Here is a 57,671-nt window from a genome sequence, read left to right on the forward strand (position 1 = left end):
AAATATTGCTGGTCAATTGTCGTGGTAACCTGGCTTAGAAAATCCTGGGTAGAGGATTTGATGTCTTTCTGCCATACTACTTCCTGGGCAGATAGGCCCCAGACTGCACATAAAATATATGCACTGAGATAGAGTTTTTTCATCCTGTGTTGTTTTGAGTTTACAATGATTTTTTAATCCCGCGAATTTAACTTTTATTAACATATGAGGAAATACGTTCATTTCATTTAACATAAATCCTACTATTAATAATGAAATATTATTGATGATATATTAAATCCGTTTTGTTATAATGCAAAAATATCTATGCACTACGACAGAACATGTCGTATTAAAAATAAAAAGCAAAAAAGTAAAATCAGAATGTTCATCCTCAATTAAGAAATTACATCACACAAAAGAGAATTTTAACATTAACTTTTAAACAATGAATAACAATTTGACCATCATCTTTAACCATTTCATCATCAGCTGTTGCTATGTATTTCTATTAATTAATATGTTTACCGGATGATGAGAAAAAACTATTACAGAAAGCTTGCTTTTATGGTCACTGTACTGACTATTTTATTTGCCTATCAGAAGTATACCAGCCGGGACAAAGAACCTTTTCCCGAAGTCACATTCATTACCAGTAAGACTTTGTCTGAAAATTTATCAGATTTTGATCCCAATATCCTGAACAGAGAGCAATGGCAGAAACTGGGGTTTTCTGAGAAGCAAACCGCCACCATTCTTAAGTATAAAGAAATATTAGGTGGGAAATTTACATCAAAAGAGCAGTTGAAAAAATGTTATGCTATTTCCGAACAGAAATTTGATGAATTAGCCTCTTTTATAATGCTTCCTGAAATGACCGAAAGAGGAAAATTTAGTGAATTTAATAAGACTAATAAAAAAGAACTGACCATCAAAGGAAAATTCAATCCCGATCAGTACACTGTCCAAGATTGGCTTACAATGGGATTCAGTGAGCGACAGGCGGAAGCTATTATCAAGTATAGAAATTATCTTGGGGGAAGTTTTGTGAGCAAGGAAAAATTCAGAGCATGCTTCATTATTTCACCTGAAAATTACAGCAAGCTTGCTTCCTATCTGCTGTTACCCGAAAAAACTCCTGAAAATTTCAAAAATTTCTCGAAAAACAATGCTGTTGCGACCAAAATCAGATATCATGCTTTTGATCCCAATCAACTAGACTTAGAAGGCTGGAAAACTCTTGGCTTTTCGGAAAAGCAAAGTATCACCATTATCCGTTATCGGGATAAAAACTTAAGGGGAAGCTTTAAAAGTCTGGAAGATCTGCAGAAATGTTTTGTGATTTCCCCTGAAAAATTTCAGGAAATGAAACCTTACATTAAGCTTCAGGAAAAACAGCAGGAAAAGACAGATTTTTCAAAAACAGATCTCAATGCCATAACTTTCAGACAGCTTACCGAATTTGGCCTGGATGAAAGAAGTGCCGGATCTATAATTGGCTTTAGAAAGAAGCTGGGAGGTTTTATGAATAAACAGCAGATTCTAACGACTTACAATATTGATAAGGATCTTGTTCAAAAACTCATTTCGATAGCTCCGCTTAATAATTCAGATGTTCCTAAATATTCTTTGACAGATGCACCTGAAGAATGGCTTAAAAATCATCCCTATTTTAAATATTCTGCAGACAAAATTATTTTCTACAGAATCAGTAATCCGGATGATAAAAAAATATGGAAACTCTTAAAACTGAAACCTGAGTATGAAGAAAGGATGCGGCTTTATATTAAATAACTGATGACCGAAAGTTGAAGATTGATTTTAAATCCTCAACTTTCAGCTGTTATTTTTAATAAAATTAATTAGTCGAATGTTTTGCTTGAATCCGTAAGCAAAGTGTTCAGCATCTTCATTTCGTCATCGGTCAGGTCTCTCCATTTGCCGATAGGGAGATCAAGCTTGATATTCATGATACGGATTCTCTTCAGTTTTTTAACCTCATATCCAAGGTATTCGCACATTCTTCGGATCTGTCTGTTAAGCCCCTGGGTAAGAATAATTCTGAAATTCATTTCATCAATTTTCTCCACTTCACATTTTTTGGTTACAGTATCCAAAATAGGAACACCATTTCTCATTTTTTCAAGAAATCTGGGCGTAATAGGTTTATCTACACGAACCAGGTACTCCTTTTCGTGATTATTGCGGGCTCTCAAAATTTTATTAACGATATCACCATCACTGGTAAGTAGAATGAGCCCCTCACTTGGTTTATCCAGCCTGCCGATAGGGAAAATTCTTTTCGGATGATTGATATAGTCTACAATATTATTTTTTTCGCGCTTTGTATCTGTGGTACAAACAATTCCTACCGGTTTATTAAAGGCAATATACACAGGCTTCTCCTGAGGTTCTCTTATTGGTTTTCCATCTACTTCTACCACATCTTCATCAGAAACTTTAGTTCCCAGCTCAGGAATTTTTCCGTTTATTTTGATTCTTCCTTCTTCCAAAAGCTTATCTGCTGCTCTTCTCGAGCAGTATCCAACCTCTGATAAATATTTATTGATACGCGTTTTTTCCATTAGTCTTTTCCGTAACCGGTATAATTTTTATTGCTGAAAATTGTAACTCCATAGCTTACTCCTATGAAAAAGCCATCGGTTCCTTCTTTCAGTTGATGTGATTCAAATACAATTCCTCCTTCCTGGCTCAGTCTTTTTGAATAAGAAACCTGCATCCCCAGTCTTGCACCCCAGAACGCTGTATTTGAAATAGCAGAATGGTTCAGCTGCTTTCCGTAATTAATATCTATGTAAAAGGGTCTTTCGCCAGGAGAAAAAATAACCTTCGGCTGAATCACCCAATAAACAAGATGGTAATTATCCTGTATAAAGCTGTATTTGATTCCGGTTCCGAGTGCAAAGTTAGGAAGAAAATTGTATCCGCCAATTGCAGTAATACCATAAGTCAGATTTCCAAGTGAAGATCTGTTCTCAATATACTGCGAGTTATTAGTCTGATTTTTCTTATTGATATTAAATCCTACATTGAGAGAAGGATTAAAATAAAAATCCATTTTTGATTTTCCGGTTTCCGAATCCTGAGAAAAGCCTTTAAAAAAAGAAAGTGTCAATAAGAAAAGGAATAATTTTATTCTCATAGGCTTTCAAATCTGTACTCATTATTCAAGAATTGGTCTGTCGCATTTTCAATAGCATAATCTCCGATTTTTGTACGTCTTAACTGCGTCAGGTAAGCTCCTACTCCTAATTCCTGCCCGATATCGTGAGCCAGGCTTCTGATGTAGGTTCCTTTTGAACAGCCTACCGTGAAGCTCACGAGAGGAAAATCAATTTTAATATCTTTAATATAATGAATTGTTGTTTTTCTGGCCTTCATTTCTACTTCTTCACCCGCCCTGGCAAGGTTGTAAGCTCTTTCTCCATCAATTTTAATAGCTGAGTAAACGGGTGGTTTCTGCTCAATTTCCCCCACAAATTTTTCAAGAGCCTCTTTTACGTTCTCCTCTGTAATATGTGAGATATCCTGTTGAAGAATTTCAGGTTTTTCAGTATCATAAGATTCTGTCTGCACACCGATTTTAATCTCTGTCCAATATTCTTTAGGAGCGTCCTGAATCTCAGGAATTTTCTTTGTAAATTTCCCGCAGCAGACGATAAGCAGTCCTGTAGCCCTGGGATCTAAGGTTCCGGCGTGTCCAATTTTAAATTTTTTAGGAAGATCGAACTCCCTCTTAAGTTTGTATTTCATTTTATTGACAGCCTGAAAGGAAGTCCAGTCCAAAGGTTTGTCTAATAAAAAAATGTATCCTGATTTCAGTTCTTCAGCAGTCATGAATGCGTATAAATGAATAATTTCTTATTGAAAGAAATAAAAATAGATCAAAAGAGCAATTCCAACAAAAATACGGTACCAGCCCCAAGGTTTGAATCCATATTTATTAAGCACTCCAATGAATGCTTTGATAGCAATAAGCGCCACAATAAATGCCACAATATTTCCAACCACAAAGATCATAATGTGATCCTGCGAAGCCATGATCATTTCATAACCTTTCTGTGGATTGGGCGTTTCTTTTCCCCATGTTTTTACAAAAACCGAATATACTGTTACGGCCAGCATGGTAGGTACAGCAAGGAAGAAAGAAAATTCTGCAGCCGCTTTTCTGGTAAGGCCCTGTGCCATCCCCCCTATAATAGAAGCTGCACTACGGCTTGTCCCCGGCATCATTGCAAGACATTGCCAGAAACCGATGGTAACTGCATTTCTTATTGTAATTCCTTTTTCATCATCAATTTTTGGGTTTTTAAACCATTTGTCAGCAAAAAGTAAAACAACACCTCCTAAAACCAATACGGAGGAAATCGCAATCTGGTTTCCAAGCACGGCTTCAATTTTATCGTCAAACAAATAGCCTAAAACCAATGCCGGAACTACAGCAAAAGCAAGTTTAAAATAAAACTGAATATTATTGAAGTCAAAAAACTTTTTCCAGTACGCTACAACAACGGATAAGATAGCTCCAAACTGAATAGATACCTGAAACATTTTTAAAAACTCTGTTTCTTCCAATCCCATAAGACTGGCGGTGAATCCCATGTGTGCGGTAGAAGAAATCGGGAGATACTCTGTCAACCCCTCTACAATGGCAATAATAATTGCTTTGATTAAATCCATATTCTTTTAAAATTAAAAAGATTAAAAAATTTAAGAATTAAAAAGACAGGCCCACGGCTCAAATCTTTCAGTTCTTAAATTTTTTAATCCTTAAATAAAATTATTTTATTATTTTCTTTTTAAGATAGCGTACACTTCTATTGCAAATCCTATGACAACAAACAGCGGCGCAATTCTGATTCTTCTGATAGAAAAGATACCGTCATTCCATGAGGCCGGATCAAATTTACCATCTACCGTATTGGCATCCGGTCCCATCATCAGGAGAAACCCAACTACAATGAACGCTAATCCTATCAGCATCCATTTGAAATTCTGCTGTCCGAAATAGAAAGCGTTTTCCTGCGGTACTTCAGCTTCATGTCCAAAGTCTGAAGCAGAAATTTTATTTGTTTTTTTGCTCATTGTTAAGAGTAATATAAATCGTCAACGTTTGATTTTAAGAATCTCCATGTAGCGAAAATGGTACTTAAAACAGAAATAAAGATTCCCACGCCCAATACTAAGATAATCAGCCAGAAATACTGATTATTATCCTGTACGAAAGCAGAACCAATCTGGCTTGTGAAGTAATACCAGACTCCTCCTAATGCAAGAAGCCCAATTACGGAACCAATAGCTCCTAAAATCACAGCTTCTACAATGAAAGGTTTAAGGATGAATCTTCTTTTCGCCCCTACAAGCTGCATTGTTTTGATAATAAATCTTTTTGAGAATATTTTCAGACGGATCGAGTTGTTGATCAATACAACCGCCAATACAAGAAACAGAATAGAAAATCCTAAAATCCATTTTAAAATTCTGCTCAGGTTATTGTACACATCTACCATTAAAGTACTGTCATTTTTTACATCAATGATGCCTGGAACAGATTTAATTTCTTTGATGGCCAGATCAATTTTTGCGGGATCCACAAATTCCGGTTTTAAAGCAACTTCAATGGAAGAAGGAAAGATATTTTCTTCAAACAGGGCATCACTGTCTATTCCCATCGTTTTCTTGGCTTCTTTAGCAGCCATGTCTCTTGAAATATAGGTTGCTTTCTTTACCGGAGCTAATGTCTGTACTTTTTTAAAAGTTTCTTCCTCCAGTTTTGCAATTTTTACAGAATCTTTAGCGTCATAGTTTTCATCAAAGTAGGCATTCACTACCAATTGTTCCTTGATATAGTCAGAATACTTCTGGGCATTAATCAGAATAAGCCCCATTAATCCTAACAAAAATAACACTAAGGCAATACTTATCACTACTGTAATATTGCTGGACCGAAGCCTTTTCTTATTAAATTCATCTACAGATTTAGCCATTAATATTAAAATTTTTGGCTAAAATAGAAAAAATCTTCCGAAATTTGGGACGAAAAAAAGAAAATCACTGTTAATAAAATCATAAAAAACTTTGAGTGTAAAAGCAAAAAAACATCTCGGACAGCACTTCCTGACGGATGAAAATATCGCAAGAAAAATCGTAGAAGGTCTTAGTTTTGAGAACTATAACAACATCATGGAAGTTGGTCCCGGAATGGGAGTTCTTACCAAATACCTTCTTGAAAAAGATCAGAACATCTATCTTGCAGAAATAGACACCGAGTCTATTGAATACCTGAAAAACAATTATACGAAAGTAACTGAGGATACTTTTGTAGGCGACTTCCTGAAACAGGATTTCAGTTTTTTAAAAGATGAACAGATTGCCATTATTGGTAATTTCCCGTATAATATCTCATCACAAATCTTATTCAAAATTGTAGATCACTATGAACTGATCCCGGAAATGGTTGGGATGTTTCAGAAAGAAGTCGCTGAAAGAACGGCTGCAATTCCTAGAACTAAAGATTACGGTATTCTTTCTGTACTGATACAGGCTTATTATGATGTATCTTATATGTTTACGGTTCATGAAAATGTTTTCAACCCGCCTCCGAAGGTAAAATCCGGAGTGATCAGGCTGACAAGAAATCCGAAAGAGGGTCTGGCAGGAAATGAAATACTATTTAAGCAGATTGTAAAAACAGGATTCAACCAAAGAAGAAAAAAACTTTCTAATGCGTTGAAATCTTTAAATATCCCTGAAGCTTTGAAAGATCATGAATTTCTAGATAAGAGAGCGGAAGAGCTCAGTGTAACAGATTTTATACATTTTGCTCATCTCTGGAAAGAAAATCAATAAAAAAAGCTCCTGTAAAGGAATTCTTTTATTGGGCTAAATCATCCGTTACAAGCAGAAGGCCTTTCAAAATATTTTTGAAAGGCCTTCTTTTTATATTACATTATCAATTCTAATTTCTGTTTTTCAGCATAATCCATCCTGACCAGTTCATCTGAGCTTTTGATTTCGGATACTCAAACTGGAACTTATACCAGTATGTTGCTGTAGGAAGTCTCTTACCCCCTACTGTTCCGTCCCAGACTGGATTTTCTTTTGAGAATCTGAACATCTCTACTCCATATCTGTCATATACAGAACCTGTAAAGTTTTTAAAATCTCCCAGAGCTTTAAGATCCAGAACATCGTTAATTCCGTCTTCGTTCGGAGTAATAATATTATTGATCTGCAATGTAAAGAATTCTAGAGATCCCACGCAATGTGTCCCTACTCTTCTTACTAAAACAGTATAATTTGTATTATCCAGAAGATTGCTGAATACGTTTGAAGCCTGCCATGTAATTCCGTTGTCAATAGAATACTCCAGTGTACTTGGTGTATTATTCATTGGCGGGTTCTCCGCAGTAATGGTCACTGTTTTCTTGATACTTTCGTAATTGATAGCCGTAACGAACGGTGTAGCGGCACCCAGTACTTTAGCTTCGAAAACTTTTTTACAAATACCATTATCAATTTCTACGGAATAGATTCCCCACTGGTCTACCACAATTTTCTGAGTGGTAGCTCCTGTACTCCAAAGATATTTGTAACCTTGTCCTGCCCCTGCATCAAGCGTTACCTTATCACCAACACACATTTCGACATCCTGTAATGGCGAAGTGATCTCTGGGGTTACCTCAATTCTTATGGTTGCCGGGTTAAGAGATTTACATCCTTTTGCCCCGATTGCATATACTGTAAATGTTGTAGTCTGGTATAAAGTAACCGTCTGAGTGTTACCTGTTCCCATAAAGTTGCTCCATTGGTAAGTTGCTCCTCCGTCAGCGGTAAGGGTTACCGATTCTCCCGGACATATTTTTATTCTGGAAGATTTCACTGTTGCCGTTGGGGTTACCTCTTTGAGTAATTTCAGTTCTACTATCTTACTGCAAAATGCTCCATTGGAAACAAGAACATACAGGATTTGTCCGTCGTTACCATTATAGTTTAACGGAGTCTGAATATAGTTGTTATTTTGAGCCACTGCATCCGCCTGATTCTCATAAAACTTGAAAATAGCTCCAGGTGTTGGGCTGATGGTAGATGTAATGGTGCTTAAATCAAATGTGGTAATATCCGGTGTTGTACAAAGTAACAGTGTTGCATCCTGAGCCTGAGGGGTTGTTCCTCCGTGGATCTGGATGGTGGCTTTACCCGGACATGGATTACCCGGAACACTTACTTCGATGGTATAGGTACCAGGCTGCACAGCTGTAATGGTATTAGTAGTTGCATTAGGGATTGCAGTACCGTTAAAATACCACTGATATACAAGGTTAGGATCATTTACAGAAGCAGTAATTACCTGAGGTACATTATCACACACATTGATATCTGAAGGTAGTTTTGTACCTGCAGGGTCCAAAAGATCTACACCAATGTTGAAAGATCCGCCTTCCAGAAATACTGCAGAGTCATAACTGTGGTCACTGTAATCAGCAATTACCATTTTAAAGTGATATTGCTGTCCTGCTACTACCGTTGCTGTGGCTGTCAACGGAATTGTTCTTCCGTTAAAGTTGGTTTCAACGTTACCTGTATTGTAACCGGCAAAATATTGTTCGTTTACGGCACCACAACTTCCTGGTACTGCTGGGTGAATATTGGTGATACTTACCGGTCCTGCTCCTCCCGGAAGTACGGCCATATTTACATAAGGTCCACCTGAAGTAGGTCTGAGCAAGATGGCAAATGCATCTGCAAAGGTACATGGGAAAGATCCTGTGTACTCCTCGGATGCAATCAGATAATTAAATTTAATTTGGCTGGTGGTAGGAACGAAGTCGAATTCCAGTAGAACGGCATCATTAAGTCTGCTTTCTACGACCCCGATTACCTGTGCAAGGTCAGCATCTGATCCTCCGCCGTTAACGTCGTTGAGACCTCCTTCGAAGGTATTACCAGCTCTTCTCGCAAATCCGGTAGAAAGGACAAGCCCATCTTTAAAAGGAAAATTGGTGGTAGCTTTATGAAAATATCCCCAGGCTCTGTCTGCATTGCTTGCAGCATGATTAGGCGTAATCTTCACATTGGTCACATTGGGAGTAAGACAGGTATTGGTTCCGGATGAAATCAGTACATCTTTTACCATTTTCTCAATAGTATAACTTGACTCAGGGTATGACGGCGCATTCACGTCAATAAAAACACCCGCTCTTCTGGAAGCCGCTGTAGGAGTTTCCTTTACGGGTTTCCTCGGTGGCAGGTCTTGTGAAAACAGAGAAGTCGAGATGACTAAAAAAAATAAACAAAGCGGTAGATATCTTCTCATAATATTTTTGTTTCAACAAATTTAATTTTTTTTTAAATATATCATACACATATTTATATTTTTTACAACAAAAAAACAAAAGAAGAACCTTATCTGATCAATTTTCATTAATCAATCCCTATCCGTTCAAGCTATACCTAATGTGGTAGCACAGTATTATTAATTATTTTAACATATTTCCCGTCGATTTTTGATAATTCCCAGAACACCATAACGTATATTCTTAAAAACAACAAAATCTTTCGTTGCTGAAAGATTTTGTTATTTATTCTTGATTTCAATAAGTTTTAATTTCTATTTTTTAGAAGGATCCAGCCTGAACGCTGCTCCAGTTTTTTGCTGGCAGGGTTTTCCCATTGTACCCTGTACCAATAAGTAGCGGTAGGAAGATTAATTCCCTTTAAGGATCCGGTCCAGATGACATTCCCTTTACTTGCTTTGAAAACTTCCGCCCCGTATCTGTCGAAGATGGAAGCTGCAAAATCTTTATACCCGCTGATTCCAGAGAAATCTATAGTATCATTTACACCATCCATATTAGGAGTGATAGCATTACTGATAATAAAGGTAAAATAATCCAGCGAAGTTCCACACTTAGCGCCTTTCACTCTTACCATCAGTGTATACATCGTATTATTTAAAACGCCTGTAAATACATTGGACGCCTGCCAGGTTAATCCACCGTCTATTGAATATTCAAGAACACCTCCTGTAGGATTGCTTGCTGTAAGGGTAAGAATATGATTATCGTAAACAACATTGGTAAACTGTGGCAGATCAGGATTAATCAGCTGAGCTGAGAACGTTTTGGAACAAACTCCATTACTGATTGTTACAGAATAAGTACCGGGAATATTGGTTGTAATCGTTTGAGTCGTTGCTCCTGTGCTCCATAAATAGGTATAATTTAGTCCTGAGCCGGCGTCAAGGGTTCCCTTATCTCCTGCACAGACAAATACATCTTTTAAAGTAGAAACAATTGCGGGCACTACTTCAATAGTTACTTTCGCAGGGTTTACGGAACTGCATCCGTTTCCTCCCAATGCATAGACTGAATATTCTGTTGTTGTGGTAGGGGTAACCACCTGTGTATTACCATTGCCGGTAAGACCTATCCAGTTATAGGTAATTCCTCCCGAAGCCGTTAATGTTACAGATTCTCCTTCACATATTTTAAATTTTGATGCCGTAAGCCCTGCGATAGGCGGACCTACCTGAACGGTTACACTTGCTGCAGTTGCAGAAATACAACCATTAGCTCCAACAGCAAATACTGTATAAGTGGTCGTTGCTGTAGGCGAAACAACCTGAGTGTTTCCATTTCCGGTAAGACCGTTACCCCAGTTATACGTTACCCCTCCGGAAGCTGTTAAGGTTACAGATTCTCCTATACAGATTCGGGGTTGAGATGAAACCACAGCAGCTACCGGCTGTACTTTATCTTCCTGTACAGTTACCGTTGAAGTAAAGGTACAGCTCAGATTTCCCGGTTGCGAAACATTGGTGACAGTTAAAGTATAAGTACCTCCGGCGCTTACAACAGGCGTAAGTGTATTACCACCTGATACAATAGTGCCTCCTGTTGTTGACCATGCAATAGTAGATCCTGCAGGTACAACAGATGCTGAAGCATTAATTGTAACTTGCGGTGTTGTACAGGTAATTGTTTGTGGTGCGGCAATTGTAAGAGTGGTTTCAGCTGTTTTCAGTAATTGAAGAGATACTACATAGCTGCAGCCTCCATTGCTTACCAATACATAAATGGTCTGGTTGGCAGGTGGTGTATATGCCGTAAAATTCGTGATAAAGTTTCCGTTAGCAGCATTGGCATCTGCCTGATTGACATAATAGGTAAATGTAACTCCTGCTGCAGTCGTAATCTGAGGTTGTGCTTCGGTAAGATTAAAAGCTAATCCCGGCTGATAACACTTATGCAGGATCGCATTTTGTGCTGTAAATGGCTCTGATACTTCAATTGTTATGGTAGCTGGATTCTGAGATGCACAGCCATTTGCTCCTACTGCTGTTACTGTATAAGTAGTGGTAACAGTAGGTGAAACAACCTGTGTATTTCCGTTTCCGGTAAGACCATTTCCCCAATTGTAGGTAGCGCCTCCTGAAGCGGTAAGGGTTGTCGAATCTCCTTTACAGATTTTTATTTTACTCGCTGTAAGTCCGGTCACTGGCGGTGCGCTGTTTCCTGTTACAGTTACAGTAGCTACTGCCGTACAGCTAAGATTTCCGGGCTGGTAAACTTTTGTTATCGTTAATGTATATGTTCCCGCTGCATTGATTACAGGATTTAAGGTAGTCCCTCCTGACACAATATTTCCTCCTGTTGTAGTCCAGTTAAATGTAGCACCTGCGGGATAAACAGACGCTGATGCATCCAGTGTAGTCTGAGAATTTGCACAGGTTAAGACGGCTGGAGGAGCAATAGTAGGTATCATCTGCGGTGCTTTCACCAGCTGTAATTCTGCAACTTTTGCACAGAATCCGTTTGCGACTCTTACATAAACGGTTCCTCCGGCACTCTGATAAGCTGTCGGGTTTGGAATTGTATTGGTATTTCCTGCGTTAGCATCTGCCAATGTGGTATAGTATGAAAAAGCGGCGCCCGGAGTTGTGCTTATTGAAGCCTGTGCTGATGTTAAATTAAAAGTGGCATTTCCAGCAGCATAACAAGCCGTGAGGGTTGCATTCTGTACCGTGGGAGATGTACCTCCTACCACTGTAATGGTAGCTTCTCCCGGACATGAATTTCCCTGAATAAAAACTTTAACGGTATATACACCCGGCTGCGTAGCGGTGTAACTTGCGTTGGTGGCTCCTGCTATCGGATTGGCTCCCAGAAACCACTGATAGGTTATATTTGGCCCCTGAACTGAAGCGGTAAAAGTCTGTGGTGCATTATCACACATATTCACAGAGGAAGGAAGCTGTACTCCTGCCGGATCAAGAATTTTCACTCCAATATCGAATGATCCTGCCTCCAGAAACACTGCTGAATCAAAGTTGGGATCCTGATAATCTGCCAGAACAATTTTAAAATGATATGTTTCACCCGGAATTACAGTTGCTTTCGCAGTAAGCGGAATCGTACGTCCATTAAAATTAGTTTCGATCTGAGCAGTGTTGGTACCGCCGTAATAGGCTTCATTTTTTGGTCCGCAGTTTTGGTATTGCGGATGAATATTGGTGACACTTACAGGTCCTGCCCCGCCGGGAAGTACGGCAAGGTTGGTATAGGTAGGATCAGTTGATTTTTTCAGCAGCAATGCAAAACCATCGGTAATGGTACACGGAAAGTTTTGCTGATATTCTTTTGATGCAAATAAATATCTGAAGGTAATTTCTGTAGAAGCCGCCACAAAGTCAAACTCTATAGAAGTAGCGTTTGTAAGATTATTATTACCGATTCCCAAAGCATTGGCAAGATCTACATCTCCTCCGGTTCCCAGGTCATCACTTAAAGTACCCTGAAAAGTATTTCCTGCTTTGGAAGCATATCCTGTAGAAAGTATAATTCCTTTGCTGAATGGGAAATTGGTGTTGGATTTATTAAAATATCCCCAGCTTCTGTTCTGATTAGTAGCCGGTAAATTGGGAGACACCGTTACGTTGCTTACACTGGAATTGGTACAGGTACCTCCGGATATAAGGACATCTTTTATTAATTGCGTGATAGGATAGCCGGATTCCGGGTAACTTGGTGCGTTCACATCAATAAAGACGCCAGCCTTTAACGAAGCTGCTTTAGGTTTTGCGGCAATTTCTACCCTTCCTTTATTCTGAGCCAAAATAAAGTTACCGACGAAAGCTAAAAATATCGCTAAAAATAAATTTCCTCTCCTCCTATTTAACATTTTATATTATTTTAAACAAAAATACTATTTTTTTTGATTGAAATTTAAGTTAACATAATTTACATTATTACTAACGCAAATTTATTTATGTTAGAATATCAACTTTGTTTATTTAAAATCATAAAAAAAGACTGACTAAAATAGCCAGTCTTTCTAATATTATTTAATATGCTTTAAATTATTCTATATTTTTAAGCAATATCCATCCGGTTTTCACCGTGATTTCTTTACTGGCAGGATCTTCGAAAGTTACCTGATACCAGTAGGTAGAAGTAGGAAGTTTTTTACCCTGGAAATATCCATCCCAATACGGTCTTATCTTCTCTGCTTTGAACACTTCTCTTCCGTAACGGTCAAAAACCTGTCCGCTGAAGTCTTTATAATTAACCACTCCACTGAAATCTATAATATCATTAACGTTGTCTCCATTTGGCGTAATGACATTTTTCATTACGAATGTGAAAAATTCAAGGAAGCCCACACAGCTAGTGTATTTAACTCTTACTCTGATCGCAATTACTTTATTTTTAGGAACATTGTTAAATATATTGGAAGACTGCCATGTAACTCCGTTGTCTACTGAATATTCAAGGATACCGTTACTTGGATTACTTGCAGTAAGGATCATTGTTCCGTTTTCGCTGTAATCTACTTTGATTACTTCCGGAATTACCGCTTTGATCACCTGTGTTTTGAACTCTTTAGAACACACCCCATTGCTAATCGTTACTGAATATTCTCCCGGAGTTCCCACCGTAATGCTCTGACTTGTTTCTCCCGAGCTCCACTGGTAAGTATAATTAGGCCCTGAACCTGCATCTAAAATAATTTTATCCCCCTGACAGATATGCCCCCCTTTTAAGTTGGAAACAATAGCTGGCACTACTTCAATGGTAATACGGGCCGGCTGTAAAGATTTACATCCCTGTGCCCCGATAGCATATACTGTATAGGTAGTGGTCTGAGTAGGACTTACCGTTCTTATTCCTCCTGTAGCAGCAGTGGAATCATTCCATTGATAGGTTACTCCGCCTGTAGCGGTAAGCAATACAGATTCTCCGGCACAGATTTTTAATCTTGGTGCTGTAACCAGAGCTGTTGGCGTTTCTTCTTTTCTTAATGTTAAGGTTGCTATTTTGCTGCAAAAAGCTCCGTTAGAAACCAGTACGTATAATATTTGTCCATCGGTTCCTGTATAATTGGTCAGATTGGTGATATAGCTGTTATTCTGAGCCTGCGCATCAGCCTGATTGGCATAGAAACGGAATACCGCTCCCTGCGTTGTGCTGATTAGAGGTTTTGCTGTTTCTAAATTGAAAGTGGTGATTGTAGGTGTTGTACAAAGCTTAAGCTCTGCATTTTGTAATGTAGGACTTGTTCCTCCGATAATGGTAATGGTTGCTTCACCAGGGCACTGATTTCCGGGAACCATGACTTTCACAGTGTATACTCCCGGCTGGTTAGCAGTATAAACAGCACTGGTTGCTCCCGGAATGGCAACTCCATCTTTATACCATTGATAAGTCATTCCCGGAATAGCTGCTACCTGTGCTTTCAACTGTTTTGGTGTATTGTCGCACATATTGATGCTGCCTGGCAAAACAACTCCTGCTTCATCTACAATTTTAATTCCCACGTCAAAAGAGCCGCCTTCCAGGAATACTGCAGAATCATGGGAAGGATCTTTTGCATCTGCCAGTACCATTTTAAAATGATACGTCTGCCCTGGAATTACGTCTGCAACGGCAGTTAACGGTGTTGTTCTTCCGAAATAATTGATAACAAGATGCGGATTGGCCAAAGCTCCGAAATAACCTGCGTTGATAGGTCCACAGCTGAATCCATTTCCTGCCGGAACAATATTGGTAGCACTTACAGGTCCTGCCCCTCCCGGTAATATGGCAAGATTAGTATAGGTAGGATCCCCCACTTTCTTCAGCAAAAGTGCAAACGCATCGGAATATCCGGTACAAGGATAATTGGAGGTATATTCATCCGAAACGAATATATAATTAAATTTTACCTGATTGGAATTCGGGACGAAGTCAAACTCAAGTGCTACAGCATCTGTTAAACTTACCGTTGCTCCTGTAGCGGCTACAAGATCTGCGTCACTTCCTGTGCCTACAGACTGACCGACAGCGGCTACATAGCTGTTACCCGCTTCCGAGGCATATCCTGTAGTAAGAACAATACCATCAGTAAAAGGAAAGTTTGTGGTCCCTTTATGGAAATATCCCCAGAATCTGTTGCTGTTCGTCACATCATGATTAGGAGATACGGTAACATTGGTTACATTGGCTGTTGTACAATTGGTACCGCCGTTGATCAAAATATTCTTCACCAATTGCTCGGGAGTATAGTTTGATGGGGTATAAGGAGGTACATTTACGTCTATAAATGCTCCGGCTCTAAGAGCAGCAGCAGAAGGCTTTATCTTCTCTGATTTTCTGACTGGTCTCGTTTGAGAAAATGCAGAAACAGAAATCAATAAAAAAGAAAAAAGGAAAAAATAGTTTTTTAGTCTATAAATTAACATTTTGTTTTCATTTGTTCAAATGTAGCAAAAATAATTGTACTAATATATTCCGGCTTGCCACTATTTTCTCATTCGTCTTCTACATTCACAATGAATTTTTCTTATTATTACATTTTCCATAATTATCTAATCAGACATTTATCTTAAAAGAAAGCCAGATCAACATGTTGATCTGGCTTTCTTTTCATTACCGTTATTCCGGTTATTTATCTTCTTTTTTCAATTGCTCAATCTCACCCTGCAATTGGGAAATAATATCTTTCAGGGCTTTTATTTCGTTTTTGTTGGAGCTTACATTGCTTTTCAGCATTACATTTTTAGCTCTTTCATTGTGATCTTCTTCATCTTCATCCTCATTAATTTCTTCAATATCTTCACTGATCTCTTCAATGTCTTCCTGGATGTCTTCTATATCTTCATTAATCTCCTCTATATCTTCACTGATCTCTTCAATATCCTCACTGATTTCCTCGATATCTTCCTGAATATCTTCAATATCTTCCTGGATATCTTCAATTTTCTCATGGCTTTTGTTAACAGACATCTGAATAAAAATTGCCAGGTAGATAGCTTCCAGAGAAAGTACTGTTGTAAGAATAAGAAGCATTTTATCAAAATCAACAACATTCAGCATCGGAAGCAAAAATGAAGTGAGAAAAAGCAGGGTATGCACAATCAGTGACTGAATAGAGCCTATCCATGATGTAATGCTGTCTGCTATTTTTTCAAGAACTTCTGTTTTTTCGTTATATTTTTTCATCCTTTATTTTTTTTAAAACAGCTCTTTTGTAACGCCTAATCCAAACAATGCAAAATCATATTTTGCGGGGTCTTTTTCATCAAATTTCCTGATGGCAATATCCAGTTCTTCCACTGTTTTCCAGTCGTTCTGCGTTCTGGAAATCAGCCCCAGCTTTCTGGAGATATTTCCGGTATGCACATCCAAAGGAATAGAGAGATTTTTCTGATCTATATTTTCCCAGATTCCAAAGTCTACTCCCCTTTTATCTTTACGCACCATCCACCTCAAAAACATAATAATCCTTTTGGCAGAAGAATTTTTATAAGGTGAGCTAATATGCTTATGACTTCTGTGTTTTTCTGTTTCCAGAAACCCGATTCTGAATCTTTCTATAGCGTGAAGAAAGCTATTTTCTTCTTCTTTTACTTTAAATAAGCTTTCCAGGCTGTCATTTTCTTTATAAATTCTGTGGAACTGTCTGATGAAATAGGAAAAATCCTGCCCATTAAACGTTCTGTGAATGCTTTTATCCTGAATATTTTTAAGATCGTTCTCCGAATAGTTCATCACAAAGTCATAAGGAGAATTTCCCATAATGTCCAGCATTTTATCTGCGGAATTAATAATAGACTTTCTGTTTCCCCAGGAAATGGTAGCTGCAAGAAATCCTGCTATTTCGATATCCTGTTTTAAAGAAAAACGGTGAGGAATCTGTATCGGGTCATTTTCAATAAAATCGGGTGCATTGTACTGATCTGCTTTTTCATTAAGAAAATCTTTCAGTTCGTCAAATTTCAGCATATTTATTTTAAATCTTTACACTTTCCAGCGCTTTCGGTAAAAACGTGTTAGGGAAAATATTTCTGGCTTCATCGGTAAATACGGTCAGGTCTCCATATCTGTTGGAAAAATGTCCTAAAATAAGCTTTCCCACCTGGGCTTTCTGAGCGATCGTAGCTGCTTCCAGTGCGGTAGTGTGGCCTGTATAATCAGCCATTTCCTTCAGATCATGTAAAAATGTTGCTTCATGATAAAGAACGGTTACATTTTTAATAATCGGGATTACACTTTCAAGGTAGCGGGTATCACTGCAAAATGCATAAGATACGGACGGAGCAGGCTCCAGTGTCAGAACTTCATTTTTAAGAACATATCCATCACTCAGCACAAAATCCTTCCCTGCTTTAATATTGTGATAATCGCAGGTTTCAATCTCGCTGTATTTGGCAATCTCTTTCATATTAAGGTGCCTGTCTTTTGGTTTTTCCTTAAAAAGATAGCCGTTACAGTAAATCCTGTGATCCAAAGGAATAGTATAAACCTCTATTCTGTTGTCTTCATATATTTTTTCCGAATAATCTTTATCCAGCTCGTGATATATTACTTCAAAACCGCGGTGGGTTTCCGTAATCTGAAAAATGGTTTCGAGCATCTTTTTAATTCCCTTCGGACCATACACATGCAAAGGAGTTTCTCTTCCTAAAAGACGGAAAGAAGCAATAAGCCCCGGCAGCCCGAAGCAGTGATCCCCATGAAGATGGGAAATAAAAATATGATTGATTTTTGAAAATCTTGCTTTTGCTTTCCTAAGCTGCACCTGTGTACCTTCTCCACAATCAATCAGGAAGAGTCTTTCTTCCATTTCCAGCAGCTGGGCTGTAGGTGATGTGTTAATCGTTGGAATAGCAGAGTTAAAGCCTAATATTGTTAAATAAGTACTCAAATCAATAATTTATGATAACAAATGTACGACAGAAAATCTAAATGGATGTTTTAGCTTTAATATTTAAATCTAATCAGTTACTTTTAAAAAATCCATGAATAAATCTAAGGCCTGTTTACGGTGGCTGATTTTGTTTTTGTCTGCAGGTTCCATTTCAGCGAAGGTTCTGTCATATCCTTCAGGAACAAAAATAGGATCATACCCGAATCCTTTGAAGCCTTTATTTTCCGTCAGTAAATTTCCGTGTACTCTGCCTTCAAAATATTGGGCTCCGTTTTCGTCATAATAGCACAGAACCGTTATAAAATATGCTTTTCTGTTTTCAATTCCCTGCATTTCTTCCAAAACCTTCTCAATATTTTTTGCAAAATCATGGTCTCCGGCGTAACGGGCAGAAAAAATTCCCGGTCTCCCATCTAAAGATTCTACTACCAGACCACTGTCATCTCCCAGGCTTGGAATTCCTGTTTTCTCAAAACAATATTTTGCTTTAATAAGAGCATTGGCATGAAAAGAATCTCCATCTTCCACAATTTCTTCGTGAATGTTATAATCGGTAAGACTTTTCACCACACAATCACTTCCCAGGATCTGTTGGATTTCTTCTTTTTTATGTTCGTTGTGTGTAGCGACTAATAATTCCATTTCTATATTCTTTTTCAATTTTACTTTTTTTGTCCAGACTGATTACATTTCAGCATAATGTACTTTATACTTTTTCATAAACAGATAGTAGAATAACGAGAAAAGCACAATTCCTGATGCCAGAACCAGCCATTCTGAAATATGCAGAACTTTTGCAAAACTTTCATCTTTACCATACAGTACTAACAGCGAGAGGGTTAAATTATTAAACGCATGCAGCAATATCGGCATCAGTAAAGATTTTGTTTTATAATATACAAGTCCCAGCACACCTCCCAGCATCACTGCACTGATGAACTGCCATGGATTGCCGTGAACCACTCCAAAAATAATGGAGGCGTACAAAATAGCTTTCCAGGGTTTTACTCCTTTATTCATTAATCCTTTCTGGATAATTCCTCTGAATACAATTTCCTCAAAAACAGGAGCCATAATCACGGTCATCATGATCATTACCACAGGATTATCGGTCAGCTGGCTCATCAGTTTGGTGAAATACTCATAAAATTCACCAAAAAAAGGTCCCGTAGTAGGAATCTGAGCGGCAACAAATTCAGAAATAAACATCATCCCTGCCATCATCGGAAATATAAGAAGATAGGTGGAAAAGTTGACTGAGGACACATTGAAGTTAAGCTTCTTTTGGGTAGTGCGTCTTACAATAAAAAAATCAAAAAAGGCAATAGCAGTAAGAAATCCTGCAGAATTTGCCAGCATAATAAACCAGTCTTTAAGCTCAAGATTTTCTTTGAAAACAACTTTCCAAAAAGTATTGAATAAAGAAACAGCCATTGTTCCCACGAATAATCCAACCACCAAAGTAACACCGCCCAACCATGTGAAAGTAAACTTAGGATATTTGCTATTTTCCATCCTTTATCTGTAAAAAATTTATCAGAAACAAAGATAATTTTTTTGACTGCTACGGGCAACTAAAAAAGGAATTTCTTATTTTAGTCCCTTTATCCATGAAACTTCACAAAATGAATACTGAATCTCCGTTCCAAAGAGTTGAGTCTGCAACCCATTTGTCTGCAACCCTTATTCTGAATGCTCTTTTGTTTGCACTCTTTATTCTTTTTAGTTTACTTTTCATTTTGGGACCTGTTTACGGAATTTATAAAAGAGGATTTGAAGCCATGCTTTATCCAGCCCTGCTTTCCTGGGGAATTTCATTGCTAATTTTAATTCCTGCCCTCTGCTATATCATCAGGAGAAAAAAGACAGCATATAAAATTGTAGTTGATGAAACCGGACTTTTATTTTATGATTCGAAAAACGAGATAACAGATCAGATACTGTATTCAGAACTTCGGTCTTCACGACGGGATTTTGATATTTACACCGTAAATCCTGCGGGGTCGGGAATTGTACCGATGGTGGAAGTGACTTTACAAAAAGATAAAAAGAAGGAAACCACTCAACGTATTGACATGAATCTTCCTCGTAAGATCATAAAAAATAAATTTACGCTGTATGCACAGTTTTTCCGTGGAATTACTATTTTCCGTCCGGATTTAAAAATAGATCCGATGGTTTTCCGGGGGTATTCAATTGATACAGAAACCTGGAAAGTCAGCAGAAAAGGTATTTCACCAGGAGGCTGGCTGCTTATTCTGGCAGCATTGCTGATGACAGCAGCTATTATCGGAATTGTTTTTCTCATTAGCTAAACCATGAATTAATATGACCGAAAAATTCCAGAGTATAGAATCTAAAATCAATAAGCCTGTCACATGGCTTTTAACAGGCCTCATGTGGATCGTGGCTGTCCTGATTATGGTGATCATTGCGGTAGTTTTTGAAAACATCTATCATAGCTTCGGAAGGTATCTAAAAAATGATATTACGATTATAGGTATTCTCATTTTTGCCCAGAGTATTCTCATACTATGCTGTCTGGCATTGATAAAAGGTTTGATGTACAAAAGAAAAGAGAAAGTAAGAAAAGTTATTATTAATGAAAACGGAGCTATTTTTTACAATTACCGCAATGAGGTTACCGGAACGGTATTGTATGATGATCTCCGTCCTGCTTTAAACACAACAGCAGACGTATACGTCTACAGTACGCAGACTTTAAAATACAGCAAAACAACACTGCAGATCTATCTGAAAAATGAATCAGGCAAAACGATACCCGCTGCTGTAGATTTTAATTTTGAATTAATGATCCTTAGCAACCAATATGAGCTGTACCGTCATTTTTTAAAAGGTATCCAATACTTTCGTCCGGATCTGGAAATAGCTTCAAAGACAATAGATCAGTATTATCTTACCTCGGACAAGCCTCTCAGAAAAGGATTGGGAACATTTGAATATGTGATGATCTTTATTTTTCTGATGGCTGGTGCAGGATTACTTTACCTCTTTATCCTCTTGTTTAAAATAATCATTTGATTGACTTTAAATCCTGAACTCCTTTTCTTTAGATGGCTTACATAAAAAGCTCTTTAAACTGTTCGTTTGTTGTGGCAGGATTGTCAATAAAATATTGCAGCGAAGAGTGTATAAATTCCAGTTTTTCTATTTGTTTTTCAGGGGTGGAATTGTCCTGTGTTTTGTTCCATTCTGCCAAAAAACTGAGTTTATCGGAAAGAAATAATTGTGCTTCATCAGAAAATTCATGCTCCAAAAGATATTTTCTGGCCGTATAAAAAATAGTATTATAACTTCCCAATAAAGAATTCTTAGGGCCCAAAGATTTGAAGAAGTCAACTGTTTGTATGGTTAAGCTCATGTCATTCTGGCAAGCCATATCCCCTGTCGGACAAAGCTGATACAGCTGATCTACAGGTGATGTAATAAAATGATTATACGGTGAAGGCTGAACTGCTTCGTTTTTAGAATCTGAATATTCAACATCTTCATTATTGCATGAAAATATCAAAAGTATAGAGAAGAAAAGGCATATTTTTCCCCCTAGATGGTAGAAATCTCTTTTAATCATCATTTGAAATTTGTGTGTTTAACGATGCAATAATAAAGGAATTTTTAAGATCATCAAAGGCTGTTCATAAAATAATTCACTGCTGTAACGAAATATCATTTGTTTGATGAAAAAAAATCTATTTGTAAATGTTACAACCATAAATAGTAAAGATTAATCCTGCAATTTCTTGAATTTTCATTTACCCCATTTAACATATGATCTCTGCATGGGTCAAACATATCCTCCTGCAGACACTGAAGGCTATTGAGTATTGTTTTAATTTAAATTTGAAAACCTCGCAAAAAATCCCGATTTTTGCAACTTCAAAATACGATATGTCAGACTTAATCAAAGAAATACAAAAAAGAAAGACCTTCGGGATCATTTCCCACCCGGATGCCGGAAAAACAACTCTTACAGAAAAGTTACTTCTTTTCGGAGGGGCTATTCAGGAAGCGGGTGCGGTAAAATCCAACAAAATAAAAAAAGGAGCGACCTCCGACTTTATGGAAATCGAAAGACAGAGAGGGATCTCTGTAGCTACATCTGTATTGGCTTTTGAATATAGAGACCATAAAATCAACATTCTCGACACGCCAGGTCACAAGGACTTTGCTGAAGATACTTACAGAACATTAACTGCTGTAGATTCTGTAATTGTAGTTATTGACGTTGCAAAAGGGGTTGAGGAACAAACTGAAAAACTGGTTCAGGTTTGTAGAATGAGAAACATTCCGATGTTGGTATTCATCAATAAGCTGGACCGAGAGGGTAAAGATGCTTTTGATCTTTTGGACGAAGTAGAACAAAAACTGGGATTAACCGTTTGCCCTCTTTCTCTGCCAATTGGTATGGGAAGCGACTTCCAGGGAATTTATAACATCTGGGAAAACAATATCCAGTTGTTCCTGGAGGAGAAAAAGCAGAAAGTTGGAGATTCTATTAAGTTTGATGACATTAATGACACGTCTATTGATGAGGTTATTGGTGAAAAAGCAGCAAAAACGCTGAGAGAAGAACTTGATCTGATACAGTCTGTATATCCTGAATTTAACCGTGAAGACTATATGAAAGGAGATCTTCAGCCTGTGTTTTTCGGTTCTGCTTTAAATAACTTTGGAGTACGCGAACTATTGGATGCATTCATTGATATTGCTCCAATGCCGCAGCCTAAAGAAAGCGATACCCGCCTGGTAAAACCTGAAGAAAGCACTTTCACAGGATTCGTTTTCAAAATTCATGCGAATATGGATCCTAAACACAGAGACAGACTTGCCTTCGTAAAAATCGTCTCAGGAACCTTCAAAAGAAACGAAAATTATTTACTGGTAAGAGAAGGTAAGAAAATGAAATTCTCCTCTCCTAATGCATTCTTTGCGGATAAAAAAGAGGTGGTAGAAGAAAGCTTCCCTGGAGATATTGTAGGTTTACATGATACCGGAAGTTTCAGAATCGGAGATACGCTTACAGGTGGAGAAAAATTAAGCTTTAAAGGTATTCCAAGCTTCTCTCCTGAACATTTCCGTTATATTAACAATAATGATCCTTTAAAGGCTAAGCAATTGGCCAAAGGTATTGATCAGCTTATGGATGAGGGGGTTGCACAGCTATTCACGCTTGAGATGAACGGAAGAAAGATCATCGGAACTGTGGGAGCGCTTCAGTATGAAGTAATCCAGTACCGTCTTGAACATGAATATGGCGCAAAATGTACTTATGAACCGCTTTCCATGCATAAAGCCTGCTGGGTCGAAGCTGACGAAAAATCTGAAGAATTCAAGGAATTTGCCAGATTAAAACAGAGATTCCTGGCAAGAGACAAATACAATCAACTGGTATTCCTTGCAGATTCTTCTTTCACGATTCACATGACACAGGAAAAATTCCCGAACGTGAAATTACACTTCATCAGTGAATTCAGAGAAAATTAAGAAATAAAAGACAAAATCGCCAGAAAGCGAACTTGTTTTCAATATAAATCCGCAGAAATTTTCTGCGGATTTTTTGATGATACGCTGCCGGAAGCCGCCGCATCAAAAAATCTCCGAATTTACGACACACTCAAGAGGATGGAAACCTTTAGAATTTAGAAAAACACAGAGCTTTTACGCAGTTCCGATCCTTTAAAACGTAAAAACACTTTGTAAATTTTTTGTAAAACAAATACAAAACCCTGAAAATAGAAGAGTTAGCATTTTACCAGCACAATACATTTCATTTACAATCTTTACAAGAACTTCCCTTCTAATTTTACTTCATCAAAAAAATTAATGTTATGAAAAAGTTCATATTACTCGCTGCTGTATCCAGCACTTTCATTATGTGTAAAAAAGGAGAAACTTCACAGGATAAGCTTCAGGAAGCAGTTCAGACTGCTGACAGCGCTGCAGCGGTGGTTACGGAGACTATTGACAATGCAAGTACAACAGCAGGCCAGATGATGGATTCTGCCAGTATTAAAATAAAAGATTTTGAAGATACCGGCAACGATATTCATCAGAAAATAGAAAAAACTTCCAAAATGGTAGATTCTTTATCTGATAAAATCGCCAGCACAAAACTGGAGTCCAAAGTAGAGAAAAAGGATTCTGCAGAGAAAAAAGCTGAAAAAGTTATTGTAAAGACCTCTGCTCCAAAGGTGATCAAAGAAACCAGGATCATTTATAAAGATAAGCCTAAAAATGACAGCTATGAACTGAATATGCCCAAAGATAAAATGGTAAAATCAGGATACCTTTCCATAAAAGCCGAAAACGCAGAAACGGTGAAGGAAATCATCAGAGAGGAAGCTAACAGAAATAATGGCTACATCAAAAGTGAAAATCTGTCTTATGTGGAATCTGCCAGCCCACACAGAGAGGATCAGAAGGTATACAGCCTTGATATTAAGGTTCCCATCCAGCATTTTGATGATTTAATGAATGCAATAAATGATAATGTATCGGATATTGATACGAAGGATATCCAGGTTTCAGGAAGAAATTATGCAGATAACACGATCTGTACAATCAATGTCAATATCAGTGACCTGGCAAAAACAGAAGCAGAACCTACAACTTTCGGCGGAAAATCCCTGGCAGCTATTGAATCCGGCTGGGATGTAATTACCTCTGTTTTCCTGTTTATTCTACCGCTATGGCCTTTGTTCCTGATTGCCGGTATTGGGTATTATTTTTATAAAAAGAGAAAAACAGATATTTCTGACAGAGGATCTCATTAAATTTTTCAATTCGTCCCCAGGATAGATTTTTAATTTTTTTTTAATGAGGTTTAGCATTGAACTTCAATTCTAATTTTTAATTTTAGCAAATATTCAAAGAAACAGTTTGCTTATTAAAAAAATTCCTCTTAACTTTAAGTAGAAGCAAAATGTAAAGAATCTTAACCGTAAGACAAGATTCGCAATAAGTTTGGAAATTTTTATTTCATATATTAATATTTTGTGATTTGGTGTAAAATAAGGCCCTCAGATGAGAGCCTTATTTGTTTTATTTCATATTCACTACTTTATCTACGATAAATTTTGTATTTCCTCTCCATGGCAGAGCACCGTTGTACTCTTTGTAATGCAGGTCAAACGTTTTTCCGCTGTTTGTTTCCAGTTGTTTGAAAACTTCAGGGTCATCTACAGAAAACTCAAACTCGTAGCTTGTAATAGTTCCTGTTTTACCGCTTCCGAAACCTTCCTGAATCAGCTTACCTTCATAGGTTTTGAATACATATCCTTTTTTCATAGCATAATTCAGATATCCGGATTTTACGCCTTCTCCGAAAACGAAATAATACTTGTACCAGACAAATACCCCCAGTAACAGCAATACGACACCGAGGACGATCCACAAAGATTTTTTCATAAGTAGTGTGTTTTATAAAATGTTATTTTGCGATGCTTCTTGAGATCACGATTTTTTGAATTTCAGAAGTTCCTTCATAGATCTGAGTGATTTTAGCATCTCTCATTAATCTTTCTACGTGATATTCTTTCACATATCCGTATCCACCGTGGATCTGTACTGCTTCAATTGTAGTATCCATTGCTACCTGAGAAGAGTATAATTTTGCCATTGCTCCGCTTTCAGAAATATCTTTCCCTGCATCTTTTTCACATGCCGCCTTGAAGCAAAGCATTCTTGCAGCAGTAATCTGAGTAGCCATATCAGCCAATTTAAATGCAATAGCCTGGTGGTTGATGATTTCAGTTTTGAAAGCTTTTCTTGTCTTAGCATATTTCAATGCCAGTTCGTAGGCGCCGGAAGCAATTCCCAAAGCCTGAGAAGCAATTCCGATTCTTCCTCCATTCAATACAGCCATTGCAAAATTGAAGCCAAATCCGTCTTCACCAATTCTGTTTTCTTTTGGAACTTTTACATTGTTAAAGATCAAAGAGTGCGTATCACTTCCTCTGATTCCTAATTTGTCTTCTTTCGGTCCGATTTCAAAACCTTCCCAACCTCTTTCTACGATGAAAGCATTGATCCCTTTATGTTTTTTTTCAGGATCTGTCTGTGCAATGACGATATAATAAGTAGCTGTTCCACCATTGGTGATCCAGTTTTTGATCCCATTCAAAAGATAATAATCGCCTTTGTCTTCCGCAGTGGTTTTCTGAGAAGTAGCGTCGGAACCAGCTTCCGGCTCAGATAATGCAAATGCACCTATTACCTGACCGCTTGCCAGTGGTGTAAGATATTTCACTTTTTGCTCTTCAGAAGCAAATTTTTCAAGACCGGCACAAACCAATGAATTGTTTACGGACATTACAACCGCTGCAGAAGCATCTATTTTTGCAATTTCCTCCATCGCCAGCACATAAGAAACGCTGTCCATCCCTGCACCTCCGTACTTTGGATCTACCATCATTCCTAAAAGTCCCATTTCTCCCATTTTCTTCACCTGTTCTGCAGGAAATTTCTGGTCACGGTCTCTTTCAATCACTTCTGGTAATAGTTCGTTTTGTGCAAAATCTCTTGCTGCCTGCTGAATCATCAGCTGTTCTTCTGATAAATTAAAGTCCATAAAAAAAATAATTAGATAGGCCGTAAATTTACACTTTTTAAGCAAATCTGAAAAAATTAAATTGAAAGCAGGAAAAAGGTACAGAAAAGTACGTTTAGGCATCGTTTAATAAGCACAGATGCATGTCTAGGGATTTGAAATACGAGGTTATGGAAATAATCTACAATATCAGGAGAAAAGAATCCTTTTATATAACAAGAACTGAAAATACAGAATCCTGTTTTAAAGGGCTTCCATTGTACTTTTTGCCTCAAAATATTATGGCAGGCATTTAACTTATTTCTAATTATTACATGCAAGTGTTTTCAATTAAAAAAAATGCTTATATTTAAGTTTCTTTATAAATTACGTAAAAAATCATGACGATCAAGAGATTATTCGATATACCGCACTATGCTTTAGAAAAATATCCTAAAACGGATATGTTCGTAACAAAGTATCAGGGTGAGTGGAAAAAAACTTCTACGCAGGAGTTTATTAATGAGGGAAATAAGATATCCAGAGGGCTGTTGAAACTGGGCATAAAGCCTGGTGACAAGATCGCTTTGATTACCACCAATTCCCGAACAGAGTGGGCTATTATGGATTTCGGACTTTCTCAGATCGGAGTGGTTTCAGTACCGGTTTATCCGAGTATTTCTCCTGAGGATTATGAATTTATCTTCAACAATGCTGAAATTCAGTACTGTTTTGTTTCTGATAAGGAGCTATTGAATAAAGTAATGAAAGTAAAGCATAATATTCCTAGTCTGCAGGGAATCTTTACTTTTGACAATATCAGCGGAGCTGCTAACTGGAGGGAAATTCTTGACCTGGGTAAAGACGAATCTACCCAGATTGAAGTGGATGATCTTTCCAATGCCATCAATACAGAGGATTTAGCTACTATCATTTATACTTCCGGGACTACAGGAAGACCTAAGGGAGTAATGCTTACCCATAATAATATAGTATCCAATATACTGGGAGCAATCCCAAGAATCCCCAAAAAGAGAAGCTTTGATTATAAAGATGCAAGAGCTTTAAGCTTCCTTCCCATCTGTCATATCTTTGAAAGAATGCTGTTCTACCTTTACCAGTACAATGGTTTTTCTCTTTATTTTGCTGAAAGTATTGAGAAAATGGGCGAAAACGTAAAAGAAGTGAAGCCACATTATATGACTGTTGTACCCAGACTGGTAGAAAAAGTTTATGATAAAATCTACAATACAGGATCTTCAGCCGGAGGATTGAAATCAAAAATATTCTTCTGGGCACTGAATCTTATCAGCAAAAAGAAAACCATATCAAAGCCATCCGGACTTCAGGAAATGATTGCTGATAAACTGGTATTCTCCAAATGGAGAGAAGGTTTAGGTGGTGAAATTGTGACTTTGGTTTCGGGATCCGCGGCATTGTCTACAAGACTTAACCTGATGTTCCAGAATGCCGGTATTCCTATTTTGGAAGGATATGGTTTAACGGAGACTTCTCCAGTCATTTCTGTCAACAGCTTTGATAAAATGAAAGTAGGAACCGTGGGAATTCCTTTGGATAATTTAAAGGTTAAAATTCAGGAAGACGGTGAGATTACGGTAAAAGGTCCTTCGGTATTCAAAGGATATTTCCAGAATGAAGAAATGACAAAAGAGGCGTTCACAGAGGACGGATTCTTTAAGACAGGAGATATCGGTCATATCGACAGTGATGGATTTTTACAGATTACCGACCGTAAGAAAGAAATGTTTAAGACATCCGGAGGAAAATATATTGCTCCTCAAACGATTGAAAATTTAGCAAAAGCTTCCAAATTTATTGAGCAGATTATGGTGGTAGGTGATGGCGAAAAAATGCCGTGTGCCTTAGTACAGCCTGATTTCGAGTTTGCTAAAAGCTGGGCTCAGAGAAACAACCTGAACATCGGTTCCACCCCGGAAGAGATTGCAAAAAGTTCCGAACTCAAGCAAAGAATTGAAAAAGAAATTGAAGGCATCAACGAACATCTCGGAAACTGGGAAAAAATCAAAAAGATTGAACTCACTCCTGAAGTATGGAGCATTGAAAGCGGATTGCTTACTCCCACATTAAAACTGAAAAGAAAAGCTGTAAAAGAGAAATTTATCGCTTTGTATAATAAGATGTACGAGCATCATGAATAAAAGATCAACCGCTTCAAATGAAGCGGTTTTTTTATTAAGCCAATATGAAGATTTGATTTTTTGATTGAACGCACGCCCTGCGGCCAGGCTCAGAATTATAGTCTATTTCTGCTGAATACATAAAAAAAGCTGTCTCATTTCTGAAACAGCTATGTATGTTGTAAAAACGGAAATTAGAATTTAATTACCGTTTTCATTTTTTCGTTTTCTTCCATTACCAATTCGTCATCCACAAGGATTTTCCCAGAATGCTCATCAATAATGATTTTCTTTCTCTGGGCAATTTCCATCTGCTTCTGAGGCGGAATTGTAAAGAAAGATCCTTTCGGAGCTCCTCTTTCCAATCCTACTACAGCAAGACCATTGATAGAGTTGGTTCTGATTCTGTTGTAAGAAGCCAATAATCTCTCATCAATTTTAGCTGCAAATTCTTTAGACTGCTCAAGAAGATATTCTTCTTCTTTCTGAGTTTCAGAGATCAAACCATCCAATTCTTCTTTTTTGAATTTCAAGTGGCTTTTTAAATCGTCGATCTTTGCATTCAGTTCAGCTAAAGTTTCGTTTTTATGAGCAATTTTAGCCCCGAATTCTTTAATTCTTTTTTCAGCAAGCTGAATTTCAAGATCCTGGAATTCTATTTCTTTCCCTAATGCTTCAAACTCTTTGTTGTTTCTCACATTATCCTGCTGAGATTTATACTTCTCAATTAAAGTTTTAGCATGGTTAATCACTTCATGCTTTGTTTTGATCTGATCGTCCTGATCTTTGATATCAGCATGAAATTTTTCAGCTCTTTTTTCAAGTCCTTCAATCTCGATTTCAAGATCTTCAACTTCAATTGGCAATTCTCCTCTAGTATTTCGGATTTCATCCAATCTTGAATCAATGATCTGTAAATCGTATAAAGCTCTTAATTTTTCTTCAACTGAAATATCGTTGGTTTTTGCCATATTTAAATGAAATAATTTACTGGGTTTGTTTTTTCAATAGATTTTGAAATTGCAAATGTACTAAATTTTTGTGACAAAATTTCAAATAATTGTTGGGTGACAAATTGTTCTGACTCATAATGTCCTATATCGCAGATCAGCATTTTAGACTCTGCCAGAAAATAGTCGTGATATTTAAGATCTCCGGTAAGATAAGCATCACATTTCTTGGCGGCTGCAGCTCTTATTCCACTGGCGCCGGAACCGCCGAGCACCCCTACTCTTTTGATTTTTTTATGATTGAAAGAAGAATGTTTTATTACTTCCAGTCCGAATTTTTCCTTTACAAACCGAAGAAAATCCTTTTCATCCATTTCCTCTTCCAGATCACCATACATCCCCAACCCTGCATGATGGTTTTTATTATCCAGGCTGTAGACCTGATGAGCTACTTCTTCATAAGGATGAGCCGCTTTCATGGCGCCTACAATCTGTCCTTGTTTAAACCCTTCAAAGATTACAGAAATCATATCTTCGTCGGCATTTTCACGGATTCCCTGTTGTCCGGAAAAAGGATCAGAACCCTCTGCCGGGCGGAATGTACCGTTACCATTAACCGTGAAGCTGCATTCATCATAGAACCCTATATTTCCGGCTCCTGCTGAAAACATGGCTTCTCTCACTTTTTCTGAATATTCTTTCGGGACAAAAACGGTAAGCTGTTTCAGGTTATTTTCTTTAGGCTGCAGGATTTTCATATTCTTTAATCCCAACTGGCTGCATATCCCATGATTAACGCCAAAGAAATCATTATCAAATGCAGTATGGATAGCGTAGATGGCTACTTTATTTTCGATAGCTTTTAAAACAGCCCTTTCTACATAATTTTTCCCTGTTAAAGATTTCAGTCCGGAAAATATAATGGGATGAAAGCATACTATCAGATTGCAGTTTCTTTCAATTGCCTCATCTACTACATTTTCCAAAGCGTCGTGGCAAACCAGAATTCCGGATACATCACGATCATAAACCCCACACAGCAATCCTACATTATCAAAATCCTCTGCCTGTCTGATGCTTATCTCCTCTTCAATCTTTGCCAGTACAGTTTTTAGCTTCATTTATTTATATTTTACGTTTACAGCGAAGATATTAATTTTACCAAAACCCTAAAGAATATTTTAATAGTTGTACAATTCTTTTAACAGTCATATATTTACTTATATAACTTTAAGCCTGAAATAATCCTATACCAATGGAAAGAGAGCACAATCTTATTCCTGAAGACACACTTTGGAAAAGATACCTTTACCGAATCATTTACCGTTCTGACACAAGGCTCGGAAAACTGTTCGATATTATATTACTGTCTTTAATTCTTGCCAGCACTGCTATTATTATGATGGAAAGTGTACCTAAGCTTGATAAAAGATTTCATTATACCTTCCTGATTCTTGAATGGGTGATCTCTATCTTCTTTACAATAGAGTATTCTATGCGGATTGCTGTGGTAAAGAATAAGCGTAATTACATCTTCAGTTTTTTCGGGATTATAGATTTCCTGGCTCTGGTTCCTTTTTACCTCAGCTTTTTCTTTCCTATCACAAAATATTTCCTGATTTTCAGAATGCTCAGAATGTTGAGAATCTTCAGAATTTTCAATTTGCTGGACTTCATGAATGATGGGTATCTCATTGTAAGGGCTTTAAAAAACAGTTCGAGAAAAATTTATATCTTCCTTTTATTCCTTATAATTTTCTCGGTTATTGTAGGATCGCTCATGTTTATGGTAGAAGGCGGCCGGCAGGGCTTCGAGACTATTCCTCAATCTATTTATTGGGCAGTAGTTACAGTAACTACGGTAGGATATGGTGATGTTTCCCCTATTACACCGTTAGGAAAGTTTTTTGCTGTTGTTCTGATGCTTGCAGGTTATTCTATTATTGCAGTTCCTACAGGTATTGTAACTGCTGAAATGAGGAACAAAAGACAAAACCTGGAACTGATCTGTGAACGCTGCGGTAATGAAGATATTGATGATGATGCAAGGTATTGCAAGAAATGTGGCAAGAAATTAGCTTAATACTTTATATAAGAAAAATTTATTCATCAAATACCACAAAATCATGGAACCAAAAAAGAAAAACAGACCCAATAGTTTAGTCATCATCCTTTTTGCACTTATTGTACTGATGATCATTGTTTACTTTATTTTAGCAATGTTCTTCCCTACTGTTTTTGATCTTCTTAACAAAGGAGAAATTCAACCAGTACCTAATAAATAGCCAATACCAGTACTGAACAATGATTATATTAAATAAGGTCAAATGATACAATAAAAAGGTGAGCAAAACATTTTGCTCACCTTTTTTAACCCATTACTTTCAGAAAAAATAATTTACCTGATAAAAGAGACGGATCATTAATGACCCGTCTCTTTCTTTTTGTATTGAAATGATGAATTATTTTTTAATGGCTTTGATCGTCTGCTTGGAACCGTCCTTCATTTCAAGGGTTATCATATAAACACCCTGCATTAAGTCTCTTAAATGAACTGTAGATTCAGGGTTGGAAATAGTTTTCACTAATCTTCCCGCAGCATCTGTTACAGACACATTTTTCACATTTTTCACATCAGAGATATTCACTATATCCGTAAATGGATTAGGATATACTTTAAGATTATTTTTTCCAACAGCAACTTCAGATGTAGAGAGATTCGCATTATTAATACTGATATCATCTACATACAGATTGTATTGATTGTTATCCGAATAGGCATTAAATCCGAAATAATACACTCCTGTTGCAGGAACTGTAAAGGTGATAGATTCTGTGTGAGCAGTCTCATCGTTAATGGCAGGATAGTCTGCTACAGAATTCGTCATTGCCGATGCAGCAGGTGATGTTCCGTAAGCTACTTTTAATTTTTCTGCATAGGTAGTTGAATTATTTCCATACTTATAGCTGATGGTATACTGTACCCCAGCGGTAAGACTCAATCCCTGTGTATAGAACCACGCATTGGCAGGATTTAAAGAGTTATAGTGATATCTCAATACATTGGTCGTAAAGCCCTGACTGTCTGAAGGCGGGTCTGCTGTTTCCCAGTTATTTCCAGATCCCGCATTAACAGCTGTTGTACAGCCTGGAAGAGCGGGAACTGAAACATTTTCAAAATCAAGTGTATACGGTAAACCTGTGCTTAAGCAAAGAGTAGTAAATGTAGCACTGTTACTCCAAACGCTTGTACTGGTAGCTGTACAAGCTGATCTTACCCATACATAATACGTAGTAGCGGCAGCTAAACCAGGAATATTATAAGTAGTTGCCGTAATTCCTGTAAAATTAGGTGTACTTGTCGCTGTAGGTGCTGTATTGGTTGTACTGTAATAAATATCATAACCATTTGCAGGTACAGGAGTAGCAGCCGTCCATGAAACTGTAGCTCCGTTTGCTGCAATATTTGACATGGTAACTGCTGTAGGTTCGCTGCATGCAGGTGCCAGACCTATGTTGATATCATCAACATACAGCTGGTTCATATTGGCATCAGAATATGCCTGAAATCCAAAATAGTATACACCTGTAGTGGATGGCGTGAAGTTGACAAAGGTATCTGTTGCCGTACTGGAAACAATATTAGGATGATCTGCCAATACAGTGGTCATTCCTGCACCTGAAGCAGAAGTTCCATAGGCAACTTTTAGTTTTTCTTCATATACGAATCCTTCTGCATTGGCATATTTATACTTGATTCGGTATGCCACCCCTGCAGTAAGATTAATTCCATTCGTGAAGAACCATGTATCTGCATTATTCGCATAATCATAAGAATACTGAAGAACATTGCCGGTGAATCCCTGATCATTAAGATCACCGGTTTTCCACATATTTCCTGACCCGTCATTTACCACCGAAGTACAGCCAGGAAGATCAGGAGGGGTTATACTTTCAAAATCTAATGCATAAGGAACTCCCACAGAAACACAGGATGTCATAAATGTTGCAGCTGAAGACCATGCGCTTTTATCTGATGCGCTGCATGCAGAACGCACCCATACATAATAAGCGGTAGCTGGAGTAAGTGTAGAAGGCAGGTTCACACTGGTTGCAGTACTGGTTCCGGACACTGTCACTGTTGCTGAAGGGTAAGTGTTTGAGGTTGAGTAATAGTATTCATAGCCATTAGCAGGAGCAGATGCCGGAGCAGTCCATGAAACCTGAGCGGTATTGCTCGTAACTCCAGATACCGTTAAGGCTGTTGGAGCAAAACAAGTAGGAACAGCTCCAATTACAACTGTGTAATCATGAGCTTCTCCATAACCGTCAATATTACAGGGAATAGGATCACCGGAGAATTTATCTCCAACTCTCATTCTGTAGGTACCTGGAGTGACTGTAGCCGGGATTACTATCTGTCCTGCTGTTATATTAGCACCGCCTACAAAATCACTGCTTGCAGAAGCTACCAGCTCAGGAGCGGCATCATCAAATGTTCCGTCATTATTAAAGTCTATCCAAATGCGTACATTCTGATCACTGTAATCATGTTTAACTGTAAAATCATAGCTTAAACCGGCATTCATGGTAATGGTCATAGAAGTGTAATCTCCATACGCTCCTGCAGAACAGCCTGTATCCTGATGATCAAGTCCCGCACCCAGAATTTTAAAAGTATCGATCATATCTCCTCCACTACATCCACTGGCAAATGCCGGCGTACAGTAAGTTTGTGCGGAGGATAAAAAGCCGGTCATTAAGAAACCAACGAGTAAAATATTTTTCATATAACAATATTATTAGTTAATCAAATCTAGTTAAAAATCATCAACAAAAAAAATACAATTATTACTATATGACAACATATTCGCATTTTTATTTAATAATAAATAATTTACATTAAAAAAAAGAGACTGCTCAGGTTGAGCAGTCTCACTTTCATATTTTTTAAAGATTTTTATTTTTTAATTGCCTTAACAGTCTGTTTAGAGCCGTCTTTCATATTTAATACGATCAAATACAATCCTTCCTTAAGATCTCTTAGTTGAAGAACTGATGAAGGTTTTTCAATAGTTTTAACCAATCTTCCAGAAACATCAATAACAGAAACAGATTGTACTTTAGACACATCCGAGATTGTTAGCGTATCTGTAAACGGATTAGGATATAGATTAATCTTATTCTCTTTTACTGCAGTTTCAGAAGTTGCCAAATTAGGATTTTGTTTTACTTCAACATTATCTAAAAGAAGATCATCATAATAGTATCCATTACCACTTACATTTTTATCTACAGTAAATCTCACCTGGATGGTAGCTCCAATATAGGAAGCTGCTAAAGGTACAGCAACTGTTCTCCACTGATTTAAGTTTGTATTATCGCTAAAAATAGTCACCCAACCATTTCCGTCATTAACTTCCACAGTAAGTTTATTGTTATCATATGTAGAAACACCTACCGTTGTTGTAGAGGATGTTGAATGATTTTTAAACCAGTCAAAAGAGACAATCGGAGCTGTTAATCCTGCTAGATTTACAGGAGGCGTAACCAGCTGTACAGTGTTTGCACCTGCTCCTGAATATGGCGAACTTGCATCTACCCATGCATAGGTACCTGCCGCTTTTCCATTATTAGCCGGACTTGCGCCATACTCTGCAGATCCTAAGAACTTCCAGAAAAGAGTGGCATCTGTAGTTGTTGCTGTCGGATTTATATTGTTCCAGCAGTTTGGCATTACTCCGTTATCAAAGTTCTGGGCAAAAGGAGCCATTACTGTACTACAGGCTGTATTGAAAATAGCCGGTCCCACCCAGGGGCTCTTATCTGTAGTACTGCAAACAGATCTTACCCAAACATTGTATGTACTATTTGAAGCCAGCCCGGATAAAGGAGCTGAAGTTGTATTGCTGGTTCCACTGGCCTGTGTAGCGGCAGTAGGAATTGTGTTAGTGGTATTGTAATAATATTCGTAACCGTTAGCTGGCGGTGCAGCAGGAGCTGTCCAGGACAGATCTGCTGTAGAAACCGTAGGGTTAGCCACTACAGGAGAAGCCGGTTCCGGGCAAGTTGGTATCGCTTCTACCACAAAATCGTCAACGTGGAAGTCAATATCCGGAGTATTGGAGCTTGTAGTTGCTACAAAAGCAATTTTAACATTCCCCGAATATCCAGTAAGGTTTATTGTTTCTACCTGCCCTGTACTGGAATAAGTTGCCGCTCCCGTGTAAGTTTTAATAACGTTTGTATTACTCCATGTAGTACCACCATCTGTAGAGACAATCACTCGAACCTGATGAGTACCTAAAGTTGTTTGTGAAGTAGTTCCCAAATAACTGGTAACAGCAATTTTATACTTCATTCTGAACAGACCTGGGGTAACTCCGAGATTAATTGGTTGAGAAATCAGCCAATCTCCGGTATTGGTTCCATATAAATTGATTCTTACGGCTGCGTTAGATCCTGCATTGGCAAAACCGGCCTCCGTAGCCCATTTGCTTGATCCGTATGTTAGAGTAGATGAGGCTGTAACATCTCCTTTAGCAACTGACCAGCACATTGGAGTAAATGCGGTAAAGCTTTGCAGTACCGTTGGGGCATTTTCTGCACTACAAACCGTTGTAAAATTACGTTCCGTACATGAAGCTGAGTTACTTGTTGATGTATAAGCGTTAACGGTATAGTAATATTTTGTGGCATTATTTAACGGCGTGGAAAGTGTATAAGTTGTAACATTTCCTAAATCAACATTATTCATCACATCAGTTCCTCCCGTTGTAGTACCGATAGAAAGTTTATATCCGGTGGCATCTGTTACCGCTCCCCAGGTGAATGTAGGTGTTACGGAAACGCCTGTTGAAGATGATGATGGTGCCGTAACGGAAGGACAGCCGATATTTTTAGTTACGAATGATATTGAGTTACATGCACTAGCCGTACCGTTGCTATTGGATGGCTGTATTGTTACATAATACGTAGTGTTATACAATAACTGGCTTGCTGCCGGAAGTGTATATGTAACCACATTTCCTACATCTACTGCGTTCATCACATTAGTACCCCCTGGTGTAGTTCCAACGCTTAGTTTGTAGGAAGTTGCTCCAGCTGTAGGATTCCATTTGATATTTGGTGTTACTGATACTCCTGTTGCGGCATTGGCAGGTGCTGTTATTACTGTACAATCTGGAATTGTAATAGCGGAAATTTTAACGTTATCTACGTAGATATCATCACTCCCGTTATCTCCTTTAGCCAAAAACCTTACGATTGCATTCGGACTCGATGATCCCAAATCCAAAAAGTTAGAAGTCCATGATGCTGCAACACCTAAAGCAGAACCTACATCAGTAAATGTATTTCCTCCGTCAGTAGAGATCTGAATTTTTAAAACATCTGTTCCGGAAGGGTTGATATAATCAAAACTTAAGTATCTGTTTCCTGTACCCGTGGATAGGTTGACATATAAGTCCATATATCCAGAAGCATACTGACAGTTGTACGAGTGAAATCTTGCAGCGGGAGTTACAGCTGGCGTACCGACTGTAGCAGATCCACCAGTACCAGACCATCCAGAAGCCGAAGCAAAACCTGTTGTTGCAATATCGCTCTGTCTCCATGCATTATCTCCTCTCGCCGGCCATGTTCTCCAATAATTGGCATTGGGCAGATCTGCGGTTGAATTGCCATTTTCCCAGGTACTGAAGCTCTCTGTAAAAGGTAATGCAGCATATGATACAGGAGCTGCCTGCCATGTTCCCGGAGTGTAAGTAAATGTCAATCCGGAGGCAGGAACTGTTGTTCCGTTTGTAGTTCCTAAAGTAGCCGTGGAGCTGTTTGCAGTTCCTACAGCAAGAGAGGTCCAGTTTGTTCCTGTTAAATTATTTACATCAGAACTTTCCGATCCTCTTATCCCTACCTGTCCGGTAAGAGTTGCAGTTCCGGAAACACAGTTTCCATATACAATAGCAATTGTCTTTGCAGTAAGATCTAATTGAATCTGAAAATTAAGAATCTGTGCTGAAGAAGCTGAATTACCCTGCACATCTTTATACTGCACAATAAATTTCGAACCAATTGTTTCATAGGCAATTTCAGATGTTGTAGTATTTGCATTGCGCAGGTTGACAGCAAAACCTGCAAAAGCTCCATCATACGTCGTTGGTGAGATATCTGAAGATAATCCTGTGTAAGTAGAACCTGAAGCAGGAACGCCAAACGTAATAAATCCATTGTTACTGATGTAAACAGAATTATACTTCTGGTTATTAAAAGTAAAGGAACCCGGCAGTGAAATAGCTCCTGATACCAAATCCGTTCCTATTGTTGCACCAGACTGCCATATTGTCCTGTTTGCAGATAAGGGTGTATAAGTCCCGGAAGACTGCGCAAAGCCATATCCGTTACTTGTATTAGGGGCGGCAAGCTGAGGCGGGCCCACCTGTGCTGATCCACAAAAATAAAATGCGGTCATACACGAAAGTAATAATCTCTTCATATACATTAATAATAAAAGTTAGGGCTGTAAATGTATAAATATAAATTAGATTATTAATAATATTATTAAAAAATATCATAAAATATTGAACAATAAAAAATAAAACCATCATTAAAATACAATAAAATCAAACGTTTATTTAATTTTAACAATTATTTCGCAATTTGTTGAAAAATATTAATTAACTGATAATCAATTTACTATATTACCATATAATAAGAATAGACTTCAGAAAATTTTTCTGTTTAACATAAAAACACATTTATAAATTTTCATCATTATATTTAATATATAGACAAAAAAAAGAGCAGCTAAAGCCACTCTTTATAAGAAAATATCTTTTTTTTAATTTAAGTAAAACTCATATTTATTGAGAAGTTGAATTTCTTTAATCAGATCGCCATTAAGATCTACAGAATGTTTCATAGACTGCACTTCAATATGCGAATCATCTTCAAGGTTTTTAATAAAGAATTTCAGCTTTTGATTTCCCTTGTTTCTGTCGAGCACTGTTCTGAAAAAGTCGAGATCTTCCGGCCTTACATCCATCACATCCATTACCAGAGATATACTTTTTGCAAATCTCTCAAATGCCTCCTGAAGCTCTATCACATCATTTACATTCACGAAGACTCTTCCATCTTTTACCTGAGCAAATTTGATCTTAAAAATAACAAACCGCTGAACTTCAAGCTTTTCCTTCAGCCTCATATAATCTCTGTCTCCCAATCTGAATGAATAGGATCCCGAATAATCCTCAAGCGTAACAAAAGCCACTTTTTCTCCACTTCTGAAACCATCCTGGACTCTATATTCTGTAATCAGGCCTGCAACTGTATATTCTTTTCCTCCGCCGCCATTTTCTCTTTCTTTCTGAAGGGTTTTCCAGTCTTTCTTTTTCTCTTCAAAGAGTTCTTCCTGTTTATTTGAAAAAGCCTGTTCCTTGTAAGCGTCTACCTCATCCAGATTCAGGAATAAGAAATTCCCTTTTGGCTCTGCCTTTTTAATCACCTCTTCCACTACTTCCTCTTCGCCTGCCACTACATCATCCGAAACAATCTCTGTAAGATCTACAGTATCATCCTGAGCCTCCGGTTCTAAAACAGGTGCTTCATCTGAAACGATCTTATCTTCGTTCTTCTCAAGAACCGATTTTTTGGAAAGCTGTCCCTGCATGAACTGAAACTGAAATTTAAATTCATCCAACGGATGGGCAGAAAGATAGAAACCAATGATTTCTTTTTCTTTATTAAGCTTATGCATATTCGGCCACTCCGGGCAGGGAGCTAATTTCGGCTGCTCAATCTGAACTTCTTCGGCAAAATCAGCAAAGAGAGAATGCTCCATTTCATTCTTGCTTTCCTGGAAGCTTTGTCCATACCTGATTAATCTTTCCAGGTTTGTTCTTCCGGCCATGTCTATATCGAAATACTGACCTCTGTGGAAAGAATCCAGTTCATCAAAAGCTCCGGCCAGCACCAAACTCTCTGCTACCCTCTTGTTCATTTGGGAAGGCATTATTCTTTCGAAGAAGTCGTAAATATTTTTAAATCTTCCGTTTTCTCTTTCTCTTGTGATCCCTTCACTTGGCCCTTCACCAATTCCTTTAATGGCTCCCAATCCAAAACGGATCTGTCCTTTTTCGTTTACTGAGAATTTATACTGTGATTCATTCACATCCGGCCCCAATACATCTACTCCCATACTTTTGCAGTCTTCCATGAACATGGTAATAGAGTCTGTATTGTTAATGTTATTACTCATTACACTTGCCATATATTCAGCCGGATAATTTGCCTTAAGGTATGCGGTCTGATAAGCAATAAAGGCATAGCAGGTTGAGTGAGATTTATTGAAGGCATATTCCGCAAAGGCTTTCCAGTCGTTCCAGATTTTCTCCAGCCTTTCTTCATTCAGGTTATTTTTTCGGCCTCCTTCAATGAACTTAGGATACATTTTGTTAAGAACATCAATTTGCTTTTTACCCATCGCTTTTCTCAAGGTATCGGCTTCACCTTTGGTAAAGTTGGCCAGTTTCTGGGACAAAAGCATTACCTGCTCCTGATAAACGGTAATCCCGTAGGTTTCTTTTAAATATTCTTCGGTTTCCGGTAAGTCATACACAATCTCTTCAATCCCATGCTTCCTGTTGATAAAGTTTGGGATATATTTAATCGGACCGGGACGGTACAGCGCATTCATGGCGATAAGATCGGCAAAAACTGTAGGCTTAAGCTCCCTCATGTACTTCTGCATCCCGGGACTTTCATATTGGAAAATCCCTACTGTTCTTCCTTCTTTAAACAGCTGATAGGTTTTAGCATCATCAAGCGGAATGAGATCCGGGTCAATATCTATACCATGTCTGGCTTTTACCAGCTTCAGTGCATCTTTGATAATCGTCAGAGTTCTAAGTCCAAGGAAATCCATCTTCAGAAGACCGGCACTTTCCGCTACGGAGTTATCGAACTGTGACACCAGGATATCAGCATCCTTCGCTGCAATGGTTACCGGAACCAGGTTACTTACATCTTCCGGCGTGATGATTACACCGCAGGCGTGAATTCCGGTATTTCTGATGCAGCCCTCCATTTTTTTAGCACTGGCCAAAACTCCATGCCGGGCATCATCAGGGCTGTTAAGAACGTATCTCATTTCATCAACAAGCATCTGTTCTTCCGGTTTTAATTTATCATATTTGGCTAAAGCTTTTGCAATGTTCATTCCCGGGCTCGGCGGAATCAGCTTGGCAATATTATTGGTATCAGGAATAGGAACATCCAGAACTCTTCCGGCATCTTTAATAGCAGATTTACCACCCAAAACCGAGTAGGTAATAATCTGGGCCACCTGAGTTTTACCGTATTTGTCAACTACCCATTTGATAATTTTATCCCTCCCTTCATCGTCAAAGTCAATATCAATATCGGGCATTGAAACCCTTTCCGGATTAAGGAATCTCTCAAAAAGGAGATCATATTTAATAGGATCTACATTGGTAATTCCAATACAGTAAGCCACCGCAGACCCAGCAGCAGAACCCCTTCCGGGACCTACCCAAACCCCCATTTTGCGGGCTTCATTACAGAAATCCTGTACAATAAGGAAATATCCCGGATAACCGGTGTTGGCAATTACTTCAAGTTCGAAGTCAAGACGTTCTTTGATTTCATCGGTAATTCCGCCTGTAGACTCGTATCTTCTTTTTGCTCCTTCATATGTAAGGTAAGTAAGATAGGCCATCTCCCCTCTTTTTCCTCCGTCTACCTCATCTTCCGGATGGATAAATTCCTGCGGAATATCAAACTTCGGAAGGAGTACATCTCTTTTTAAGGTATAGGGCTTAAACTTTGCAGTAAATTCTTCATAGGCATCAAAAGCATCGGGATATGCTAAAAAGGCTTCTTTGATTTCATCAGAATTTTTGATGTAATATTCACCTGTAGCCAATCCTCTTCTTTTCCCAAATCCCTTTCCAATAGGTGTTGTGAGCTTTTCTCCGTCTTTGATGCAGCTTACAATATCCTGAATGTTCGAATCATCTTTATTGGTGTAAAAAGTCTCGTTCTGCGCTAAGATTTTAACATTGTACTTATCGGCAAGATATAACAATACTTCATTCAAGTGCTCTTCTTCGGGCAGTTTATGATTCTGAATCTGTACATAGAAATCATCTTCAAAAGTATCTTTCCACCATTTGAAAAGTTCTTCCCCTTTCTGTTCACCGGTATTCAGGATGGCATCCGGAATATCTCCCATAATTCCGGAAGTCAACGCAATGACTCCTTCCTTATACTGAGCAATCAATTCCCTGCTGACCCTTGGAACCCCAAAATAGAATCCTTTCAGGAAACCTATACTGGACAATTTTGCAAGGTTTTTATATCCGTTAAAATCTTTTGCTAAAAGCACTACCTGCGTTCTCCTGTCCGGATCATCTTTGGTAAACTGCTTTTGCTCATAACGTTCCGAAATATAAAATTCACAGCCTACAACCGGAATGAGGGGCTCCGAGACAGGTTCCACTTCATTAAAATCTGTTCCGTTTTCTTCTGCTTCCTGTTTTCTGGCTAAGTATTCTTTATGTTTTTTTACCCTGTCGCCATTGGCTCCTTCAACTGCCGATACAAATTTGAACGCTCCCATCATATTTCCGAGATCCACCATACCTACAGCCGGAAAGTTTTCATCAGAAGCTTTTTTAATCAGATCATTGATGCTTGAAGTAGCCGTAAGTGTAGAGAACACACTATGGTTGTCAAAATTGAAGTATTTACCCAGATCAATCTCATCAATGCTTCCGAAATCCTGCTGCTTTTTCTTGTTGTGGAAATCGGCAACCTGTCTTCTGATAACAATGTTGAAAGGTTGTATCGGATCCGGATAAAGGCTTTTGAAATAAGCAAGCTGATCTTCTGAAATCTTTAATGTTTCAGCAGGTACCACTCCAATTCTTACCATTTCAAAGAAAGCCCTGGCAGTAGCATTTACGTCGGCGGCAGCATTATGGGCTTCATCAAATTTATTTCCATAGAGCTTTTCATAAAGCTCTTCAAGCTTAGGGGGCTTGAATCTTCCTCCACGTCCTCCGCCAAGCTGGCAGAAGTCGGTTCCCAAAATCATGGTATCTGCTTTGGGTTTCTCCTGAAGATTGTCTTTAAGATTTTTTCTGTAAAATTCTGCTCCTACAATATTATAGTCAAATTCTACATTATGCCCTGAAACTACTCTTACTCTATCAAGGACTTTAGAAAATTCTTCAAGAATTTCCGTGAGATCCCGTCCTTCTTCATTAGCAATTTTAGTGGTAATACCGTGAATACGTGCGGCATTGAAGGGAATATCGTACCCTTCAGGCTTTATTATATAATCCTGGTTTTCAATCAACTTTCCGTCATCATCATGCAACTGCCATGCAATCTGAACCATTCTTGGCCAGTTGTCCGAGTCTGAAAGCGGAGCGTTGAAATTTTTAGGTAAACCGGTTGTTTCTGTGTCAAAAATTAAATACATATAATGTTCTAACTTTTTTATAAAAGAGAATGTAAAGTTACTTCATTTTTTCCAATAATTGTTTGATGCCTGCGATATAGAGAATCAATAATATTCAAAACAAATAAATTAGAAAATTATTCAAAAATAACTCTAACTTTTTAAGTTAAATTAAAATAATATTAAAAAATTAGAGTTATATATTAAAACATTATTGACTATTAAAATTTTAATATAATTTTGATTAATCATACTTTTTAATAATTTACTACCTAAAATGAAGAAACAACTACTTTTAATCAGTTCTTTAACTGTTTCACTATTAAGTGCACAAAACAATGAAGAATTAAACAGACAATTTGAACGACAGAGAATAGAGAACAATGAAAAGTTTGATACTTACGTATCTAAGCAATTTGGCTCTAACAGAAGCCCGGAAGTTTTAAAGCAGATTGAATTACAAAGAGCCACATTAGCAGGGTTTTTACCAGATAACAGACCTTATTTCCTGCAGGCGCACGATGGTGACCAAATTAAAAATTCCAACTCCGATTTTTTACAGGGAGGAACTATCACAGGCTTAACCGGGTCCTTTAACGGAGAAGGCATTAAGTTTACGATTTTTGACGGGAGTACTTCTTCCGGGGTAGCAAGAGTATTTGCCAACCATGTTTTTTTCAATAATATTCCTAACAGAATCACGAACAAAGAAAGCAGTACCGTTAATTACGGTGATCACGCAACCGCTGTATCCAGCTTTATCGGTGCGAAAGACTATCCTTATACGGTAACATTTAATAACGGAACGACCAGACAGGTAAACTTTAAAGGTATTGCTCCAAACTCTACCATTGATGCGTATGCTTTCGGATCTTCTATCCTGGATGGAGAAACAACCCAAAAGACCGTATTTCAGAAAATTATAACAGCCCAGCCTAATATTTCTAACCATTCTTATGGAAGCAACCAGGGATGGGCAGATCCTCAGCTTATTAATAATGAGCCTTCATGGGTATGGAATGGCGCTTTCAGCAGCCCAAACACGTCTTTTGATGCGCAGGGAACTTACCATACCAATGACCGTGATTATGACCAGATTGTTTACAACAACCCTTCATACATCATTATAAAATCTGCCGGAAACTCATTCGGTGGAGGGCCAAGTGCCGCTACCAGTACCTATAAAAAATATTACAGAGACAATAATGGTAACCTGGTAGAGTTTGCACCGACAGATACGCTTCCTTCCAGCAATTGTGCACAAGGATATGATTGTATTGGAATCGGATCTCTTGGAAAGAACATCATTGTGGTAGGAGCTACAGACAGAATCACCACTAACGACGGAAGATATGCTGCATCTTCGGATGTGATCCATTCCAGCTACAGCAGCGCAGGACCAAGAGATGACGGAGGTATCAAACCGGATATCAGCACGGTAGGAACAGAAGTTGCCAGCGCGTGGACTGATAACAATGCCACCGGAGGCAGTAAAATAGATATCGGAGACGGTACGTCTTATTCTGCTCCCGTAGTTACAGGTATTGTGGGACTTTGGACACAGATTAACAAACAGCTTTTCGGAGGTAGTTTATTAAATGCTGCATCAGCGAAAACTTTAATGGTACATTCTGCTAAAGAAGCAGGTAATATAGGCCCAGACCCTCAATTCGGATGGGGTTTTATTGATGCTAAAAAAGGAGCAGAGCTTTTGGTAGCAAAGTCTAACAACAGTATCATTTTTAATGATGAAACCTTAAACAGCGGGGTTGCCAATGTAAAAACTGTAAAAGCATCAGGTTCAGAGCCGTTAAAAGTAACCATTTCATGGATAGATCCGGAATTTACCAACTTTACGAACCAATGGAGCAACATTTATAATAACAGAAGCTCCAAGCTGATTAATGATCTGGATCTGAAGATTACAGATACCACTACAAATACGGTTTATTATCCATGGAAGCTGGATGCCAACAATCCAATGACTCCGGCTACAAAAGGAGACAATACAGTAGATAACGTAGAACAGGTGGTTGTAGATGCTCCAGTTGCCGGAAGAACTTATAAAATTGAGATCACCAACAAAGGTGTTCTGAAAAATAACACAGGCGGAAATGCTCCTCAGAATTACTCTGTAATCGTAACAGGATTTACCGAGTTATTAGGAACTAAAGATATCACCAACCCTCTTAATAATCTTGCTGTTTCTCCTACCATTACAAAGGATTTCACAAACGTTCTGAAAGCCCCTAAAAAGTCTACATTTACGGTGTATGATCTTTCCGGTAAAAAGTTACAAAACGGGATCATTAACAATGATAAGGAACCGATAGATTTATCCGCATACACCAAAGGAATTTACATCATTGAAGTAAAAACAGACAAAGATGTTATTTCTAAAAAAGTGATCAAGGAATAACCTATATCTACAAAGATTTTATACAAAATACTAACAGTTGTTAGTATTTTGTTTTTTTGTGTATATTTGCTTCCTATGGAAAATGCACTTCACGAAAAAGTTTCTCAGGATATATTACTCAAAGCGTATAATCATATGATGCTGGCTAAAGCAATGGCCGACATTTACGAAGAAAACAGAAATGTATGTAAATACGTTCATAGCACTTCAAGAGGCCATGAAGCTATACAGCTTGCAACAGCCTATCAGCTTAAGAAAGAAGACTGGGTTTCTCCTTATTACAGAGACGAAAGTATTCTTTTGGGAATCGGTTTTGAGCCCTATCAATTAATGCTTCAATTACTGGCAAAAGCTGACGATCCTTTTTCTGGAGGAAGATCTTATTATTCCCATCCGTCCAGCAGGGATGAAAACAAACCTAAAATTGTTCACCAGAGCTCCGCTACAGGAATGCAGACCATCCCTACCACAGGAGTAGCACAGGGAATTAAGTATATTCAGGATTTCAATCTTCAGGAGTTTGAAAACAATCCTGTTGTGGTATGCAGCCTTGGAGATAATTCTGTTACCGAAGGTGAAGTGAGTGAAGCTTTACAGTTTGCCGCATTACACCAGCTTCCTATTATTTTCCTTGTTCAGGATAATGAATGGGGAATTTCCGTAACAAAAGACGAAGCAAGAACCTGTGATGCTTATGATTTTGTAGCAGGATTCACGGGATTAAGCAGAATGAGAGTAGACGGAACGGATTTCGTGGAAAGTTTCGAAGCTATGAAAAAAGCTGTAGATTTTGTAAGAACAGAAAGAAAACCTTTAGTTGTTTGCGCAAAAACAGTACTGATCGGGCACCACACTTCCGGAGTAAGAAGAGAATTCTACAGAGACGAAGAAGATTTAACCAAACACAGAGCCAAAGATCCGGGAGAAATCCTTAGGAAACACTTACTGGAAACAGGAACTGACGAAGATCTTTTAAAGCAGATCACTAAAAAGGCCCGTCTTGAGGCGGAAGAAGCTTTCGAAAAAGCTAAAAACGCAGAAGATCCAAAGCCTGAAACCGTCATGCAGCACGTTTTCGCTCCTACTCCTATTACAGAGGAAACAGGAACACGTGAACCCGCTAACGGAGAAAAAATTGTAATGGTGGATGCAGCCATCCACGCGATCCAGGAATTGATGTGGAAACATCCCGAAGCGCTTCTTTACGGGCAGGATGTGGGAGAAAGAATCGGAGGGGTTTTCCGTGAAACGGTGACTTTAGGAAAAAAATTCGGAAGCAAAAGAGTATTCAATACAGCCATCCAGGAAGCTTATATTATTGGCTCCACAGCCGGTATGAGTGCAGTTGGGTTAAAGCCTATTGTTGAAGTTCAGTTTGCAGATTATATTTACCCGGGAATTAACCAGTTGATCACTGAGATCTCCAAGTCCAGCTATCTAAGCGGTGGAAAGTTCCCTGTAAGCAACATCATCCGTGTTCCTATCGGAGCTTATGGAGGAGGTGGTCCTTACCATAGTGGAAGTGTTGAAAGTATCTTAGCCAATATCAAAGGAATCAAAATAGCCTATCCAAGCAACGCAGCCGATTTTAAAGGCCTGTTAAAAGCCGCTTATTATGATCCGAATCCGGTAATAATGCTGGAACATAAGGGGTTATACTGGAGTAAAGTTCCGGGAACTGAAGATGCCAAAACCATAGAACCGGCAGAAGATTATGTTCTTCCGTTTGGAAAAGGAAAGGTAATCATTGAAGCTGATAACGATGAAACCGAAAAAGGCAGAACCGTATTAGTGGTTACCTACGGAATGGGAGTTTACTGGGCTAAAGAAGCCGCAAAAAATTTCAACGGAAGAGTTGAGGTTATTGATTTAAGAACGCTTATCCCTCTTGATGAAGAACTTGTCTTCGAAAGGGTAAAAGCCCACGGAAAGTGCATCGTTCTGACCGAAGAACAGCTTAACAACTCTTTTGCAGAAGCTTTTGCACACCGTATTTCTAAAAACTGCTTCAAATATCTTGACGCACCTGTAGAAACGATGGGATCTCTGGATGTACCTGCTGTTCCTATCAATCTGGTTCTGGAAAAAGAGATGCTTCCCAATGCTGAAAAACTCAGCAGTAAGATTGAAGAAATGCTGAAATATTAAATAATTGAAACCTCTGATTTTTCAGAGGTTTTTTTATTAATTTTAATATACAGAACAGATCCCTTATTTTGGTATCTATTTTGTTTATATGCACACCAACAATTTCACCCATCTTTATGATCACAACCAAATACGTCAATTATAAGCAGGTTCTCAATTTATCAGGTTTCCATCTTATCCTCATTTCGATCTGGTGTACCTTAATTGCAGTCCTTTTCTATTTCTTCAACTGGGAATGGATGACAATTCCCTGGGTACCTGTTGCACTGATAGGTACAGCAGAAGCCTTCCTTGTCGGTTTCAAAAACAACCAGGCCTATGACAGGCTGTGGGAAGCCAGAAAAATCTGGGGTGGAATTGTCAATTCCAGCCGTTCATTTGCTTCTATGGTGTATGCTTTCGATACAAAAAATGAAGAAATTGGCGTTTTTGATCTGGAAGACCGCAAAAGAAGGATTGTTTACCGTCATATTGCATGGCTCTATACTTTCCGGGAACAGCTTTTGGTTCCTACGGAATGGGAGCATATCAGTACAGAAAACAGCAAATTCGGGAATATTAACCTAAGGAGAAACAGACTGATCAAGGCAGGATTTCCTGATTATGGCAGAGCTCCCATTTTCCTTCACAAATATCTGTCAGAGGAAGAATATGATCTTAAAAATGATTATAAAAATTTTGCGACCTATCTGATTGCACAGCAGGCAAAAGACATCAATGAGCTTAAAAACATGAATGCCATTACAGACTTCAACCAGACCCAGCTGCAAAATGCACTGAATGAATTCTATAACTTCCAGGGGCAGGCGGAAAGAATAAAAAAGTTCCCTTCACCAAGACAGTTTGCCAGCACCGCTTTTGTCTTTAACATCCTGTTTATTATGCTTCTCCCGCTGGGATTAGTCAATGAGTTTGCTAAATTGGGTGATTGGGGAATCTGGACGTCTATTCCTTTCTGTATCATTATCGGGTGGATCTACATCATTATGGAACTGGTAGGAGATTATTCCGAAAACCCTTTTGCCGGATTAATGTTTGACGTTCCTATGCTTTCTATCTGCAGAACAATTGAAATAGACCTTCTTCAGATGGGTGGAGAAACAGATCTTCCGGATCCTATTTCTTCTAAAAACGGAGTTTTGGTGTAATTTTTCACTGATCATCTTCAATAAATTTAGATTAAAACCTATTAATATATTTTCCAAAATATAATTTAAAAGTTCATTGTTTTTCATAATTTAGAAGCATTGAAAGCATCGGTTACATTCATCCGTCAGGATCAATTTAGCTTTTACTTTTTCACCGGCTAATAATTTATTATTCCTTCTTTTTTTAACAATGAAAACCAATATAGTACTGCAAGCTTTGACAATGCTATGTCTTACCCTATTCTGCTCTAAAGTGAAATCGCAGACAGCTTTCTACAAAGAATTACCGAAAGAATTTACAGAGCAATTCACCAAAGAAATGAATGACAGTATTCCGTCTCTGGGATCTTTCATTGTATCTCAAAACAATAAAGTAATTTATGAGCAGTATTTTCATGGAGCCGATAAAGAATCTGTTTTCAGCATAAAATCGGTTACCAAAAGTATCGTCTCTGTGCTGGCGGGTATTGCACAGGATAAAAACATACTCCCCAACCTCAACACTCCGGTTTTAAAAATACTTCCGGAATATAATGTCTCAAGAAGCAGTTTCAAAAACATCTCCAATATTGAAGGAAAGGTAGTGCATGATTCCATCAGAAATACATTAACATTAAAAAACCTGCTGACGATGCAAGGTGGTTTTGACTGGGTTGAAAATTCAAAAATTTCAACAGCCATGTCATTTTCCGGTGATCCTGTAAAATTTGTACTGGATCTGCCTTTCGAAGAATATCCGGGAACTGTATTTAATTATAACAGTGGTGAAGCCCACCTTTTTGGGGCTGCATTGGCAAAGATTGTAAAGACCAACCTGAAGCAATTCGCTGCGGAAAATCTTTTTAAGCCTTTAAAAATGACTACTCCCCGATGGGACACGGATCCCATGAACAGAAACATCGGCGGTTCGGAAATGTTTATGAAGCCTCAAGACCTGCTGAAATTCGGTATCATGATTCTGAATAACGGAAAATTTAGCGGCAGACAGATTGTCTCTTCAAAATGGATTCAGGAGTCTACAGCAGAACAGGTGAAGCTCGATGCCTGGGATGTAATGCCGGATGCCAACGGATATGGCTATTACTGGTGGAGAAGAAAAACCAACGGACACCAGGCTTTCGTAGCCACAGGATATGGCGGTCAGCTGGTCTGTGTCATTCCGGATTTAAAAATGGTTATCATCACCACCTGCTTTCTGAATGACAAAAACAGAGGCAGAACAGATATTAAAAGACTTCATTATTTCATTGATAAAATGACGAAATCAGATCAATAATTACTGACTTCCAATCAAATTAAACAGTAAAATTCTATACACTATAATACAATGGCTGTTGTGTTTTTCACTTCCGAAATCATAAATGAGCTGTGTGTACTGGCAATATGCTGAAGCGTGGTAAGCTTGGTGAGCATGAAGCTGCGGTAGTCTTCAATATCTTTCACGCCTATCTTAAGGATATAATCATAATCGCCGCTTACATGGAAGCACTCTGTGACTTCCTGAAGGTCCATCACCTCTTTTTCAAACTGCAGTACAAATTCTTTTTTGTGCTGACTGAGTTTTACATGACACAGAACTATAAAATTTTTCTTAACTTTACTTTTGTCCAGCAAGGCTACGTATTTTGAAATAACACCTGCATTTTCGAGCTTTTTGACACGCTCATAAATAGCTGTAACAGATAATCCTAGCTTTCCGGACAGTTCTTTGGTGGTTTGTTTGCAGTCTTCCTGCAGAAAAAACAGCAGTTTCTTATCAGTTTCGTCGAGTTCCATAGATATTTTTTTGGTAAAAGTTTAATAATTCCGAAGATACTAAATATTTTTTCTATATAAACAATATTTTGCAGTTTTATATTCTATAAATTTAAATTTATGTTGTAATAATTAGCAAATTAATGCAAATTGGAACCATAAAATAAAAACAATATTTATGGAAAACTTTAACGCAGCCAACGAGATCCAGGATCTTCAGTATTTTGGTGAATTCGGAGGAGTGAATCCTTCCATCTCAGATAGCTCTACCTACACATTTCTTTCAGCAAAGACTATGTTTGATACTTTCGAAGGAAATGCAGAAGGATGTTACCTGTATTCCAGACACTCATCTCCGATGAATCTTTATCTGGCTCAGGCGCTTGCCAAGCTGGAAAATACAGAATCTGCCAACGTTACAGCATCCGGAATGGGAGCTATCACTTCGGTTTTGATGCAGGTGTGCAAAAGCGGTGACCATATTATTTCAAGCAGAACAATCTACGGAGGTACCTATGCTTTTCTTAAAAACTTCCTGCCCCAGTTCAATGTAGCAACTACTTTTGTTGATATCAATAACTTTGAATCTATAGAAAATGCCATCACTCCCAATACAAAAGTAATCTATTGTGAAAGTGTGAGCAACCCGCTTCTTGAAGTGGCAGATCTTAGAAAACTTTCCGAAATCTGTAAAAAACACAATCTGAAACTGATTGTTGACAATACTTTCTCTCCTCTTTCTATTTCTCCTGCTTTATTTGGAGCAGATGTTGTGATTCACAGTTTAACAAAATTCATCAACGGTAGCAGTGATACGGTAGGAGGAGTGTATTGTGCCACGCAGGCATTTATTGATGATACTAAAAATGTTAATTCCGGGGCGTGCATGCTTCTTGGTCCCACCATGGACAGCCTGAGATCATCAAGCATTTTAAAGAACCTGAGAACACTGCACATCAGGATCAAACAGCACAGCCACAATGCAATGTATCTTGCTGAAAGATTCGAAAAAGACGGATTAAGGGTATCTTATCCGGGCTTGCCCTCCCACAAAAACCATGAATTAATGAAAAGCATGATTCATGAAGAATACGGATACGGAGGATTATTGACTCTGGATGCCGGAACAACAGAAAAAGCAAACGAACTGATGGAACTGATGCAGACAGAAAATCTGGGGTATCTGGCCGTGAGCTTAGGATTTTACAAAACCCTATTCTCATGCTCAGGAAAATCCACCTCCTCTGAAATCCCGGAAGAAGAAAGAGCTTCCATTGGTATTTCTGACGGACTGATCAGATTCTCCATTGGTCTTGACCACGATATAAAAAGAACCTACCATAAAATGAAAGAGTGTATGCTGAAAGCAGGAGTTCTCAACCACCATGAAAACATTTCTATCATCTAAATTTATTGTAAAAGGCTGTTTCAGGAGAAACAGCCTTTTTTATTGTGAGACAGACCATGATCTGTGTTATTTCTTATGATAATGATGCGGAAAGGCATCTTCCGGTTTCATTCTGAAAACATTCAGCAAAATCCAAGACTTCAGGAAACCATATCCGTAGGAAAACATCTGTATATAAGTGGAAATAACCGCCATGCCGGCAATGCTTATATTTTTAGTCAGAAATAACGCGTGGAACAACACCAAAAAGGTATACAATCCATAAAAAGAAAGGATTACTCCCCTTCCCATCAGAAAATACTCCAGAAAGCCCATCATATATCCTAACATAAATAAAGTAGGAAATGCAAAGGAAATCTTCACATAATTAGGGTGTCTCTGGTTGAGAATTGGTCTTGCACAGCCAAACTGATAGACTTGTTTGGAGAATTTCCCAAAATCTACCCTGCGTTTATGATATACGGCAATATCATCAAAGAAAGCCGTAGTAAAACCATTTTCCCAAAGGGTCATGGAAAGATCCGGATCTTCCCCGATTCTCATTTCTGAAAAACCGCCAACTTTTTCAAAAACGGCCCTTTTCACACCCATATTAAAACTTCTGGGCTGAAATTTTGAAACAGCTTTTTTGCTTCCCCGGATTCCTCCCGTAGTAAAAACAGAAGTCATGGAATAGGAAATGGCTTTTTGCATCAGATTAAATCCTTTATGCGCTTTATCCGCTCCCCCGAATGCATCACAGGGAATGGTAAGGATATCATTTTTAATATGTTCAATATAGTCTTTTTCAACGATGACATCACTGTCTACAAACACCAGCCAATCGCCGGCTGCTCTTGCTGCCCCATAATTTCTTGTCAGTCCCGGTCCTGAATTATCCTTCCTGAAATATTTAATGTCTAAGCCCAGCTCAAAGTTTTTGATGGTGGGCTTCAGATCGATCACGGAACCGTCATCTACAATAATGATCTCAAACTCCTTATCCGTCTGCTGAGTAAGGGAGGTCAGCAGCTCAAAAAGTTCGTCTTTTCGGTTGTAAATGGCAACGACAATGGAAATAGTAGGTTTCAAATTGAAAATTTTTCAAAATTACTTATTCGCAGAACAACCTACAAACAGTTTAACAGCTTATTCAAAGAAATTAATGATGTTGATTAGGTATTTGTTTTTATTAAAGAAAATTAGCCCTGAAATTCTGAGCCAAGTTATTTGACATTGTAAACAAAATGAACACCATCAATCCATCCTAATTTTGCTATAGAAATTTAAACCAACAAAAAAATGGAACCAATTATCAGCACATTGCAGCAGCCTGTTCGATCAGGATTTGATGCATATACAACAGCTCAGGAAATTATTAAAGGAATTGATCTTACCGGAAAAACGGCCATCATCACCGGCGGTTATGCAGGAATCGGTCTTGAAACGACAAAAGTTCTTACTTCAGCCGGAGCGCGTGTAATTGTTCCTGCAAGAGATATCGAAAAAGCAGGAAAAAACCTGGAAGGGATTCAAAATATTGAACTTGAAAAAATGGATCTGATGGATCCGGCATCCATTGATGCTTTTTCCGAAAGATTTATTTCATCCGGCAGGAGTCTCGATATTCTTATCAATAATGCAGGAATTATGTGGGTTCCATTAAGAAGAGACAACAGAGGTTTTGAATCTCAACTGGCGACAAATTATCTGGGACAGTTTCACCTTACCGCAAAACTGTGGCCAGCACTGAAAAAAGCAAATGGAGCGAGAGTTATCAGTGTTTCCTCTTATGGGCATCAGATGTCTCCCTTTAATTTTGAAGATCCCAATTTTGAGAAAAGAGGCTACGACACCCTTTCCGGATACGGCCAATCCAAAACAGCCTGCAACCTGTTTGCTGTAGAGCTTGACGAGAGAGGAAAGAAATTTAACATCAGAGCCTATTCTCTGCATCCCGGTTCTGTATATGGAACTGATCTGGGCAGAGAGGAGCCCGTTGAGCTTTTTAAGCAGCTGGGTACCCATGATGAAAACGGAAATATCAAACCTGAGGTGGAGGCTAAACTGAAAACCATTCCGCAGGGCGCGGCTACCACCATCTGGTGTGCGGTAAGTCCACAGCTTAATGAGATTGGTGGCGTGTATTGTGAAAATTGCGATATCGCAGAAATAGACAGAGGACAAATTGAACACAGATTTGATGAGCCTGCAACCATTCGTGGGGTACAGCCTTATTCTGTTGACAAAAATAATGCTGTCCATTTATGGAAATTAAGCGAAGAAATGCTGGGATTCAGTTTTGATGCTAAATAGTTGTTTTTAAATACATTTGTAATGTAAAAACTTTTGACAATGGACTTCAAGATACATTACCTGACACCGGATATCAAGATTTCCAGCTATGATGACATGCTGTTCAAAACGGAAACGGTTTTTGAATATCACATGCTGGTGTGGTTCATATCAGGCGAAACTAAAATTATTCAGGCAGATAAAACCTATCTGTTCAGGGCAGGAGATATCTTTCTGATTCCGAGAAATCATCTTGCTACGATTATCAATTATCCCAAAGACGGGCTTCCTCATAAAGCTGTGGTCATGCATCTTACCACGGAACGTCTGAAAGAATTTTACCGTTCTGTTAAATACCAAAAGAACGCCAGTCACCGTGAATCAGCAATTCATACTTTCAGCAGCCACCCTCTTCTGAAAAGCTGTCTAGCCTCTCTTATTCCTTATTTTGATATTGAAGGTCCACTTCCTGAAAATATAGCCCATTTAAAAATTACCGAAGCAATCAGTATTATCAGGGAAATTGAGCCGGATATTGATGTTTTACTGGCTGATTTTGATGAACCTGGAAAAGTGGATCTGATCAATTTTATGGAAAAGAATTATATGTTCAATATGCCTTTGGAACGCTTCGGATATCTTACAGGAAGAAGTTTATCCACCTTCAACCGTGATTTCAGAAGGATTTTTCAAACCACTCCCCAGAGATGGCTTACCCGGAAACGGCTTGAACTGGCTTACTATCATTTGTCCGAAAAGAATAAAAAGCCATCAGATGTTTTCCTTGAAGTGGGTTTTGAAGACCTCTCCCATTTTTCACATGCCTTTAAAAAACAGTATGGTTTTGCCCCTTCTATGGCACGATAAACAAAACAGCTTGTACAGGGAGTACAAGCTGTTTTGTTTTATGATTTTAATTATTCCTGAAGTTATTTTTTCTTTAAAGTATCTAAATCTTTTGGCTCTTTCCTTTGAGATAGTACATTATGATTTAATGGTTTTCTTTCAGGCTTTGACTGTGATGACCGTGAAGATTTTGATCCGGAACTAGCAAGACCAAAAACATCCAAAATTATATCAAACACATCTAAAAAATTCCAGGACATATTAGTTTACGAGTTTATTAATTATTTGCTTCCAGCTTATGCACTTTCTTCGTTCCTTCATACATTTCATACTGTAAGAATCTTGTTTCCAGCTTTCCGTTGAAAAGTTTGATTTTTCTTGAAGGACGAAGACCGATTTTCTTCACCGCTTCCAGATCAGACGAGATCAGCCAGGCTAAAGTATTCGGGTAATGCGTTTTAAAGGTATCTCCTATTTTCTTGTAGAAATCATCATCAGTAATGGAAATTCTTTCGTCGTAAGGCGGGTTGAAGACCATTAATAAAGGGAAAAGTTCTTTTTTGGAATCAAAGAAGTTTTGTTTTTTGATCTCGATAACATCTTCCATTTCTGCTGCTTCTACGTTCATTCTTGCCGCATTCAGCATTCTTGCGTCGATATCATATCCAACAATTTTTCCGTCAAATTGTCTTACTCTGTTTATTCTGAATTCCTTGATCTTTGCAAACAAATCCGCATCATAATTATTCCAGTTCTGGAAACCGAATCTCTTTCTGAAAATCTGAGCCGGAAGGTCCATCGCAATCATCGCTGCTTCAATCAATAATGTTCCGGAACCGCACATTGGATCAAGGAAATTTCCTTTTCCGTCCCAGCCTGCCAGCTGAAGCATTCCGCTTGCTAAGACCTCATTGATAGGCGCTTCTCCCTGCTCTCTTCTATATCCTCTTTTAAATAATGGATCTCCGGAAGAATCCATAGAAATCATCACCAGTTCTCTGTCGATATGAAGATGGAATTTGATATCCGGATTTCTTGTTTCTACATTCGGACGTCTTTTAAATTTTTCCTGAAAATAATCAACAATAGCATCCTTCATTTTTAAAGTCACAAACTGAGAATGCTTGAATGTTTCAGAATTTACAGTAGCATCAATAGAAAAAGACTGATCAACATCCATAAAGTTTTCCCATTCAAACTTAAAAAGTCTGTCATAAAACTGATGCTGATTAAAAGCCTTGAATTCATGAATGGGCACCAGGATCTTTAATGCTGTTCTCGCAGAATAATTGATTTTATAAAGAAAACCCAGATCTCCTTCACAATTTACCGCTCTGTTTTTAATTTCAACATTTCTTCCGCCCAATTTTTTGATTTCTTCTGCCAGAATCTGCTCCAAACCGAAGAATGTCTTTATCTGTATTTTAATATTTTCTGTATCCATAAGTATGCATTAAAAGATTTAAAGTTTTAAAAATTAAAAGATTAGCTATCCAACTTCTTGTCCAATTGAATTTTTCAATCTCTTAATGTTGTAAAATACTTTGCTTTTAACCGCACAAATTTAGTTATTTTTGCATTATGGAATGGTTTGAATCTTGGTTTGATACCCCTTATTATCATTTGCTTTATAGTAACAGAGATTATACTGAAGCAGAAAACTTCATTACAAAGCTCACTGCGGACCTTCAGCTGCCGCCTCAGTCGAAAATCATAGATCTTGCCTGCGGAAAGGGAAGACACTCGGTTTTCCTAAACAAATTAGGGTACGATGTGTTGGGACTGGATCTTTCAAGACAAAGCATTGAATCCGACAAACAATTTGAGAATCAAACCTTGATTTTCGAAGTTCATGATATGAGAAACCCGATTGATGCAGATCCTATGGATGCAGTATTCAACTTATTTACAAGCTTTGGGTATTTTGATAATGAAAACGATGATAAAAAGGTATTTCAATCCGTTTACAACGTGCTGAAGCCGGGAGGCTATTTTGTACTGGATTATCTGAATGAAGAATTTGTAAGAAATACTTTAGTTCCTGAAACCACAATAACCCGTGGCAATATTGATTTTAAGATCCTGAAAAAGATTGAAGGCAGACATATCATCAAAGATATCCGTTTTGAAGCTGACGGTAAGCCGTTTCATTTCTTTGAAAAGGTAAAGCTTCATACCCTGGAAGCCATCCACAGCTATGCTTCCGAATGTGGTTTTGAAAGAATAAAAATATGGGGAGATTATCAGCTGAATGAATTTAAGAAAGAAAATTCCCCCCGTTGCATCAATTTATTTAAGAAAAAATAATGACAACAGTACTTTTACTGATTTTAAGTGTTGT

43 protein-coding genes (1 of these 43 running past the window's edge) are annotated in these 57,671 nt (G+C 38.1%); 18 read left to right on the forward strand and 25 right to left on the reverse strand.

Annotated elements, in window-relative coordinates; genetic code table 11:
- Positions 1–510 precede the first annotated feature (510 nt).
- Complete coding sequence (locus BLW74_RS15105; RefSeq protein WP_089693618.1) at positions 511–1,773, forward strand: ComEA family DNA-binding protein; 1,263 nt, start codon at positions 511–513, stop codon at positions 1,771–1,773.
- A gap of 68 nt (positions 1,774–1,841) precedes the next feature.
- On the opposite strand, the gene rluF is transcribed toward BLW74_RS15105, so the two are convergent.
- The 6 genes from rluF to BLW74_RS15135 form a co-directional block, all read right to left on the reverse strand.
- Positions 1,842–2,564 carry a 23S rRNA pseudouridine(2604) synthase RluF gene (rluF, locus tag BLW74_RS15110; RefSeq protein WP_089693620.1) on the reverse strand — a complete coding sequence of 241 codons (723 nt, stop codon included), beginning with the start codon at positions 2,562–2,564 and terminating at the stop codon, positions 1,842–1,844.
- Positions 2,564–3,142, reverse strand: a complete 579-nt coding sequence (locus BLW74_RS15115; RefSeq protein ID WP_089693622.1) for a hypothetical protein — start codon at positions 3,140–3,142, stop codon at positions 2,564–2,566. The genes rluF and BLW74_RS15115 overlap by 1 nt, the downstream gene beginning before the upstream one ends.
- A complete protein-coding gene (truB, locus tag BLW74_RS15120) occupies positions 3,139–3,837 on the reverse strand; it encodes a tRNA pseudouridine(55) synthase TruB (protein ID WP_089693624.1) in 699 nt (232 codons plus the stop codon). Before truB ends, BLW74_RS15115 begins: the two co-directional genes overlap by 4 nt.
- A 24-nt stretch (positions 3,838–3,861) precedes the next feature.
- Positions 3,862–4,680, reverse strand: coding sequence for an undecaprenyl-diphosphate phosphatase (locus BLW74_RS15125; RefSeq protein ID WP_089693625.1), 819 nt, complete (start codon positions 4,678–4,680; stop codon positions 3,862–3,864).
- Positions 4,681–4,788: 108 nt separating this feature from the next.
- On the reverse strand, positions 4,789–5,085 hold the full coding sequence (locus BLW74_RS15130) for a DUF3098 domain-containing protein (protein WP_185116364.1): 297 nt from the start codon (positions 5,083–5,085) through the stop codon (positions 4,789–4,791).
- A 2-nt stretch (positions 5,086–5,087) separates the two neighbouring features.
- Complete coding sequence (locus tag BLW74_RS15135) at positions 5,088–5,987, reverse strand: cell division protein FtsX (RefSeq protein ID WP_089693627.1); 900 nt, start codon at positions 5,985–5,987, stop codon at positions 5,088–5,090.
- A gap of 91 nt (positions 5,988–6,078) precedes the next feature.
- On the opposite strand from BLW74_RS15135, the gene rsmA reads away from it, so the two are divergent.
- Positions 6,079–6,849 carry a 16S rRNA (adenine(1518)-N(6)/adenine(1519)-N(6))-dimethyltransferase RsmA gene (gene rsmA, locus BLW74_RS15140; protein WP_089693628.1) on the forward strand — a complete coding sequence of 257 codons (771 nt, stop codon included), beginning with the start codon at positions 6,079–6,081 and terminating at the stop codon, positions 6,847–6,849.
- A gap of 109 nt (positions 6,850–6,958) precedes the next feature.
- Here the strand turns inward: rsmA and BLW74_RS15145 are convergent, their stop codons facing one another.
- The 8 genes from BLW74_RS15145 to BLW74_RS15180 form a co-directional block, all read right to left on the reverse strand.
- A complete protein-coding gene (locus BLW74_RS15145; protein WP_089693630.1) occupies positions 6,959–9,316 on the reverse strand; it encodes a choice-of-anchor L domain-containing protein in 2,358 nt (785 codons plus the stop codon).
- Positions 9,317–9,603: 287 nt separating this feature from the next.
- Complete coding sequence (locus BLW74_RS15150; RefSeq protein WP_089693632.1) at positions 9,604–13,182, reverse strand: choice-of-anchor L domain-containing protein; 3,579 nt, start codon at positions 13,180–13,182, stop codon at positions 9,604–9,606.
- 178 nt (positions 13,183–13,360) lie between these two features.
- Entirely contained in the window at positions 13,361–15,721 is a 2,361-nt protein-coding gene (locus BLW74_RS15155; protein ID WP_089693634.1) for a choice-of-anchor L domain-containing protein, read from the reverse strand.
- Between the two features lie 202 nt (positions 15,722–15,923).
- Positions 15,924–16,481 carry a DUF1003 domain-containing protein gene (locus BLW74_RS15160; protein ID WP_089693636.1) on the reverse strand — a complete coding sequence of 186 codons (558 nt, stop codon included), beginning with the start codon at positions 16,479–16,481 and terminating at the stop codon, positions 15,924–15,926.
- A 12-nt stretch (positions 16,482–16,493) separates the two neighbouring features.
- Positions 16,494–17,264, reverse strand: coding sequence for a TIGR02757 family protein (locus tag BLW74_RS15165; RefSeq protein WP_167358440.1), 771 nt, complete (start codon positions 17,262–17,264; stop codon positions 16,494–16,496).
- Between the two features lie 7 nt (positions 17,265–17,271).
- Positions 17,272–18,186: a ribonuclease Z gene (locus BLW74_RS15170; RefSeq protein ID WP_089693638.1), complete on the reverse strand. Its 915-nt coding sequence runs from the start codon at positions 18,184–18,186 to the stop codon at positions 17,272–17,274.
- A 69-nt stretch (positions 18,187–18,255) separates the two neighbouring features.
- Complete coding sequence (gene rdgB / locus BLW74_RS15175; RefSeq protein ID WP_394331234.1) at positions 18,256–18,831, reverse strand: RdgB/HAM1 family non-canonical purine NTP pyrophosphatase; 576 nt, start codon at positions 18,829–18,831, stop codon at positions 18,256–18,258.
- 42 nt (positions 18,832–18,873) lie between these two features.
- Positions 18,874–19,704 (reverse strand): CPBP family intramembrane glutamic endopeptidase, encoded by an 831-nt coding sequence (locus tag BLW74_RS15180; protein WP_089693640.1) that lies wholly within the window; start codon positions 19,702–19,704, stop codon positions 18,874–18,876.
- A 110-nt stretch (positions 19,705–19,814) separates the two neighbouring features.
- Between BLW74_RS15180 and BLW74_RS15185 the strand changes: the two genes are divergently transcribed.
- Both BLW74_RS15185 and BLW74_RS15190 read left to right on the forward strand, forming a co-directional pair.
- On the forward strand, positions 19,815–20,504 hold the full coding sequence (locus BLW74_RS15185; protein ID WP_139265749.1) for a hypothetical protein: 690 nt from the start codon (positions 19,815–19,817) through the stop codon (positions 20,502–20,504).
- A 13-nt stretch (positions 20,505–20,517) separates the two neighbouring features.
- Positions 20,518–21,231: a hypothetical protein gene (locus BLW74_RS15190; RefSeq protein WP_089693643.1), complete on the forward strand. Its 714-nt coding sequence runs from the start codon at positions 20,518–20,520 to the stop codon at positions 21,229–21,231.
- A 37-nt stretch (positions 21,232–21,268) separates the two neighbouring features.
- Here the strand turns inward: BLW74_RS15190 and BLW74_RS15195 are convergent, their stop codons facing one another.
- Positions 21,269–21,784 (reverse strand): hypothetical protein, encoded by a 516-nt coding sequence (locus BLW74_RS15195; protein WP_089693645.1) that lies wholly within the window; start codon positions 21,782–21,784, stop codon positions 21,269–21,271.
- A gap of 314 nt (positions 21,785–22,098) precedes the next feature.
- Here BLW74_RS15195 and BLW74_RS15200 point away from each other — a divergent pair, with 314 nt between their 5' ends.
- Both BLW74_RS15200 and BLW74_RS15205 read left to right on the forward strand, forming a co-directional pair.
- Positions 22,099–23,694 carry a peptide chain release factor 3 gene (locus tag BLW74_RS15200; protein ID WP_089694148.1) on the forward strand — a complete coding sequence of 532 codons (1,596 nt, stop codon included), beginning with the start codon at positions 22,099–22,101 and terminating at the stop codon, positions 23,692–23,694.
- 344 nt (positions 23,695–24,038) lie between these two features.
- The gene (locus BLW74_RS15205) at positions 24,039–24,983 is read left to right on the forward strand and encodes a DUF4349 domain-containing protein (protein ID WP_089693647.1); all 945 of its coding nucleotides are present in this window, start codon (positions 24,039–24,041) and stop codon (positions 24,981–24,983) included.
- A gap of 268 nt (positions 24,984–25,251) precedes the next feature.
- On the opposite strand, the gene BLW74_RS15210 is transcribed toward BLW74_RS15205, so the two are convergent.
- Both BLW74_RS15210 and BLW74_RS15215 read right to left on the reverse strand, forming a co-directional pair.
- Positions 25,252–25,617, reverse strand: a complete 366-nt coding sequence (locus tag BLW74_RS15210; protein ID WP_089693649.1) for a hypothetical protein — start codon at positions 25,615–25,617, stop codon at positions 25,252–25,254.
- Positions 25,618–25,639: 22 nt separating this feature from the next.
- Entirely contained in the window at positions 25,640–26,779 is a 1,140-nt protein-coding gene (locus BLW74_RS15215) for an acyl-CoA dehydrogenase (RefSeq protein WP_089694150.1), read from the reverse strand.
- A 359-nt stretch (positions 26,780–27,138) separates the two neighbouring features.
- Here BLW74_RS15215 and BLW74_RS15220 point away from each other — a divergent pair, with 359 nt between their 5' ends.
- Positions 27,139–28,917 carry an AMP-dependent synthetase/ligase gene (locus BLW74_RS15220; RefSeq protein ID WP_089693651.1) on the forward strand — a complete coding sequence of 593 codons (1,779 nt, stop codon included), beginning with the start codon at positions 27,139–27,141 and terminating at the stop codon, positions 28,915–28,917.
- Positions 28,918–29,090: 173 nt separating this feature from the next.
- Here BLW74_RS15220 and BLW74_RS15225 read toward each other — a convergent pair whose 3' ends face one another.
- Positions 29,091–29,867 carry a zinc ribbon domain-containing protein gene (locus tag BLW74_RS15225; RefSeq protein ID WP_089693653.1) on the reverse strand — a complete coding sequence of 259 codons (777 nt, stop codon included), beginning with the start codon at positions 29,865–29,867 and terminating at the stop codon, positions 29,091–29,093.
- 2 nt (positions 29,868–29,869) lie between these two features.
- Positions 29,870–30,967, reverse strand: coding sequence for a Nif3-like dinuclear metal center hexameric protein (locus tag BLW74_RS15230; RefSeq protein WP_089693655.1), 1,098 nt, complete (start codon positions 30,965–30,967; stop codon positions 29,870–29,872).
- A gap of 134 nt (positions 30,968–31,101) precedes the next feature.
- Here BLW74_RS15230 and BLW74_RS15235 point away from each other — a divergent pair, with 134 nt between their 5' ends.
- Positions 31,102–31,929 (forward strand): ion transporter, encoded by an 828-nt coding sequence (locus BLW74_RS15235; RefSeq protein ID WP_089693656.1) that lies wholly within the window; start codon positions 31,102–31,104, stop codon positions 31,927–31,929.
- A gap of 43 nt (positions 31,930–31,972) precedes the next feature.
- Complete coding sequence (locus tag BLW74_RS22480; protein ID WP_167358441.1) at positions 31,973–32,131, forward strand: hypothetical protein; 159 nt, start codon at positions 31,973–31,975, stop codon at positions 32,129–32,131.
- 177 nt (positions 32,132–32,308) lie between these two features.
- On the opposite strand, the gene BLW74_RS15240 is transcribed toward BLW74_RS22480, so the two are convergent.
- The 3 genes from BLW74_RS15240 to dnaE all read right to left on the reverse strand — a co-directional run bounded on the left by BLW74_RS15240 (position 32,309) and on the right by dnaE (position 43,353).
- Complete coding sequence (locus BLW74_RS15240; RefSeq protein WP_089693658.1) at positions 32,309–34,636, reverse strand: fibronectin type III domain-containing protein; 2,328 nt, start codon at positions 34,634–34,636, stop codon at positions 32,309–32,311.
- 170 nt (positions 34,637–34,806) lie between these two features.
- Positions 34,807–38,340, reverse strand: a complete 3,534-nt coding sequence (locus BLW74_RS15245; RefSeq protein WP_167358442.1) for a T9SS type A sorting domain-containing protein — start codon at positions 38,338–38,340, stop codon at positions 34,807–34,809.
- 345 nt (positions 38,341–38,685) lie between these two features.
- On the reverse strand, positions 38,686–43,353 hold the full coding sequence (gene dnaE / locus BLW74_RS15250; RefSeq protein ID WP_089693661.1) for a DNA polymerase III subunit alpha: 4,668 nt from the start codon (positions 43,351–43,353) through the stop codon (positions 38,686–38,688).
- Between the two features lie 256 nt (positions 43,354–43,609).
- Here dnaE and BLW74_RS15255 point away from each other — a divergent pair, with 256 nt between their 5' ends.
- From BLW74_RS15255 to BLW74_RS15270, 4 genes are all read left to right on the forward strand, one after another.
- Positions 43,610–45,751 carry a S8 family peptidase gene (locus tag BLW74_RS15255; RefSeq protein WP_089693663.1) on the forward strand — a complete coding sequence of 714 codons (2,142 nt, stop codon included), beginning with the start codon at positions 43,610–43,612 and terminating at the stop codon, positions 45,749–45,751.
- A gap of 75 nt (positions 45,752–45,826) precedes the next feature.
- Positions 45,827–47,899, forward strand: coding sequence for an alpha-ketoacid dehydrogenase subunit alpha/beta (locus tag BLW74_RS15260; RefSeq protein ID WP_089693665.1), 2,073 nt, complete (start codon positions 45,827–45,829; stop codon positions 47,897–47,899).
- Positions 47,900–48,015: 116 nt separating this feature from the next.
- Positions 48,016–49,047: a bestrophin family protein gene (locus BLW74_RS15265; RefSeq protein ID WP_089693667.1), complete on the forward strand. Its 1,032-nt coding sequence runs from the start codon at positions 48,016–48,018 to the stop codon at positions 49,045–49,047.
- 190 nt (positions 49,048–49,237) lie between these two features.
- Entirely contained in the window at positions 49,238–50,323 is a 1,086-nt protein-coding gene (locus tag BLW74_RS15270; RefSeq protein ID WP_089693669.1) for a serine hydrolase domain-containing protein, read from the forward strand.
- 41 nt (positions 50,324–50,364) lie between these two features.
- On the opposite strand, the gene BLW74_RS15275 is transcribed toward BLW74_RS15270, so the two are convergent.
- Positions 50,365–50,823, reverse strand: coding sequence for an Lrp/AsnC family transcriptional regulator (locus BLW74_RS15275; RefSeq protein ID WP_047432467.1), 459 nt, complete (start codon positions 50,821–50,823; stop codon positions 50,365–50,367).
- Between the two features lie 157 nt (positions 50,824–50,980).
- Here BLW74_RS15275 and BLW74_RS15280 point away from each other — a divergent pair, with 157 nt between their 5' ends.
- Positions 50,981–52,210 (forward strand): aminotransferase class I/II-fold pyridoxal phosphate-dependent enzyme, encoded by a 1,230-nt coding sequence (locus BLW74_RS15280; RefSeq protein WP_089693671.1) that lies wholly within the window; start codon positions 50,981–50,983, stop codon positions 52,208–52,210.
- Positions 52,211–52,276: 66 nt separating this feature from the next.
- On the opposite strand, the gene BLW74_RS15285 is transcribed toward BLW74_RS15280, so the two are convergent.
- Entirely contained in the window at positions 52,277–53,281 is a 1,005-nt protein-coding gene (locus BLW74_RS15285) for a glycosyltransferase family 2 protein (protein ID WP_089693673.1), read from the reverse strand.
- Positions 53,282–53,491: 210 nt separating this feature from the next.
- Between BLW74_RS15285 and BLW74_RS15290 the strand changes: the two genes are divergently transcribed.
- Both BLW74_RS15290 and BLW74_RS15295 read left to right on the forward strand, forming a co-directional pair.
- Positions 53,492–54,505 carry an SDR family NAD(P)-dependent oxidoreductase gene (locus tag BLW74_RS15290; RefSeq protein WP_089693675.1) on the forward strand — a complete coding sequence of 338 codons (1,014 nt, stop codon included), beginning with the start codon at positions 53,492–53,494 and terminating at the stop codon, positions 54,503–54,505.
- A 39-nt stretch (positions 54,506–54,544) separates the two neighbouring features.
- The gene (locus BLW74_RS15295) at positions 54,545–55,351 is read left to right on the forward strand and encodes a helix-turn-helix domain-containing protein (protein WP_089693677.1); all 807 of its coding nucleotides are present in this window, start codon (positions 54,545–54,547) and stop codon (positions 55,349–55,351) included.
- A 256-nt stretch (positions 55,352–55,607) separates the two neighbouring features.
- Here BLW74_RS15295 and BLW74_RS15300 read toward each other — a convergent pair whose 3' ends face one another.
- Positions 55,608–56,774, reverse strand: coding sequence for a THUMP domain-containing class I SAM-dependent RNA methyltransferase (locus BLW74_RS15300; protein WP_089693679.1), 1,167 nt, complete (start codon positions 56,772–56,774; stop codon positions 55,608–55,610).
- 137 nt (positions 56,775–56,911) lie between these two features.
- On the opposite strand from BLW74_RS15300, the gene BLW74_RS15305 reads away from it, so the two are divergent.
- Together BLW74_RS15305 and BLW74_RS15310 are read left to right on the forward strand one after the other, a co-directional pair.
- Positions 56,912–57,637: a class I SAM-dependent DNA methyltransferase gene (locus BLW74_RS15305; RefSeq protein WP_089693681.1), complete on the forward strand. Its 726-nt coding sequence runs from the start codon at positions 56,912–56,914 to the stop codon at positions 57,635–57,637.
- Positions 57,637–57,671, forward strand: the 5' portion of a protein-coding gene (locus tag BLW74_RS15310; protein WP_089693683.1) for a ZIP family metal transporter. It continues 694 nt past the right edge of the window; 35 of the gene's 729 nt are visible here — the first part of the coding sequence; it begins with the start codon at positions 57,637–57,639; its stop codon lies off the right edge, out of view. The genes BLW74_RS15305 and BLW74_RS15310 overlap by 1 nt, the downstream gene beginning before the upstream one ends.

The sequence above is a fragment of the Chryseobacterium culicis genome, assembly GCF_900108365.1.
GTDB classification, from domain to species: Bacteria; Bacteroidota; Bacteroidia; order Flavobacteriales; family Weeksellaceae; genus Chryseobacterium; species Chryseobacterium culicis.

Bases quoted from the DNA above. Each gene is read 5' to 3' on its own strand.
- BLW74_RS15105 (WP_089693618.1), top strand. From the start codon at position 511: ATGATGAGAAAAAACTATTACAGAAAGCTTGCTTTTATGGTCACTGTA.
- rluF (WP_089693620.1), bottom strand. From the start codon at position 2,564: ATGGAAAAAACGCGTATCAATAAATATTTATCAGAGGTTGGATACTGC.
- BLW74_RS15115 (WP_089693622.1), bottom strand. From the start codon at position 3,142: ATGAGAATAAAATTATTCCTTTTCTTATTGACACTTTCTTTTTTTAAA.
- truB (WP_089693624.1), bottom strand. From the start codon at position 3,837: ATGACTGCTGAAGAACTGAAATCAGGATACATTTTTTTATTAGACAAA.
- BLW74_RS15125 (WP_089693625.1), bottom strand. From the start codon at position 4,680: ATGGATTTAATCAAAGCAATTATTATTGCCATTGTAGAGGGGTTGACA.
- BLW74_RS15130 (WP_185116364.1), bottom strand. From the start codon at position 5,085: ATGAGCAAAAAAACAAATAAAATTTCTGCTTCAGACTTTGGACATGAA.
- BLW74_RS15135 (WP_089693627.1), bottom strand. From the start codon at position 5,987: ATGGCTAAATCTGTAGATGAATTTAATAAGAAAAGGCTTCGGTCCAGC.
- BLW74_RS15145 (WP_089693630.1), bottom strand. From the start codon at position 9,316: ATGAGAAGATATCTACCGCTTTGTTTATTTTTTTTAGTCATCTCGACT.
- BLW74_RS15150 (WP_089693632.1), bottom strand. From the start codon at position 13,182: ATGTTAAATAGGAGGAGAGGAAATTTATTTTTAGCGATATTTTTAGCT.
- BLW74_RS15155 (WP_089693634.1), bottom strand. From the start codon at position 15,721: ATGTTAATTTATAGACTAAAAAACTATTTTTTCCTTTTTTCTTTTTTA.
- BLW74_RS15160 (WP_089693636.1), bottom strand. From the start codon at position 16,481: ATGAAAAAATATAACGAAAAAACAGAAGTTCTTGAAAAAATAGCAGAC.
- BLW74_RS15165 (WP_167358440.1), bottom strand. From the start codon at position 17,264: ATGCTGAAATTTGACGAACTGAAAGATTTTCTTAATGAAAAAGCAGAT.
- rdgB (WP_394331234.1), bottom strand. From the start codon at position 18,831: ATGGAATTATTAGTCGCTACACACAACGAACATAAAAAAGAAGAAATC.
- BLW74_RS15180 (WP_089693640.1), bottom strand. From the start codon at position 19,704: ATGGAAAATAGCAAATATCCTAAGTTTACTTTCACATGGTTGGGCGGT.
- BLW74_RS15185 (WP_139265749.1), top strand. From the start codon at position 19,815: ATGAATACTGAATCTCCGTTCCAAAGAGTTGAGTCTGCAACCCATTTG.
- BLW74_RS15190 (WP_089693643.1), top strand. From the start codon at position 20,518: ATGACCGAAAAATTCCAGAGTATAGAATCTAAAATCAATAAGCCTGTC.
- BLW74_RS15195 (WP_089693645.1), bottom strand. From the start codon at position 21,784: ATGATGATTAAAAGAGATTTCTACCATCTAGGGGGAAAAATATGCCTT.
- BLW74_RS15200 (WP_089694148.1), top strand. From the start codon at position 22,099: ATGTCAGACTTAATCAAAGAAATACAAAAAAGAAAGACCTTCGGGATC.
- BLW74_RS15205 (WP_089693647.1), top strand. From the start codon at position 24,039: ATGAAAAAGTTCATATTACTCGCTGCTGTATCCAGCACTTTCATTATG.
- BLW74_RS15210 (WP_089693649.1), bottom strand. From the start codon at position 25,617: ATGAAAAAATCTTTGTGGATCGTCCTCGGTGTCGTATTGCTGTTACTG.
- BLW74_RS15215 (WP_089694150.1), bottom strand. From the start codon at position 26,779: ATGGACTTTAATTTATCAGAAGAACAGCTGATGATTCAGCAGGCAGCA.
- BLW74_RS15220 (WP_089693651.1), top strand. From the start codon at position 27,139: ATGACGATCAAGAGATTATTCGATATACCGCACTATGCTTTAGAAAAA.
- BLW74_RS15225 (WP_089693653.1), bottom strand. From the start codon at position 29,867: ATGGCAAAAACCAACGATATTTCAGTTGAAGAAAAATTAAGAGCTTTA.
- BLW74_RS15230 (WP_089693655.1), bottom strand. From the start codon at position 30,967: ATGAAGCTAAAAACTGTACTGGCAAAGATTGAAGAGGAGATAAGCATC.
- BLW74_RS15235 (WP_089693656.1), top strand. From the start codon at position 31,102: ATGGAAAGAGAGCACAATCTTATTCCTGAAGACACACTTTGGAAAAGA.
- BLW74_RS22480 (WP_167358441.1), top strand. From the start codon at position 31,973: ATGGAACCAAAAAAGAAAAACAGACCCAATAGTTTAGTCATCATCCTT.
- BLW74_RS15240 (WP_089693658.1), bottom strand. From the start codon at position 34,636: ATGAAAAATATTTTACTCGTTGGTTTCTTAATGACCGGCTTTTTATCC.
- BLW74_RS15245 (WP_167358442.1), bottom strand. From the start codon at position 38,340: ATGAAGAGATTATTACTTTCGTGTATGACCGCATTTTATTTTTGTGGA.
- dnaE (WP_089693661.1), bottom strand. From the start codon at position 43,353: ATGTATTTAATTTTTGACACAGAAACAACCGGTTTACCTAAAAATTTC.
- BLW74_RS15255 (WP_089693663.1), top strand. From the start codon at position 43,610: ATGAAGAAACAACTACTTTTAATCAGTTCTTTAACTGTTTCACTATTA.
- BLW74_RS15260 (WP_089693665.1), top strand. From the start codon at position 45,827: ATGGAAAATGCACTTCACGAAAAAGTTTCTCAGGATATATTACTCAAA.
- BLW74_RS15265 (WP_089693667.1), top strand. From the start codon at position 48,016: ATGATCACAACCAAATACGTCAATTATAAGCAGGTTCTCAATTTATCA.
- BLW74_RS15270 (WP_089693669.1), top strand. From the start codon at position 49,238: ATGAAAACCAATATAGTACTGCAAGCTTTGACAATGCTATGTCTTACC.
- BLW74_RS15275 (WP_047432467.1), bottom strand. From the start codon at position 50,823: ATGGAACTCGACGAAACTGATAAGAAACTGCTGTTTTTTCTGCAGGAA.
- BLW74_RS15280 (WP_089693671.1), top strand. From the start codon at position 50,981: ATGGAAAACTTTAACGCAGCCAACGAGATCCAGGATCTTCAGTATTTT.
- BLW74_RS15290 (WP_089693675.1), top strand. From the start codon at position 53,492: ATGGAACCAATTATCAGCACATTGCAGCAGCCTGTTCGATCAGGATTT.
- BLW74_RS15295 (WP_089693677.1), top strand. From the start codon at position 54,545: ATGGACTTCAAGATACATTACCTGACACCGGATATCAAGATTTCCAGC.
- BLW74_RS15300 (WP_089693679.1), bottom strand. From the start codon at position 56,774: ATGGATACAGAAAATATTAAAATACAGATAAAGACATTCTTCGGTTTG.
- BLW74_RS15305 (WP_089693681.1), top strand. From the start codon at position 56,912: ATGGAATGGTTTGAATCTTGGTTTGATACCCCTTATTATCATTTGCTT.